Raw genomic sequence first — 55,992 nt, 5'->3', positions numbered from 1 at the left:
TGCCCCGGCCGCGCGACGAGATGATCTTCTCGAGGCCGGCGAAGGCGCCGCCGCAGATGAAGAGGATGTTGGTCGTGTCGACCTGCAGAAATTCCTGCTGCGGATGCTTGCGCCCGCCCTGCGGAGGCACGGAGGCGATGGTGCCTTCCATGATCTTCAGCAGCGCCTGCTGCACGCCCTCGCCCGACACATCGCGCGTGATCGACGGATTGTCGGATTTGCGCGAGATCTTGTCGATCTCGTCGACATAGACGATGCCGCGCTGCGCGCGCTCGACATTATAGTCGGAGGCCTGCAGCAGCTTGAGGATGATATTCTCGACATCCTCGCCGACATAGCCCGCCTCGGTGAGCGTCGTCGCGTCGGCCATTGTGAAGGGCACGTCGAGGATGCGCGCCAGCGTCTGCGCCAGCATCGTCTTGCCGACGCCGGTCGGGCCGATCAGCAGAATATTGGATTTCGCCAGCTCGACGTCGCCATGCTTGGCGGCGTGATTGAGACGCTTGTAGTGATTGTGCACGGCGACCGAGAGCACTCGCTTGGCCTGCGCCTGGCCGATCACATAATCGTCGAGGACCTTGCAGATCTCGCGCGGCGTCGGAATGCCGTCGCGCTGCTTGACGATGGACTTGTTCTCCTCGCGGATGATGTCCATGCAGAGCTCGACGCATTCGTCGCAGATGAAAACCGTCGGACCGGCGATGAGCTTGCGCACCTCATGCTGGCTCTTGCCACAAAATGAGCAGTAGAGCGTGTTCTTCGAATCGCTGCTGCCGACCTTGCTCATGTCTCGTCTCCTGACCGATCGGCCCGCTGTGGCGAATCGAACCAACCTCACTCGATATCAGCGAGGGCCTAACAAAAGGTGCAAACAGGCCCTGGCCCGCCGCTCTCCCCCGTCCCCCAGCCTCCGGCGTCTACCGCGGATGCCAGTCTATAAGTCCCGGCCCGTAATGCAACCACGACGCCCGCATATAAATCAAGCAAGAATCGCGCCTTGGGAAGAGGGCCTGCGCCTTTTCTCGGCGCCTCCCCCTTCTAAAGAGTAAATTCCCTGGAAATCAAGCTCTTGACCCAGGGCGTCGCCGAATGTGCGACAGTCTCGAGACGTTACGTTCTCAGTTTTTTGGCGACAGGATTCAAGCGGAGCCTGTACGCATCCGGCATTCCCGAGCCGAGCAGAGGACGCAGATAAAGCCGGAAGGCGTCAGTGACATCCGTGCCATCCGCGGTCAGAAACTCGGCCGGCATCACCTTGGTCTTGCCGGCGACCTCCAAGAGCGGCGTGAGCCGATAATCCACAGAGTAGAATCCCGTGCGGTGTATCGTCACGGAGCCGTCGCGATCGCCCCAGAGCGCGAACTGCACCGCCTTCTCGCCGACCTCGCGCGCCTCGCGCTGATCCACATCGGAGACGCAGCCGACGAAGCTGCGCTGCACATAGCCGAAAGTGTCGGCGCGCACGCGCTTCAAGCCGAGCTTCGTCTTGACGAGCTCGGTCAGCATATCGGCGAGAGCGCCGCCGCCCAGATGCACATTGCCATGCGCGTCCTTCTCCACCTGCTCGGCGAGCTTGACCGCGATCGGCGTGTGGTTCTCGTCGGAGATTCCCTCCGAGACCGCCACGACGCAGCGCCCATATTTGTCCATCGTCGCTTTGACGTCGGCGAGGAAACGCTCCGTGTCGAAGACACGCTCGGGAACATAGATGAGATGCGGCCCGTCATCGGGGAATTTCTTGCCGAGCGCGGAAGCCGCGGTGAGAAAGCCCGCATGGCGGCCCATGACCACGGCGATATAGACGCCGGGCAGCGCCCAATTGTCGAGATTGGCGCCGGCGAAGGCCTGCGCCACCCAGCGCGCCGCCGAGGGAAAGCCCGGCGTGTGATCATTGATCATCAGATCATTGTCGATCGTCTTCGGAATATGCACGACGCGCAGCGGATAATCGGCCTTGATGGCTTCCTCGGAGACGATGCGCACCGTGTCGGAGCTGTCATTGCCGCCTATGTAGAAGAAGCAGCCGATCTCATGCGCGCGCAACACCTCGAAGATCTCGTGGCAATATTTGAGATCGGGCTTGTCGCGCGTCGAGCCCAGCGCCGAGGAGGGTGTGCAGGCGACCATCTCGAGATTATGCGTCGTCTCCTGCGTCAGATCGACGAAATCCTCATTCACGATTCCGCGCACGCCATGATAGGCGCCATAGACGCGCTCGACCGTGCGGAACTTGCGCGACTCCAGCACGGCGCCGACGAGAGACTGATTGATGACGGCGGTCGGTCCGCCGCCTTGCGCGATGAGGACCTTGGAGAAATCGATCTTCGACACGAGGGCTCCTATGGAAAGGCAATAGCAGTGGGCGATCGGGCGGCGGTGGAGCGGTCGTTCGTCCGACTGCCGACTGCCTATTGCCCCCTGCCTCTCTTCACACCAATGCGCCGTGGCAGTGCTTGAACTTCTTGCCCGAGCCGCAGGGGCAGGCCTCGTTGCGGCCGACCTTGCCCCATGTCGCGGGATTGGCGGGATCGCGCACGGCGTCGGCCTCCGCCACCGCGCCGCCGACCATCGCCGACGACGAGAAATCGGCGGCCGCGAGCCGGGCGTTGAGCTCGGCGAGCGCGCTCTCGCCGCCGCCGGCGGCGTTCGGATCCGGATGGACATATTCCATGGGCGGCAATTCGGCCGGAGCCGGCGGCGCCTCGAAGGAGACCTCGACCCGCATCAGCTGCGAAGTGACGGTCTCGTCCCAATGCGTCATCAGGCTGCGGAACAGCTCCAGCGCCTCGGACTTGTATTCGTTGAGCGGATCGCGTTGCGCCATGCCGCGCCAGCCGATCACCTGGCGGAGATGATCGAGCACGACGAGATGGTCGCGCCACAAATGATCGAGCGCCTGCAGCACCACCTGCTTCTCGATCATGCGCGAGAGCTGCTCGGTGTTGCGCTCGACGCGCTCGGCGTAGGACTGGTTCGCCGCGGCGAGCAGGCGCTCCTTGATCTCCTCGTCGGCTATGCCTTCTTCCTTCGCCCAATTCTCGATCGGCAGATCGAGATTGAGCTGCGCGCGCGCCGCCTCGGCGAGGCCCTCGGCGTCCCAGGCCTCGGCATAGGCGTCATGCGGAATATGCTTGGCGACGAGCTCGGCGACGACATCCTCGCGCATCTCGTTGACCGCCTCCGCGACGCTCTCCTCCGCCATGATCTCGCGCCGGCGCTCGAAGATCACCTTGCGCTGGTCGTTCATGACATTGTCGAATTTGAGGATGTTCTTGCGGATGTCGAAGTTGCGCGCCTCGACCTTGTGCTGCGCTTTCTCGAGCGCCTTGTTGATCCAGGGATGGACGATCGCCTCGCCCTCCTGCAGGCCGAGCTTCACCAGCATCGACTCCATGCGCTCGGAGCCGAAGATGCGCATGAGATCGTCCTGCAGCGACAGGAAGAATTTCGAGCGGCCGGGATCGCCCTGGCGGCCCGAGCGGCCGCGCAGCTGATTGTCGATGCGGCGGCTCTCGTGACGCTCCGTGCCGATGATGTAGAGGCCGCCGGCGACGAGCGCTTTCTCCTTGAATTCGGCGATCTCGGCGCGAATCTCGGCCTCCTTCGCCTCGCGGGCGGCGCCGTCGAGCCCGGCGCATTCCTGCGCGACGCGCATCTCTATATTGCCGCCCAGCTGAATGTCGGTGCCGCGGCCGGCCATGTTGGTGGCGATGGTGATCGCGCCCGGCACGCCGGCCTCGGCGACGATATAGGCCTCCTGCTCGTGGAAGCGCGCGTTGAGCACGGCGAACTGCCGCGACGGCTGGCCGCTGCGCGCCGCCTCATAAAGCTTGGCGAGCGCCTTTGTCGGCTCGGAGAAGTCGATCTGCTTATAGCCCTTGGAGAGCAGGAATTCGGCGAGCTGCTCGGATTTCTCGATCGACGTCGTGCCGACGAGCAGCGGCTGCATTTTGGCGTTCGCCGCCTCGATCTCGCTCGCGATGGCGTCGAGCTTCTCGCGGCCGGTGCGATAGACCTCGTCGTCCTCGTCGATGCGCTGCACCGGACGGTTGGTCGGGATTTCGATCACGTCGAGCTTGTAGATCTCGGCGAATTCGTCGGCTTCCGTCGAGGCCGTGCCGGTCATGCCGGCGAGCTTCTCATAGAGGCGGAAATAATTCTGGAAGGTGATGGAGGCGAGGGTGACGTTCTCCGGCTGGACCGTCTGCCGCTCCTTGGCCTCGAGCGCCTGATGCAGCCCTTCCGAATAGCGCCGGCCCGGCATCATGCGGCCGGTGAACTCGTCGATGATGACGACCTCGCCCTTGCGGACGATGTAATCCTTGTCGCGCTGGAACAGCTTGTGCGCGCGCAAGCCTTGATTGACATGGTGAACGAGCGTGACGTTCTGCGCCTCGTAGAGCGCGCCGTCGGCGAGCACGCCGGCCTCGGCCAGCAGCTCCTCCATATGCTCATTGCCGGCCTCCGTCAGATTGACGGTGCGCTGCTTCTCGTCGAGCTCGTAATCTTCCTTGTCGAGCTTGGGGATCAGTCTGTCGATGGCGTTGTAGAGATCGGATTTGTCGTCGGAATGGCCGGAAATGATGAGCGGCGTGCGCGCCTCGTCGATGAGGATCGAATCCACTTCGTCGACGATGGCGTAGACATGCGGGCGCTGCACCATTTGCGCCAGCTCATATTTCATATTGTCGCGCAGATAGTCGAAGCCGAACTCGTTATTAGTGCCATAGGTGATGTCGCTGGCGTAGGCGTCGGCGCGCTCCTCGTCCGAAATATCATGGACGATGACGCCGACGCTGAGGCCGAGGAAGCGATAGACCCGGCCCATCCATTCGGCGTCGCGGCGGGCGAGATAGTCGTTGACGGTGACGACATGAACGCCGCGGCCGGGCAGCGCGTTGAGATAAACCGCGAGCGTCGCCACCAGCGTCTTGCCCTCGCCGGTGCGCATCTCGGCGATGGCGCCCTCGTGCAGCACCATGCCGCCGATCAGCTGCACATCGAAATGCCTCTGGCCGAGCACGCGCTTGGCCGCCTCGCGGACGGTGGCGAAGGCCGGGACGAGCAGGTCGTCGAGTCGCGCGCCGTTCGCGAGCTGTTCGCGGAACTCTTCGGTGCGCCCACGCAGCGCCTCATCGGACAAAGCAGCGAGCTCGGGCTCCAAAGCGTTGATCGCCTTGACCTTCGGCTGATAGGTCTTGAGCCGGCGGTCGTTGGCCGAGCCAAAAATCTTCTTGGCGAGAGCGCCGAGCATGCGCAAACCTTTCTAGATGAGCCTCCGGCGATGAGCCGGCGGAGGCCGCCTTTTCGCACATGTTCCTTTCGATTTGCCAATTTCTTTTCGAAAGGTCGGCGGGCGCGGCCGCGCGCTCGCGCTCACGGCTGTGGCGCGACGACGGGCGAGAGATAAGAGGCGGCCGAACCCTTGTCAATGTAAGGGGAAGCTTACCCGAGAGGGCGAGATCAGCGCTTTGGAAACAGCAGCGGCTCATAGTCCCTAGCGCCCCAGAGGACATGCAGGACGACCACCGCCTCGTCCAAGACTTGGTAGAAAATCAAATAATTGCCGTGGACCAGGCGGCGAACGCCGCTCGCTTCTCGACCGGGGAGAAGAGGATAGGCCAGAGGCGTCGCCGGCAATGCGCGGCAGCGCGATTCGAGCTCTTCGACGAAGGTAAACGCACGCGCAGGGTTATCGCGCGCTATAAAGTCGCCGATCTGGAGAAGATCGGCGCGCGCCTCGGCCGAGAAGACGAGCTTCATTCCTGGCGAGGCCCCGCTCGTCCGCCATAGCGGGCGCGAAGCTCGGCGAAAACCTCGTCGGCGGAATGCGTGCGGCCGGCTCGCGCGTCGGCGAGGCCGCGCTGCAACGCGGCGTCCAGCTTCGCCATTCGGTCTTCGCGCTCTTGGAGCAGCCGGACCCCCTCGCGGATCACCTCGCTCTTGGAGCGATAGCGGCCACTCGACACCAGAAGGTCGATCGCGCTCTCCAGGTCCCGCTCAAGTGAAACGTTGCTGGGCATGGCATGTCTCCTTGCCGCATGATTATGACAAAGCGTGAGCCTCTTTGCAAAACGCCCTCACTCAGGCGCCTCCTCGATCCGCCGGAACGGCTGCGGCAGCCGGCCCTGCTCCAGCAGTCTCAAGAACAGGCGCAGCCCGGCCGGCTCATTGCCATTGGGATGCACCAGCACGATGGAGCCGTCCCGCGGCGGCGGCGACAGCACCAGCCAAGCGTCCGCGCCGAGCGCGATCAGATGGCGGCGGCGCAGCTCCTCCATCAGCCGCGCGTCGGCGACGAGGCCGGGGAAGCGGAAAAATACGGAAGGAGTCGCGCCGCGCTCGATCAGCAGCCGCTCCACGCGGAAAATCTCGGCGTCGAGATCGACGCCCGGCCGCAGCAGATAATTCTGCCCATCGGCGAGGCGGGGAACATAAGGGTGGCTGTAGGAATGGCCGACCCAGTCGATTCGCAGCGTCCCGCTCGCCGCCTCGGCCATCAGCCAGTCGAAATCCGCCCCATGGCGCTCGATCCAGAGCCCCGACACGGACAGCGCGACCGGCGCGCCGGGGACGAGCTCGGCCAAGCGGCGCAGAAAGTCGCGGTCGAGCGGCCGCCGGCTCGGGCAGAGATCGCCGGTGAGAAAAGAGCCCGCCCCCGCCCCATGGCCGAGCCCCGCGCTGATCGACAGACTGCGGCCGGCGGCGGCAAGGCGCGGCTCCTCTGGATCGCCTGCCCGCGGCCGCAAGGCGCGCAAAAAGCGCGTGTCCTTCTGCTCCGCCTCTGTCGTCTCCCTGCAGCGCCAGACGCTCTCCGCCTCGAGACTCGTCTCCAGCGTCGCCGGATCCACCGTCAGCGCGACCGTCTCGCCGTCGAGCCTCATGCGGCGAATGGCGAGGCGCTTCTCGCCCGCCGGCCCATGGCATTCGAGAAAGACAGGCCGATAATCCACGAGACGGCGCGCCGCCTCCCGTCCCCGAGCCGACGGGACGATTGCGAGAAGAACGGCGAGCGCCCAGAATAAAGCCGCGGCGCGCCTTTGCGGGAGATGGTCCATGATCGAAAAAGCTCCTCCCGACAAAGCGCTAGCCGAAACACCCCCGGCCGCGGAGACGCTCGCCGTCGTCTTCCACGATCTCGCGCGCGAGAGCCCGGCCGTCGCGGCGGCGCTCGGCGGCGAGATCGCCGCGAGATTCCGCCCCCGCGACGAGGCGCCCTTCTCCACCATCGCCCATGACGAGAAGGGCGCGCTGATCGGCGGGCTCAACGGCGTCTCCCACTGGCGCTGGCTCTATATAAGGCATTTATGGGTCGCGCCGGAGCGTCGGGGCATGGGCCTCGGAACCGCTCTGCTGCGCCGCGCGGAGGGAGAGGCCCGCACGCGGGCCTGCCTCGGCCTCTATATCGACAGTTTCGATCCGCGCGCTGCGGCGCTCTATGAGCGCTTCGGCTTCACGCGCTTCGGCGAGATCGCCGATTTCCCGCCCGGCCATAGCCGCATGTTCTTCTTCAAGCGGATCGCCGACGCATGACGGAAATGACCGCCATGGTCCTGCGGCGGCCGAAAACGCCGCTGGAAGCAGAGCGCCGTCCCCTGACCAGCCCCGGCCCCGGCGAATTGCTGCTCGCTGTCGAGGCCTGCGGCGTCTGCCGCACCGATCTCCATGTCGTCGACGGCGAGCTCGAGCATCCGAAGCTGCCGATCGTTCCTGGCCATGAGATCGTCGGCCGCGTGGCGGCGATCGGCGCCGGCGTCACGGATTTCGCTGTTGGAGAGCGAGTCGGCGTCCCCTGGCTCGGCCACACTTGCGGCTGCTGCCCCTATTGCTCCAGCGGCCGCGAGAATCTCTGCGACGATCCGCTCTTCACCGGCTACACGCGCGACGGCGGCTACGCCACGCATACGGTCGCCGACGCTTCCTATTGCTTCCCGCTGCCGTCCGATGGCGATGCGGCGGCTCTGGCGCCGCTGCTCTGCGCCGGGCTCATCGGCTGGCGCTCGCTGAAGATGGCGGGCGACGCGCGCGACATCGGCATTTACGGTTTCGGCGCCGCGGCGCATATCGTCGCGCAAGTCGCGATCGCGCGAGGACGGCGCATCTTCGCCTTCGTGCGGCCAGGCGACGCCGCGGCGCGCGATTTCGCGCTCTCGCTCGGCGCCGTCTGGGCCGGCGGCTCCGACGAGGCGCCGCCGGAGAAGCTCGACGCCGCGATCATCTTCGCGCCCGTCGGCGCGCTGGTTCCGCGCGCGCTCGCCGCTGTGCGCAAGGGTGGGACCGTCGTCTGCGGCGGCATTCACATGAGCGACATTCCCTCATTTCCCTATGCTCTGCTGTGGGAGGAGCGCCGGCTCGTCTCGGTCGCCAATCTCACGCGCGAGGACGCGCGCGAATTTCTGGCGCTCGCGCCGCAGGTCGGAATCGACACGCATGTCGCGCGCTATCCGCTGACTGCGGCCAATGAAGCGCTCGCGGATTTGCGCGACGGACGTCTGCAAGGCGCGGCGGTGCTGATTCCATGAGCGCTCCTTGGAATAGAGCCGAGGCGCAACGTCGGATCATCGCCGTTGTGAGCCGAGAGACCAGCTGTCGCGAGGAGGATATCGGCCCCGACACCGACCTCGTGTTCGATCTCGGCGTCGCCGGAGACGACGCAGATGACTTGTTCCGCGAAATTACGAAGCTCTACCCGATTGATTTTTCCGGGAGCGATCTCCCCGAGCGCTTCGGCTCGGAAGGCTTCTGGCCGTGGCAGCCGCCGCTATTGCTTCTCAGACTGCTCAAATCGATTTTCACGCGACTCATTTTCGGCCAGGCGCTGCAGGACCGAACCGGCGGCGTGCGCATTCGTGACGTCACGGACTGGGCGATGGCCGGAAAATGGACGCCGCCACGATGAGGCCTTCCGCTCAAAGCAGCGCCGCAATGCGGCGAGCGATCGTCTCCACCCCTTCGGAAGCATCGACACACGTCCATCGCATCTCGCCGAGATCATAATTGCGCTGCCGCGCGGCGATCTCCTGCGTCGCATCCGACACATCGCCCTTGCGCGCGCCGACGCGGGACACGCGAAGCGGCCCATCCGCCTCTAGCCAAAAGCCAGCAAAAGGAACGCCCGCGCGCCGCGCCGCCTCCTCGAGCGCATCACGCTCGCTCTCGCGCGCATAAACGGCGTCGACGATGACGCACCAGCCGAAAGAGGCGACGCGCGCGGCCTCATTCTGCATCGCCTCATAGACCTTAGCGGAGACCGCCGCCGTATAGGCCTCTTGCGGCAACGGCGATGTGGCCGCGACGCCGAACAGCTTTTTGCGTAGCCGATCGCTATTGAGCGTTCGCGCGCCGGGCGCGGCGCCGACGAGCGGCGCCAAAGCCGCCGCGACGCTGGACTTGCCGGAGCCGCTGAGCCCGCCGATCGCAACGATGCGCGGCGTCGCGGGCTGCAGCAGCGCACGAGCGAGATCGAAATAATCGCGCGTCTCCATATTCAGCGCGGCGTGATCGGCGTCGGCGTCGAGCGCGCGCGCGGCGGCGACGTCGGCGCGGATCGCGGCGCGCAGCGCCATGAAGAAGGGCAGCAGCGGCAGCCCCTCCGCCTCGTCGCGATGATCCAGATAGCGATTGAGCGCGAAAGCGGCGAGCGCATCCAGCCCGCGCCGGCGTAGATCCATCAGCAGAAAAGCCAGGTCGTAGAGCACATCGATCGTCGCCAGCGCGTCGGAGAATTCGATGCAATCGAATGGCGTCGGCTCGCCGTCGACGAGGCAGATGTTGCGTAGCGTGAGATCGCCATGGCAACGCCGCACCTTGCCGGCGTCACGCCGCCGATCGAGCAGCGCGCCATGCGTCTGCGCCGCCGCGCGCAGCTCGTCGGCGAGCGCGCGGCGCTCCTGCGCCGAGACAATGGGAGATTTGGCGAGCGAGCTCGCATCGCCGAGATCGAGCAGCGAGGCCATGACCAAAGCGCCGCCGCGCCCTTCGATCACTTCCGCGCCATCGTGGAACAGCGCGATGCGCTCGGCGAGACGCTCGACGAGCGGCGCAGAGAGACGGCCGGCGACGGCGAGATTATCGAGGAGATTTTCTTCCTCGAAGCGCCGCATCTCGACGACAGCGTCGATGAGCGCGCCGTCGCCGTCGAATGAGGGAGCGCCATCGTTCCCGCGGGTGATGCGGCGCACGGCGAGATAGAGCTGCGGCGCCGTGCGGCGGTTGAGCGCATATTCGCGCTCGCACATTGCGAGGCGAATCTGCGGCGTATGGAAATCGAGATAGGGAAAGACGACATCGCGCTTGAGCTTATAGACACGCTCCTTCGTCAGCACGACGATCGAGATGTGCGTGACGATCGTCTGCGCGTCTTCGCCCCGCGCCATGAGAAAGCGGACGGTCTCGTCCTGCGCGCCGAATGTCATGCGATGACGCCTCCAAAATCCTTGCAGAACGCGCGCCCCTTCTCCCACTTGTGGGAGAAGGTGGCCCCGCCATAGGGCGTCCGAAAGGACGCCCGTCGCAAGCGCCGGGCTGTCGGCGGGGTCGGATGAGGGCTCACGATCGCATTCGAGTCATTCGTCGTCCGCGCCCCCATTCGCAGCGAGCCCTCATCCGACCCGACTTCGTCGGGCCACCTTCTCCCGCAAGCGGGAGAAGGAATAGAACACGAAGTTGCCGCCTCCATCACATTCCCCATTTCTTCACGAACCAGCTCTTCACCAAATGCGCCAGCACCGAATAGCAGATCAGGAATGAGAAAATCGCCGGCCAATAGAGCGGCGGCAGCGGCGTGAAGCCGAAGACGCCGGCGATGGGCGAAAAGGGCAGCGCCGCGCCGATGAGGCAGACGACGAGCGTCGTCAGCAGCAGCGCATTGCTCGCGCGACTCTCGATGAAGGGAATCCGCGCCGTGCGGATGATATGGATGATGAGCGTCTGCGTCAGCAGCGATTCGACGAACCAGCCGCTCTGGAACAGCGCCGGATCGGTCCAAGCGCCGAAAGCGTAGATCATCAGCGCGAAAGTCGCATAATCGAAGATCGAGCTGATCGGCCCGACGCAGAGCACGAATTTGGCGATATTGTCTATGTCCCAGCGGCGCGGCCGCTCGAGATATTCCGCATCGACATTGTCGGTCGGGATCGCCGTCTGCGAAAAATCATAGAGAAGATTATTGGTGAGCACCTGTATGGGCGTCATCGGCAGAAAGGGCAGGAACATGCTCGCGCCGAGCACGCTGAACATATTTCCGAAGTTCGAGCTCGCGCCCATCTTGATATATTTGGTGATGTTGGCGAAGACCTTGCGGCCCTCGAGCACGCCGTCGCCGAGCACGGCGAGGCTCTTCTCGAGCAAGATGATATCGGCCGTCTCCTTGGCGACGTCGACCGCCGTGTCGACCGAAATTCCGACATCGGCCGCCTTCAGCGCCGGCCCGTCATTGATGCCGTCGCCGAGATAGCCGACGACATGGCCCTTGCGATGCAGCGCGTCGATGACGCGCGCCTTCTGCGGAGGCGAGAGCTTGGCGAAAACGCTCGTCTCCGACGCGAGAGCCGACAAATCCTCCTCGCTCATCGACTCTATCTGCGACCCGAGCGCGATGCGCCCGACCTCTAGCCCCACATCCTTGCAGATCTTGCGCGTCACAATGTCATTGTCGCCGGTCAATATCTTCACCGCGACCCCGGCTTTGGCGAGCGCCGCTATGGCCGGCGCCGCGCTCTCCTTGGGCGGATCGAGAAAGGCGATATAGCCGAGCAGCGTCAGCGCGCTCTCATCGGCGACGGAAAAGCTCGTCTGCTCCGGCGGCAGCTCCTTATAGGCGACGGCGACAACGCGGAAACCATCCGCGTTCAGCTCCTCGGTCTCGCGCTGCGCCGCCTCGAGATGCGAAGGATCGAGCGCGCCGCAATCTTTCTCCGTCTCATAGCGCGCAGAAATGGCGAAGAGCTCCTCCACAGCGCCTTTGCAAATGAGCAGATGCGGGCCGTCGTCGCGGCGCACGACGACGGAGAGGCGGCGCCGCTCGAAATCGAAAGGAATTTCGTCGATCTTCTCGAATTCATGATCGGGTCGCAGCGCTGTCGCCAATTCGTGATGGTCGAGCACGGCGCGATCGAGCAAATTCTTCAAGCCCGATTGAAAATGGCTGTTGAGGAAAGCGAATTCGAGAACGCGGTCCGACTCCTCGCCGAATATGTCGAGATGGCGCTTCAATATGATGCGGTCCTGCGTCAGCGTGCCGGTCTTGTCGGTGCAGAGCACATCCATCGCGCCGAAATTCTGGATAGAGTTGAGCCGCTTCACGATCACTTTCTTGCTGGCGATGGCGATCGCGCCTTTGGCGAGATTGACCGTCACGATCATCGGCAGCATTTCGGGCGTGAGGCCCACGGCGACGGAGACGGCGAAGAGCAGCGCCTCCAGCCAGTCGCCCTTGGTGACGCCATTGATGACGAACACCGCAGGCGCCATCACCGCCATGAAGAAGACCATCAGCAGCGTGAAGCGCGTCAGCCCCTTGTCGAAGCTCGTCTCGACGCGCGCGCCGGCCATTTTGTCGGCGAGCGCGCCGAGGCAAGTGCGCCGTCCCGTCTCGATGACGATAGCCGTCGCATAGCCGCTGACCACATTCGCGCCCATCAGCGCGAGATTTTGCGCGGCGAAAGGGTCGCTCGCCGGCGCGGCATGCGCGAATTTCTCCACCGGCATGGATTCGCCGGTCAGCGCCGATTGATTGACGAACAGGTCCTTGGCCTCCAGCAGGCGCAGATCGGCGGGGATCATGTCGCCGGCCGAGAGGCGAACGATATCGCCCGGCGCCAGCCGCTCGATCGGCTCCTCGACGAAATTATCCGCCGTATGCGCGCCTGGCCGGCGCACGGAGGCGTGCGTGCGCACCATGGCCTGCAAGCGCGCGGCGGCCTCGTTGGAGCGATGCTCCTGAAAGAAGGCGAGGCCGACGCTCAGCACCACCATTGCGGCGATGACGACCGAAGCGCGCAGATCGCCGAGCGCATAAGAGGCGACGGCGAGAGCGAGCAGCAGCGCGTTGAGCGGATTTTTCGCCCTGCCGGCGAGCTCGCGCAGCAGGCTGGGACGCCGCTCATGGGCGATGCGATTGAGCCCGACGCTTCGCAGCCGATGCGCCGCCTCGCGCACGCTGAGCCCCGCGCGTGAGCTGTGCAGGGAGGCGAGAACCGCCTCGCCCTCGGCCTGCGCGGCGCGCAGCAGCGCGCCGTCGAGCCGCTTCTCGTGCAGGAGGCGCGTCGCCGAAAATCGATGGTTCATCTCTTGCAAATTCCCGATTCGGGCGGGGAGCGGAAGAAGCGAAGCTGTTTCATCGCGGGCCGGCAAGGGCGCATGATGTCGCTTCGCTATCAAGCTCGGGTCACGCTTTCTTAACCATGACGAGGCTAGCAAATTCACAAGGCGCCGTCCTCACCTCGCGCGCGTCGCGCCCCAAGGCGCGCGACCTCCTGGATCGTTCCGATATGGGACAAGCGATGACCGAGGCCGCGGCGGCGGCGCCACAGCCCCGTTGGACATTGAACTATCCGCGGCTGCTCGAGGCGCTGTTCTGGATCACCGCCTTTTCCGGCTCGGTGGTGTTCATCGAGCCTTCGCCCTATGACGGGCTCATCCTGCTGACGCTCATCGTCTGGGCGCTGGGCGGCGTGCGCATTCATCGCGCCGTTCTGCCGGGCGTCGCCCTGCTCGTTCTATGGACGCTCGGCGGCTACATCTCGCTCATTCCCTATTGGAACGAGCCCGATCCCGTCGAGTTCATGACGCATACGCTGTTCATCTCGACGACCGGCGTCTTCTATATGCTGTTCTTCTCGGAGAACACGTCGCGGCGCTTCGACCTCTGCATGAGCGGCTATGCGGCGAGCTGTATGCTCGCGGCGGCCATTGCGGTCGGCTCATGGGCCGGCCTTTTCGGCAATCCGGCGACGATGACGCTCGACGGCCGCGCCATGGCGCCCTTCAAGGACCCGAATGTTCTCGGCTCCTATATGGTGCCGGGCGTGCTCTATTTCGTGCAGCGCCTGCTGCTCGGCCGCTGGGCCTATTGGCCGGTGACGCTCGCCGGCCTCGCGCTCTCGGGCGCGGCGCTGTTCACCTCTTTCTCGCGCGGCTCCTGGGGCGCGGCGGTGGTGTCGATCGCGCTGATGACGATCATGTCGGTGGCGACGGCGGATTCGCGCAAGATGCGGCTGCGCATCGGCTTCATGGCGCTCGCCGTCGTCGGCGTGGTGGCGGTGGGGGTCGGCGCGGCGCTCACCGAGCCCTCTGTGCGCGAGTTCTTCTTCAAGCGCGCTTCGGCGACGCAGGACTATGACGAAGGACCGACGGGCCGCTTCGGCAATCAGAAGCGCTCGCTGCCCATGCTGGTCGAGCGTCCCAACGGCATGGGGCCGCTCAGATTTCGCCTCACCTTCGGGCTCGAGCCGCACAATAGCTACATCAACGCCTTCGCCTCCAATGGCTGGCTCGGCGGCTTCGCCTTTCTGGGGCTCGTGCTGACGACGACTTTCATCGGCTTCCGCCTGTCGCTGACGCGCTCGCCCTATCTGCGGCAGGGGCAGCTCATCTGGTCGGCGATGTTCGTGTTCTTTTTGCAGGCGCTGCAGATCGACATCGACCATTGGCGCTATTTCTTCATCTATCTCGGCGCCGTCTGGGGCCTCGAGGTCGGCCGCGTGAAATGGGCCGAGCGCAACGCGGCTACGGCTCGAAGCGAAGCCCGCCCATGATGACATTGGCGGTAAAATTGGAATTGGCCGTCGAGCTGACGAGACGCTGCCAGAAATAGCTGCCCCTGATGGCGATGGAGCGGGTGAGCTTGTATTCGAGCTTCACGCCCGCCGTGCCGACCTGCTCGAACGTGTCCGCGCCCTGATAATTATTGGTCTGATAGCTGCCGGTCGCGGTGATAGTGAAATTGCGGAACATCGCATGGGTCACATCGAAAGTGACATTGCGCGAGAGCACGCCCGCGGCGCCTTGCAGCGTCGTCTCCGAGAGCATCGTTCCGGTGCGCAGCGTGAGAGTGGTGAGCGGCGTCGCCGTATAGATGATGGCGGCGTCGATGATCGGCCCGCGCAGGCGCGGCAGGCGCGGATCGGCGTAGTCGCGCTGCGCATAGCCGCCGGAGGCCTCGCCCGTCACCAGATCGGTGATCTTGAAGGTGCTGCCGATGCGGCCGGAAACGCCCGCGCTGTCCCGCGCATAGCCGTAAGGATCGAGCCAGCTGTCGTGGACGCGCTTGTCGATCATCGCCTCGACATAGGGCTTCATCGACGGATTGAGCTCATAGGCGAGGCGCGGATTGAGTCCATAGGCGTTGTAGCTCGTGCTCATCAGATTGAGCACCGAGCCGTCGTTGTAATAGGCGTTCTGATAGATCCAGCGATCGTAGACGCCGCGCAGCGTCGCGTCGAGCCGACCGAAGCTCTGCGTCACGCCCGCCGCCGCGCCCAGCGACACGATGAGCGGCCGATTGACGACCACGACATTGGGCAGGCTGTTGACGAGGCCGGGCGCGCCCGGCCGCTGCGTGTCGAGCGTGAACTTTCCTTCGAATTTCACTTTCGTGTCGCGCGCGACGTCCCAGCGATAGAAGACGTCGCCGGCGCCGTCCGGCCGATCGGCGTTCTGGACGCTGGCGTAATCGACATAGCCGAGGCGCAGATTTCCTTGAATCTCGTCGCGCGTCCATTCCGAGCGCAGCCGCAGTCCGGCGTCGACTCGGAAGAATTTCGAGCCCTGGACGTCGGAGGTCACGCGATTGGGATTGGTGTCATAGCCATAGCTCGGCTCGGCATAGGGGTAGAGCCGAAGCGCCCCGATCCCCAGGCCGAGCGGCGCATAAGGGTTGGGCTCGATTCTGGGCTTGGGCCGCGCCGGAATTTGTGCGGGCAGCGCGACATTGGGCGGCGGCGGCCGCTCGGCGGGAAGGTCCAGCGAGCCGCGGAAGCCGCGCATACGCAGCTTGGCCTGTCGCTTTATCTTCTCCTTGGCCTGGAACGAGGTCTTATAGGGCTCGAGCGGCGGCAGCGGATGCGCCGGAGAGAGCGGTGGCGGCTTCAAGGGCGGCGGCGGCGGATTTGGCCTCGGCAGACGCGCCCGCACGCGCGGCAATCCATAATTGGGCGCGCCCGGAGAAATCTCCGGGGCCGCCCGCCGCTCCTGCTGCGAAACATTGGGCTGCGAGACGTAAGGCGGCGCCGCCTCCGCCCCCGGTATGGGCGGAACGGCCGGAAGATCGCGCAGCGGGGCGATGTCGAGCGAAGAGGGCGAGAGCGTCTGCCCCTCGGCCGGGCGCAAAGGCGCCAGCGCCGCCGGCGCAGCCAGCGACAAGGCGATCAGCGTCGTTGCCGCAACGCGGCTCTGAGACTTGGCGGAAGCCACTCTTTCCCTCGCGCGGACGCCCTGTTCGAAGCAGGCGCGATGGAATCGAGCGTTAAGGAGTTATGGTTAACAAAGGCTTACCGGCAAAGACTCAGGCTGGCGGCTCACTCGCCGAGGGCCGCCATATAGAGCTCGAGAATCTCTTCTTCTTCCGCGCGCTTATGCTTGTCCTGACGGCGGAGGGAAACGATCTTGCGCATGATCTTGGGGTCGAAGCCGGTGCTCTTGGCCTCGCCATAGACATCCTTGATATCGTCGGCGATGGCGCGCTTTTCTTCCTCGAGCCGTTCGATGCGCTCGATGAAGGAGCGCAAATGCCCGCCATTGACCTCGCCGGTCGGATCGATCCCGGCGCTGGCCTCCATCTCTCGGGCGGCGACCCTGTTGCTGGCCATGATCTTCTCCTGAAGGCTGCGAGGACTTTCGGACTCCCGGGCGCAGGACCCGCGGCTCCCGCGTCCAGGGCGAAGGCGAGCCATGCCAAGCCGCGGCCGGCGCCGTCAAGCGCGCCGCGAAATAATCCCCGCTTTCCTCCCGTTCGAGCTTGACGCCCATCCGCGCGCCCCCGACATCATCGGCGGATCGCACGAGAGGAGAGGATACGCAGATGTACGAAGCGGGCGGCGACGGCCGCATCTATCCGGTCGCGCCCGGCCTGCCGCCGCAGGAGGCGCTCGCCGGCGTGCGCACGCGGCGCGTTTTCGCCGTCTGCCTCGATTTCTTCGCCGTGGCGCTGCTCTCGGCGGCGCTGTGGCTCGCTCTGCTGGTGCTCAGCTTCGGCCTCTCGGCCCTGCTGCTGCCGCCGCTGTTTCCGCTCGTCGCCTTCTTCTACAATGGCCTCACCGTCTCCGGCTGGCGGCGAGCGACTCCCGGAATGCGCGCCATGGACCTCGAGGTGCGCCTCGCCAATGGCGCGCCGACGCCCTTTCTCAACGCCGCCGTCCAGGGCGTGCTCTTTTATGTCAGCTGGCTGTTCCCGCCGCTGCTGCTCGTCACCTTCGTCACGCCGGACAAGCGTTGCCTGCACGACATTTTGGCCGATGTGATCGTGCTGCGGCGCGCCGATTGAGGCGGACGAGCGAAAACTTCTTGGCGCTCGGCGGACGTCGATTCTAATATCCGCGTCTGTCCGCGCTGGAAGGCGTCGGAGCGTGCGGTATATCGGATTTCGCGACAGGACCAGACCAGCGTGACGAGAGAGCCCCGCGACGCGCCGCAATTCTATCTCACCTCGCCGGCGCCGTGCCCCTATCTGCCGGGGCGCGACGAGCGGAAGGTGTTTACCCATTTGATCGGCCGCCGCGCGCCGGCGCTCAACGACACTCTGACGCAATCGGGCTTCCGCCGCTCGCAGACCATCGCCTACCGGCCGGCCTGCGAGACCTGCCGGGCCTGCGTCTCGGTGCGCGTGAAGGTCGAGGAGTTCCAGCAATCCAAGGGCTTGCGCCGGGTGGCGCGGCGCAACGCCGATCTCTTCGCCGAGGCGCGCCGCCCCCATGCCGTGACCGAGCAATATGCGCTGTTCCGCGCCTATGTCGGCGCGCGGCACAATGACGGCGGCATGGCCGATATGAGCATGATCGACTATCAGATGATGGTCGAGGACAGCCATGTGGAGACGCGGCTGATCGAATATCGGACGCCGGCCGACAATGGCGGCCCGGACCGGCTCGTCGCCTGCTGCCTCACCGATTATCTCGCCGATGGATTGTCGATGGTCTATTCCTTCTACGATCCGACGATGGACGAGCGCTCGCTCGGCGCCTTCATGATTCTCGACCATGTGGAGCGGGTGCGGCGCGCCGGCCTGCCGCATCTCTATCTCGGCTATTGGGTCGATGGCTCCCGCAAAATGGCCTATAAGGCCCGCTTCCTGCCGCAGGAGCGGCTCGGCATGGACGGCTGGAAACGCATCGGCTGATGCGGCTCCCGCTTTCCTGAAGGCCAGATGAACGAAGCGGCCATGCGCCGTTCAGCTTCGGGACGTTAATTTTTCCTTCGTCATCGGGAATTGCCGGCCGCCATTCGGCGCGGCCGATCGAGCGAAGGAGAGCGTCCATGGGCGCGAATATCACGAAAATCGCCGCAATCGCGGTCGCGGGCGTCATCGCCGCGACGACTGTGGGCGCCGCCACGCCGGCTCGCGCCGACGGCTGGGGCCATCACGGCGGATGGGGTCATGGCGGATGGGGTCATCATGGCGGCTGGGGCCACGGCGGCTGGGCGCGTCCGGGCTATGGCTATGCCGGCTATGGCTGGCGCGGCCATCGTGGATATGGCTGGGGCGCCCCGGTCGCGGCGGGCGTGCTCGGCGCGCTGGCGGTCGGAGCGGTCGCGGCCGCCGCCTCGCAGCCCCACTACGGCTACGGCTACGGCTATGCGAGCTGCTATCCGGCCAATCAGCCCGTCCTCGACGATTGGGGCAATGTCGTCGCCTATCGTCGCGTGCAGGTCTGCAACTGACGCGCAGGTCTCCGCGACTGATCGATTTCGAAGAGTTCGGCGCCCGGTAGCCAGGGGCGCCGAAGCCCGCCGCCGCCTCCCCGCCCCCTCTCGCGCGACGGCGAGGACAGGCCTCCCGGACTTCCCCTCCGGGAGGCCTTTTTCGTCAGAGACGGCGCAGCGACAGCGGCTTGCCTTCTTTGGAGTCGCGGCGCCAGAGCCCATCGGCCTCCAGCTCGAAATGCGCCTTGTGGCCCTTGCGGGCGGTGAGCGAGAGACGCCCCCGCTCCAGCGCCCAGCCCACCGGATCGAAAATCACCACGCCCTGGTCGCGGCAGGCCGGCGCCAGCTGCGCCCGGAAGCCGCCCGGCCCGCGCGCGCGGTCGTCGAGCGTCAACATGCAGCCCGTGTCCTTGTCGCCGGCCCGCAGGATCGCGTAGCGGCCGGCGGCGCCGGGCTGCGACGCCGCGAGCGCTGGCGCCGCGAAGGTCGGCAGTCCGACCGCGACAGCGAGGCCGAGGCTCGCGGCCAGGGCGAGGGCTGCGGAAAATTTCGACATGGAAGGCTCCGGGAAATCGTCTGCGAATCGTGAAAAGATATTGCGCCCACCCTGCGCGAAGACAAAGCCTGACGGAAGAAATTTCGGCGCGCCGGCGCGCGGAGCGGGACGGAATGCGAGGAGCCTTTTGCGAAGCCGGCCGGCAAGGTCTAAATGACAGCGCCAGGAGCCCCGCGACGCCCCTCGCCATCGGAGCCGACAAATATGACCAGCGCCTCTCTCGCTCTCGCCGAACGCTCGGCGCCGCGTTACACGAGCTATCCCACCGCCCCGCATTTTTCCGCGGATGTCGGGCCGGATCAGGCCGCGCGCTGGCTCGCCGAGCTCTCGCCGCAGGCCGATCTGTCGCTCTATCTGCACGTCCCCTTCTGCCCGGCGATCTGCACCTATTGCGGCTGCCACACCAAGGCGCTGCGCCAGGACGCGCCGCTCACCTCCTATAAGGAGACGCTGCTGCGCGAGATCGAGCTGGTCGCCGCCTCGACGCCGGCGCGCCATGTGCGCGCGATCCATTGGGGCGGCGGCACGCCGAGTATGCTCGGCCCCTCGCGCTTTCGCGAGGTCGCGCATGTGCTCGGCGAGCAATTCGACATCGCCCGCGACGTCGAGCACGCGATCGAGCTCGACCCGCGCCTCGTCGACGCCGCGCTCGCCGACGCGCTGGTCGTCTCCGGCGTCAATCGCGTCTCGCTCGGCGTGCAGGATTTCAATCCCCATGTGCAGAAGGCCGCCGGCCGCGAGCAGCCTTATGAAGTGGTGGAGCGCTGTGTCGCCATTCTGCGCGCCGCGGGACTCGAGGCGATCAATTTCGATCTCATGTATGGTCTGCCAGAACAGAGCGTCGACGATGTGATCCGCACCGCAAAGCTCGCCGCCGGCCTCGCGCCGAGCCGTCTCGCCGTTTTCGGCTACGCCCATGTGCCTTGGTTCGCGGTGCATCAAAAGCTGATCGACCAGGCCGCGCTGGCCGGCGCCAATGAGCGCCTCGCCCAGGCGGAGGCCGTGCGTGCGACGCTGGAGGCGGAAGGCTTCGAGGCGATCGGCCTCGATCATTTCGCGCGGCCGCAGGACACGATGGCGCAGGCCGCGCGCGAAGGCCGGCTGCGCCGCAATTTCCAAGGCTACACGACCGATGAGGCGGATGCGCTCATCGGACTCGGCGTCTCCTCCATCGGCCGTCTGCCGCAAGGCTATATCGGCAATATCGGCGACACGGGAAACTGGCGCCGCTCCGTCGAGGCGGAGCGCCTGCCCATTTCGCGCGGCCTCGCCTTCAGCGCGGAAGACAGAGCGCGCGGCGCCGTCATCGAGCGATTGATGTGTGATTTTTCAGTCGATTTCGGCGCGATCGCCGCAGCGCATGATTTCCGCGAGGATGCGTTCGACGACGCCGTGCCGCGTCTTTCGACTCTGCTCGACGAAGGCCTCGTCGCGCTCGACGGACGCCGTCTCACCATCGCGCCACGCGGCCGTCCGTTCGCGCGTCTGGCCGCGGCCGCATTCGACGCCTATCTCGAAGCCAAGGCCGCACGACACTCCGTCGCGGTGTGAGCCGCGCGGATCGACCATTTGCGAAATGCCGACGCGCGGCGAGCGAAGCGATCGACTCGTCGCCGCCACAGTGATATTACTGGCTTGTTTCTTATCCCCGGCTCAATTTCGTCAGGCCGTGCGTCGGCATTGACAAAGCGATCACAACCTCGAATTGTCTCGTTATGTACTAGTACTATCGTCTAGGCGACTCCCGCAGCTTTCGTCGCGCAGCATCGCATCAGCTTGCGTTCGTTCGCCGAGCGGCGTCGTGCACATCATTCCGAGGAATAAGGATAATGCTCGCATCGCCGCTCGTTCTGGTCGGAGCCGACAAGGGCGGAGTCGGCAAGACGACCGTGACGAGACTCCTGATCGATTTTCTACAGATGTCGAACCGCGCGGTGCGCGCCTATGACACGCAGGCGCCGACCGGCGCGTTGAAACGCTTCTATCCCGACATCGCGCAGATCATCGACATACGCGACGTGCGCCACCAGGCGCGTCTGGTCGAGAGCCTGACCGGGCACGCCGCCGTCACCATCGTCGATTTAAAAGCCGGACAGCTGATGCGCACGCTGCGTTTCATGGAGGATGTCGGCCTGCTCGACGCTGCGGAGCACGGCGAAGCGCGCGTGATGGTGCTGCATCTCATCGGCGCCTCGGTCGCCTCTCTGTCCGAGCTCGAAGAGGTCGGACCCTATAAAAACAAATGCGAATATCGCGTCGTCAAGAACTGCGTCAACGCCTCCAATTTCTTTCGAGAGAACGCCGGCTTCTCCGAGCGTTATCTCGGCGAGAGCGACGCCAGCCGCGAGATCATCGTGCCGCGGCTCGATCCACTCGCCTATGAGGCCGTCGAGCTCACCGGATTGCCGTTCTCGTCTTTCGTGTTCGACGAGCCTGCGCGCGCCGCGGAAACTCGGCCGCGCTCTTTCGTGCTGCGCGGCTATGTGCGCACATGGCTCGAGCGTTCATGGACCAATTTCGAAGCCGCGGGGCTACGCAGCTATGTCGCTTCGCCCTCCGAGCAAATCTAATTCCAAGAAGCCGGCAAACGGCGCAACCAAGGAGACCATCGTGATGAAAGACTTTCGCCCTGAAGAGAAGAATGTCGTTTATATCGGCGAAGGCGTGTCGCTGACGGGTTCGGTGAAGGCGCAGGACACGATCGTCGTCGACGGCGCCATCGATGGCGAGATTTCCTGCAGCCAGCTGATCGTCGGCCCGTCCGGCGTCGTCAATGGCACGATCTCCGTTTCCGACGCGGATATCTATGGCCGCATCGGCACCGACATCACCATCAAGCAATTGCTCATCGTGCGCTCCACCGGCCGCGTCGAGGGCAAGTGGATCTACGGCGAGATCGAGGTCGAGAAGGGCGGCGTGCTGTTCGGCACGGCGGAGTCGACGGAAATCCGCTCCGAACGCAAGCCCGCGGGTCCGAAGGACGAGAAGGCCGGCTCTTTCAAGCGTTTCGAGAAGCCCGAGCTCGTTTCTTCCAATGAGGCCGATGCGGAAGCTGCGCCCGTCACCAGCATTTCGTCGCGCGCGTTGCGCGATCGCCGCAAGGCCTGACGATCAAGGCAGAGCCGCGCGCATCAGCTTGCCATTGCGATTGCGCGGCAGCCCGTCGAGAAAAACGATCTGTCGCGGCCGCTTATAGGCCGCGAGATGATCCGCGCAATGGGCGAGGATATCCTCTTCGCCCAGCGTCGCGCCATCGCGCAAGATCACATAGGCTTTGATGATCGTCTGATCGTCGCGGCCCGGACGCTCCGCGACAGCGGCGTCGGCGATGAGCGGATGCGCCAGCAGGCATTTTTCCACTTCCGCCGGCGAGACGCGATAGCCGAGCGCGTTCATCACCTCATCGGCGCGGCCGTGGTGCCACATATAGCCGTCGCCGTCGAATTCGACGAGATCGCCGGAGACGAACCAGTCGCCGCGAAAGGCTTCTCTTTCTTCGTCCGGCCGGTTCCAATAGCGCAACATCAAGCCCGGCTCGTCGCGACGCACGGCGAGCACGCCGGTCTCGCCGACGCCGAGCGGCTCGGTTCCGCCGTCGCGCGGCAGAGCCGCGACGATGCGTCCCGGCTGCGGGCGGCCCGGCGAGCCCGGCCGCGCCGGCACGCTCGGCGCGCTGGAAATGAAGGTCGAGATCTCGCTCATGCCGAAGGCCTCGTAGAGCTCGGTCTTGGCGCGCGCGCGCCATTCCTCGAGCAGGCTCGGCGACAGAGCGGCGCCGGCGGTCAGGCCATGCCGCAGGCTCGAGAGATCATGCGTCTCGAGCGCCGCATATTTGAGAATCTGGCGATAGACGCCGGGCACGGCGGCGAAAATGGTCGCGCGATGGCGCGCGATGAGGCGCGGCCAGACTTGCGGATCGGGACGGCCATTGTAGAGCACGGCGGAAGCGCCATTGGCGAGCGGATCGACGACGCCGACGCCGAGCGTGTAGGTCCAATTCATCGCGCCCGCGTGCAACATCACATCGGCGGATGTCAGCCCCTGCCAATACGCATACATGGGCCGCCGCGCCCAGGCGGCGCGATGCGCGTGCAGAACGCCCTTGGGCCGGCTCGTCGTGCCGGACGTATAGACGAGATAGGCGGGATCGTCGGCCGCCGTATCGGCATATTCGTCCAGCGGCGCGCCGGCGACGAGCCGCGCGAGATCCTCGCCGCGCAGAACCGAAACGCCGTCGCGCGAATGATTTTCGCTCTCGAAATCGCGGCCGAGCACGAGCGCCGAAGCGCCACAATCCTCGAGCAGGAAGGACGCCTCCTCGAAAGTGAGCTGCGAGGAGGCGAGCAGCGCGACATAGCCCGCCGCAATGGCCCCGAAATAGGAGAGGACCGCGCCGGCCTCGTTTCCCATGCGGATCATCACCCGCGCGCCGGGCGAAAGGCCGAGATCGCGAAAGCCCGCGGCGAGCGCGCGCACGTCGCGATCCAGCGCGCCGTAAGTCCAGCTCGTCTCGCTCTCGTCGCCGACGATGACGATCGCCGTCTTGTTCGGGTGAACGCGCGCGTGATCGGCGATGCAATAGCGGGCGAGATTGAAACGTGCGGGAACGGGCTCGATCATATGCTCACAAGCTCTCGAGAGCGCGCGCTCCTTCTCCCGCCTCGCGGGGGAAGGAGCGCGCCCCGTCAGTCGAAGAGGCTCGACACGCTCTCTTCGCGCGCCGTGCGGGCGATGGCCTCGCCGATCAGCGGGCCGATCGGAATGAAGCGAATATTGCGCGCCTCCTGCACCGCGGGCGTCGCCGCGATCGTGTCGGTGAGCACCAGCTCTTTCAGCTTGGAGGCGGCGACGCGCTCGGCGGCCGCGCCCGAGAGCACGCCATGGGTGATATAGGCGGAGACCGAGGTCGCGCCCTGCGCCAGCAGCGCCTCGGCGGCGTTGCACAGAGTGCCGCCCGAATCGACGATATCGTCCACGAGAATGCAATTGCGCCCGGAGACGTCGCCGATGATGTTCATCACCTCCGATTCGCCGGCGCGCTCGCGGCGCTTGTCGACGATGGCGAGCGGCGCGTCGATGCGCTTGGCGAGCGCCCGGGCGCGCACCACGCCGCCGGTGTCCGGCGAGACCACCATCGCATTGGGCAGCTTGGCGTGCGACTTTATGTCCGCCACCATGACCGGCGCCGCGAAGAGATTGTCGGTCGGAATGTCGAAGAAGCCCTGAATCTGCCCGGCGTGGAGATCGACGGTCAGCACGCGGTCGGCGCCCGCGCGGGTGATGAGATTGGCCACGAGCTTGGCCGAGATCGGCGTGCGCGACGTGCCTTTGCGGTCCTGCCGCGCATAGCCGAAATAGGGAATGACCGCAGTGATGCGACGCGCCGACGCGCGGCGCAGCGCGTCGATCATGATGAGCAGCTCCATCAGATGGTCGTTCGACGGCGCCGAGGTCGACTGCACGACGAAAGTGTCCTGCCCGCGCACATTCTCCTGTATCTCGACGAATACCTCCATATCGGCGAAGCGCCGCACCTGCGCCCGACACAAAGGCACGCCGACATAGGCGGCGATCGTCTCGGCGAGCGCGCGGTTGGAGTTGCCTGCGAGAATTTTCATCGCCGCCATAGAACGCCTCGACCCTCAACACGTGACACGGCGGCCTCTTAGCAGCGATGCGGCCGTCGGACAATACGGCAGGAATATGACACCCGCTCTCGTCACGCCTCGCCGCGCCGGCAGACGATCTTCAGATATTCCAAACCCTCGCGCGGCGCGAGCGTCGTGCGGGCGATGGTCGCCTGTCCTTGGAAGCCGCACTGCGACTGGCTCGGCACTTTGGGGCCCTGAACGACGTCGATCGCCGTCTCGGGCCGGCACTCGCTCGGCGAGACCGAAAGCGAGCAGACCAGGATCACAACGGAATAGAGCATCGGCTTTCTCCCCCGCAGAGCGCGAACCTCGATCGCCGCTGTCTCGCCGGCGCCCCTTCGCGGCCTCTTCGATGACGAAGCTAGGGCATGTTCCGTACCACTGCGATGGGTTAAAAGCAGGACCGCCGCCTTGTTCGGACCCTGAGACAAATTCTTCGGACCCCTGAGACAAAAATGTCACAACTGCCGCCGCCCGCTCCGCTCTCGGCTCCCTTCGTCGCTCCCGCGCGAACGCGCCTCTCCGGCCGGCTGACGACGCTCGTCCCGCTGGCTCCGGAACATGCCGAGGATCTCTATGAGGCGACGCATGCACAAGAGCGCGAGGCGCTGTGGCGCTATCTCTTCATCGGCCCGTTTCCTGATCTCGCCGCCTTTCGCGCCGCCCTCGCCGAAATGGCGGAATCCGCCGCAATGGTCTATTTCGCCGCACTCGCCAATGAAAACGGCCGCGCCCTCGGCTTCCAGGCCTATCTGAACATAGAGCCGGCCAATCGCGCCGTCGAAGTGGGCGGCGTACTCTATTCTCCGGCTCTCCAGCGCAGCGCGGCGGCGACGGAGGCCCAATATCTTTTCGCGGCCCACGCCTTCGAGACGCTCGGCTGCCGCCGCTATGTCTGGAAATGCGACAACGCCAATGAGAAGTCCAAGGCGGCGGCGCTGCGGCTCGGCTTTTCGCCGGAGGGGCTCTTCCGCCAGCATATGATCGTCAAGGGCCGCAATCGCGACACGGCCTGGTTCTCGATGCTGGACAGCGAATGGCCGGCGCGCAAGGCCGCCTTCGAGGCCTTTCTCGATCCCGGCAATTTCGACGCCTCGGGCCGCCAGAAAACGCCGCTCTCGGCCTTGAACGGGCAGGCCCGCGCGGCAAATAGGGGCTGACGGCGGCGCGTCAGAGACCGGCTCGGACGGATTGCCTCGCCGAACGGATGATGGTTTACAATGAATTGCGAGACGTTGGCGCGGATTTGACGCTTCCGCCGGCGGTTCTCGCGCAACGCTCTTCGGACGGTCCAAAGACGATGACGACGGCCGGCGCCAGAATTCTCAACAGCCTCGATCTGCCCAAGCCGCCGGGCGAGACGCGGGTCGTCGTGGCCATGTCCGGCGGCGTCGACTCCAGCGTCGTCGCCGCTCTGCTGCGCGAGGAAGGCTATGACGTCGTGGGCGTCACGCTGCAGCTCTACGACCATGGCGAGGCCACGCATCGCAAGGGCGCCTGCTGCGCCGGCCAGGACATTCAAGACGCGCGCCAGGTGGCGGCGCGGCTCGGCATTCCGCATTACGTGCTCGACTATGAGAGCCGCTTCCGCGAGACCGTCATCGACACTTTCGCACAGAGCTACGCCAGCGGCGAGACGCCGGTTCCCTGCGTCGCCTGCAATCAATTCGTGAAATTCGTCGATCTCTTCGAGACCGCCAAGGATCTCGGCGCCGACGCGCTCGCCACCGGCCATTACATCGCCTCGCGCGAGGACGGCTTCGGCGGCCGGGCGCTCTATCGCGCCTTCGACGCCGCGCGCGACCAGAGCTATTTCCTCTTCGCCACGACGCGCGCGCAGCTCGACATGCTGCGCTTTCCGCTCGGCGAATACGCAAAATCCGAGGTGCGCGAGCTGGCCCGCCGCTTCGATCTCGACGTCGCCGAGAAGCCGGACAGCCAGGACATATGCTTCGTCCCCAGCGGCCATTACACCGACCTCGTCGAGCGCCTGTCGCCCGGCGCCGCCGTGCCGGGCGACATCGTCCATGTCGATGGGCGCGTGCTCGGCCGCCATGCCGGCGTCATCCATTACACCATCGGCCAGCGGCGCGGCCTCGGCCTCGGCGCCGCCGTCTCCGGCCGCGCGGCCGAGCCGCTCTTCGTCGTGCGGCTCGACGCCGCCAAGGCGCAGGTCGTCGTCGGCCCGCGCGAGGCGCTGGAGACCCGCCGAATCGCCCTGCGCGACGTGAATTGGATCGGCGCGGGCGATCTTTCCGATCTGCCGGCCGAGGGACTGCCGATCTCCGCGCGCGTGCGATCCACCCGTCCGCCGACGCCGGCGCTGCTGCGGCCGCTGCCGGGCGGCGGGGCGGAGGTGGTGTTCGAGACCGGCGAGTTCGGCGTCTCGCCCGGCCAGGCTTGCGTCTTCTATGAGCGCGACGACACGCGCGGCCGTGTGCTCGGCGGCGGCTTCATCGCGCACGCCGAAGCGGAGCCCCCAGCGCCGGAGCCGGCGCTCGAGCTCGATCGGAGTGCGTGATGAGCGATGCGCGTGGCGTTTCCGGGTTCAGCTTTTTCGAGCACGGCCTCGATCGCCAGGCGATAGAGGCCGCCTACGCCCGCTGGGCGCCCGTCTATGATCTCGTCTTCTCCCATATGCTCGGCCCCGGCCGGCGCGCCGTGGCGACGATCGCCTCCCGCGCCGATGGACGCATTTTGGACGTCGGAGTCGGCACCGGCCTCGAGCTGCCCATGTTCCGCGACAAGGCGCGGGTCGTCGGCGTCGATCTCTCCGAGCCTATGCTGCAACGCGCCTCCGCCCGCGTCGCCCGCGAGGGGCTGAAGAACATCGCCGGCCTCGCCCGCATGGACGCGAGCCGCCTCGCCTTTTGCGACGCCAGCTTCGCCTGCGTGGTAGCGCCCTATCTGCTGACCGTTGTGCCGGACCCGGAGGAGACGCTGGACGAGCTCGCCCGCGTGGTGCGGCCGGGCGGCGAGATCGTGCTGGTCAACCATGTCAGCTCGCCGGATTGGCCGATGTCGGCGCTGGAGGAGTTCATCGGCGAGAGTTTTTCCGTCACTCTCGGCTGGCGCCCGCAATTCCCGTGGTCGATCATCGGCGACTGGATCGACTCGCGCCCCGATATGCGCCTCACCGAGCGCCGCGTGCTGCCGCCCTTCGGCCTGTTCACGCTGACGCGCATCGAACGCCTCGCCCGCTGGGGCGAACATTCCCGCCGGCCCTTTGACGAGCATCGTCGGCCGTTCGAGCACGCCTAATCGAACCGGGCAAAGGCGAGGAAAGCGCCCCGATTCCACTCACCTTCGCGCCAGCCTCTGGCGTTCTCGCCCGCGTGGGATTACATTGCTCTCGCGGCGCTGCGGGGTGCGTGACGGACTTTAATTCCCCGGGGCCTTATCGATCTCTAAGGGAGCTGTCCCTGGCCTTGCCCGTGGGCTCGGTCACTACGGCGCCCACCTACGTTGTAGGTTCCCGGGATCGATGTCCCACGGCTCACGCGGCCCGCGCTTTTACACATCGGACGATAAATCGCCCCAATGACCGTCGACGCCAAGACCGAACTGCGCCGGCGGACGCTCTCCCGCCGCGACCTCGTCTCCCATGAGGAGGCGCACGCCGCCTCGATCGCCGTCGCCGAGCGCGCTCTGGCGCTGGTGCGCCGATTCGCGCCGCGCGGCGCCGAGACCGGCGAGGTGGTCTCCGTCTATTGGCCGATCCGCAGCGAGCTGAACACGCGCCCGCTGCTGGAGATTCTGGCGGCGGAGAAAATCGCCACCGCCCTGCCGGTGATGACGGCGGTCAAGCGCCCGCTGATCTTCCGCGGCTTCACGCCCGGCGATGATTTGGTGAAAGGTCCCTTCGGCCTCTCCGAGCCGGCCGAGACCCGGCCCTCCTTCGATCCCGACATCGTCTTCTCGCCGCTCGCCGCCTTCGACCGCAAGGGCTATCGGCTGGGCTATGGCGGCGGCATTTATGACGCGACGCTCTCGCAGCTGCGCGCCAAGAAGCGCATCGTCGCCGTCGGCGTCGCCTACGCCTGCCAGGAGACCGACTCCGTGCCGACCGAGCCGCACGATCAGAAGCTGGATTTTCTGCTGACCGAACGAGAGCTGATCGCGTTTTCGTGACGCGCGTTCGCGTCGCCGCGTTCGGCCGAATCTCGCCGCGCGACTCCTTCTCCCACTCGTGGGAGAAGGTGGCCCCGCCATAGGGCGTCCGTGAGGACGCCCGTCGCGAGCGACGGGCTTTGGCGGGGTCGGATGAGGGACGCGGCGGTTGGCGACAGCTATGGGGCGTGGCGTTGGATTTCGAGACTACCGCCACGGCTCGGACCCTCATCCGACCCTCGCTGACGCGAGGGCCACCTTCTCCCGCAGGCGGGAGAAGGAAGCGCTGCCCGCAGGCAACAGATAAAAAATGACGCAGACAAATTCCCGCTCGCTGCTCTCCCGCGCCCTCCTCATCATCGAGCCAATCGACCGTGCGCAAGCCGAGGCGGCGCTCTGGCGCGTGCTGGAGCGCGACACTGGCGCGCTCGGCGCCGTCATCGCCGCGCAGGGAAATGCGCGGCCGCTGCTCGAGGGCGCCCTCGGCTCTTCACCTTTTCTCACCGAGCTGTCTGCGCGTGATCCCGCCCGGCTCGCGCGCCTGCTGACAGACGATCCAGACGCCAGCCTCGCGCGACTCGTCGGAAACACACGCAACGCCGCCAAGGGCGTCGTGGACGAAGCCGAGCTGATGCGCGCTTTGCGCCGCGCCAAGCAGGAGGGCGCGCTGCTGGTCGCGCTCGCCGATCTCTCGAAAGCCTGGGATACGATGCAGGCGACCGATGCGCTCACGCGCCTCGCCGACGCCGCGCTCGCCGCTTCCATCGCCTTCACGCTGCGCGAGGCCGCCGCCGCCGGCAAGCTCGAGCTCTATGATCAGCGAATGCCGGAACGCGGCTGCGGCTGGATCTTCCTCGCCATGGGCAAGGAAGGCGCCTATGAGCTCAACTACTCTTCCGACATAGACATCATCGTCCTCTTCGATCGCGCCCGCGCGCGCGTCGCGCAGCCGGCCGAAGACGTCGATCTCTTCGTCAAAATGACCAAGCGCATCGTGCGCATTCTCTCGGAGATCACGCCCGACGGCTATGTCTTCCGCGTCGATCTGCGCCTGCGTCCAGACCCCGGCGCGACGCCCATCGCCATACCGCTCGAGGCGGCCTTCTCCTACTATGAGAGCATGGGCCAGAATTGGGAACGCGCCGCCTTCATCAAGGCGCGCGCCGCGGCCGGCGACATTCCTGCCGGCGAGGCTTTTCTGAAAGAGCTTTCGCCCTTCGTCTGGCGCAAGAATTTCGATTTCGCCGCCATCGCCGACGTGCATTCGATCAAGCGGCAGATTCACGCTTTCAAAGGCCATGGCGAGATCGCCGCGCTCGGGCATGATTTGAAGCTCGGCCGCGGCGGCATTCGCGAGATCGAATTTTTCGCACAGACGCAGCAGCTCATCACCGGCGGACGCAATCCCGCTCTGCGCGGCCGCGCGACATTGGAGACGCTGGACGCGCTCGTCGCCAACAGCTGGATCGAGCCGCGCGTGCGCGACGATCTCGCCGAGGCCTATCTCTTTCTGCGCGATGTCGAGCACCGAATCCAAATGGTCGCCGACAAGCAGACTCATATTCTGCCGCGCGATGAGAAGGAGGCGCTGCGCATCGCGCGCATGGCCGACTTCGCCACGCTCGAGGATTTCACGCGAGCGCTGGTCGCGCATCTCGAGACGGTGCAGGGCCATTACTCGCATCTCTTCGAGAGCGCGCCGCAGCTCTCATCCGAGACCGGCAATCTCGTCTTCACCGGCGGCGAGGACGATCCCGACACGCTCGAGACCTTGTCGCGTCTCGGCTTCGCGCATCCCAAGACGGTGACGGAAACGATACGCGGCTGGCATTTCGGCCGTTATGCGGCGACGCGCTCCACCAAGGCGCGCGAGCGCTTGACCGAGCTGACGCCGGCGCTGCTCGAAGCGCTCGCCGTGACGCAGAACGCCGATCAGGCCTTTCTCGCATTCGACAAATTGCTCGCCGGGCTTCCGGCCGGCGTGCAATTATTTTCCGTGCTCGTCTCCAATCCGCGCTTGTTGAGCCTGCTGACGGCGATCACCGGCGCCGCGCCCAAGCTCGCCGCGACGATTGCACGGCGCCCGCGCGTGCTCGACGCGGTGCTGGAGCCGGCCTTTTTCGAACATCTGCCCGATGAATCGGAGCTCGCCGCCGCGCTCGCGCGCAGCCTCGCCGAAACGCGCTCCTATGAAGAAGCGCTCGACGCGGCGCGCGTCTTCGGACAAGAGCAGAAATTCCTCATCGGCGTGCGCATATTGACCGGCGCGCTCTCGGTGGCGGAGGCCGGCCTCGCCTATGCGCGGCTCGCCGAATGCGTCGTCGCCGCTCTGCTGCCGCGCGTCGAAGCGGAATTCGCGCGCGCGCATGGGCGCATGGAGGGACGCGCTTGCGTCGTCGCGCTCGGCAAGCTCGGCGGACGCGAGATGACCGCCGCGTCCGATCTCGATCTCATGCTGCTCTATGACGCCGATCCGCACGCCGAGTCGGATGGCGAGCGCCCGCTCGCCGCCGCGGCCTATTATGCGCGCCTCACGCAGCGGCTCATCGCCGCGCTCTCCGCGCCGATGGCGCAGGGCCTGCTCTATGAGGCCGATTTTCGCTTGCGGCCGTCGGGCGGCAAGGGGCCGCTGGCGGTGAGCCTGACGGCCTTCGAGGATTATCACGCGCATGAAGCCTGGACATGGGAGCATATGGCGCTGACGCGCGCGCGCGTCGTCGCCGGCGCGCGCGATTTCGCGGCGACGGCGGAGGCCGCGATCCGCGCCGCGCTGACGCGCCCGCGCGACGAAGCGAAAACGCGCGATGACGTCGCCGATATGCGCCGCCGTCTCGCGCGCGACAAGCCGGCGAGGAGCCTTTGGGATTTGAAGCAGGCCCCGGGCGGGCTGATCGATGTGGAGTTCATCGCGCAATATTTGCAGCTCCGCCACGCGAGCGCGCATCCGGCCTGTCTTTCGACGATGACGTCGACAGCGCTGGAGCGTCTCGCCGGCCTCGGGCTGATGGACGCGAATGAGGCGGCGACGCTGATCGAAGCCGCCCGCCTCTATCAGAGCCTCACGCAATTGCTGCGGCTTTCCATCGACGCTGATTTCGATCCGGCGCAGGCGCCGCGCGGCCTCGTCGAGCTGCTGCTGCGCGGCGGCGAGGCGGCGGATATCGCCCGTCTCGAGGCGCAGATCGCAGAAACGCAGCGCGCGACGCGAGAGATTTTCACGCGCATCGTCGGCGCGTGAAAGCCCCGCGGCGAAACCAGAGTCACCTCCCCCGGGCTCGAAGCGCGGCTCGATCGTGGAGCTTTCCCGACCGGAACCGGAAGAACCTCCCGACCAGAGCGAGCGGCGTTGCGCGACCCTCGACCCTTGCAATATAATCTCGACCAATTCCTTCGAGACGTCGCCGCCGGCCCTCGCCGCGCCCTAATTTCCGTGTTCCCCTTTGCCTGGACTTGCTCTAGTGGAACGCTGTTCGCGACAGGCCTCCCCCCGCCTGTCGCTCTTTTGTTGGAGACCATCATGCCTCACCTCAAGACCACGCGTCTCGGCAGCCGGGGCGCTCTCGCCGCGATCGGCGTCTTCGCTCTGCTGGCGATGGGCGCGGCCCCGGCGCAGGCCAAGGTCCTCGCCAAGGTCAATGGCGTCGACATCACCGACGACGACGTAAAAATCGCGCTCGACGATCTCGGCGCCGGTCTGCCGCGGCAGCTGGAGGGCAAGGCGCGCGAGAATTACATTCTCGATTTCCTCATCGACGAGCAGCTCGTCGTGCAGAAGGCGCAGCGCGACAAGCTCGGCGAGACTCCCGATTTCGCCAAGAAGCTCGCCTATTTGCGCGACAAGGCGCTGATGGAGGCGCTGCTCGGCAAGGTCGCCAAGGACGCGGCCACAGAGCCCGCCGTCAAGAAGGCCTATGACGACGCCGCCAAGAATCAGAAGCCCGAGACCGAGATCCACGCTCACCACATTCTGGTGACCACCGAGGACGAGGCCAAGGCGGCGCAAAAGCGCGTGAAGGGCGGCGAGGATTTCGGCAAGGTCGCCAAGGAGCTCTCCAAGGACACGGGCGCGCAGGGCGGCGATCTCGGCTGGTTCACCAAGGACCGCATGGTGCCGGAATTCGGCGACGCGGCCTTCAAGATGGAGCCGGGCCAGATCTCCGATCCGGTGAAGACGCAATTCGGCTGGCATATCATCAAGCTGGACGAAAAGCGCCCGAAGGTGTTCCCGCCGCTGGATCAGGTGCGCGATCAGGTCTCCCGCTATGTGGCGCAGAAGGCGCAGTCGGACCTCATCGTCGAGCTGCGCCAGGGCGCGAAGATCGAGCGCACCGAAGCGCCGGCGCCCGACGCCAAGCCGAGCGAGACAAAGCCGGGTGAGGCGAAGCCCGCCGAGACCAAGCCGGCCGAGAAGAAGAAATAGTCATGAGGCGGTAGTGAGTGGGGCGTAGGAGCAGGGAGTGGGGAAGCGCGGCCCGCCGCATCCCGTCCCGCTCGCTACGCCCTGCTCACGGCTCACCCCTCCCCTGTCGCTCTCGCTTTTTTCAGGACCCATACCGCGCATGGCCAAGGCCGCACCCGTTTCGCCGCTCGCTCCCAAGACCTACCCGGACATTCCGCCGATCGAAGGCGTCCGCTTCGCCGTGGCGCAAGCCGGCATACGCTATGCCGGGCGCACCGACGCGATGCTCGCCCTTTTCGACGAAGGGACGCAGGTCGCCGGCGTCTTCACGCGCTCCAAATGCCCCTCCGCTCCCGTCGACTGGTGCCGCGCCCGGCTCGAGGGCGGCAAGGCGCGGGCGCTGCTCGTCAATTCCGGCAACGCCAACGCCTTCACCGGCAAGGCCGGCAAGGAGGCGGCGAAGCTTTCCGCCAAGCTCGTCGCGGCGGCGGCGGGCGCGCCCGAGAAGCAGGTGTTCCTCGCCTCCACCGGCGTCATCGGCGAGCCGCTGGACGCGACGAAATTCGAGCCGGTGCTCGGCAAGCTCGTCGCCGATACGCGCGGCGACGCCTGGCGCGAGGCCGCTTCGGCGATCATGACCACGGACACCTATCCCAAGCTCGCGACCCGCGTCGCCAAGCTCGGCGACGTCGAGGTGCGCATCGCCGGCATCGCCAAGGGCGCGGGCATGATCGCGCCCGATATGGCGACCATGCTCTCCTTCGTCTTCACCGACGCGCCGATCGACGCCGAGGTTCTGCAGAGCCTCTTGTCGAAATCGGTGCAGAATTCGTTCAACGCCATCACCGTCGACAGCGACACTTCGACCTCCGACACGCTGCTGCTCTTCGCCACGGGCGCAGCGGCCGAGCGCGGCGCGCCGGTGATCGAGAAGGCGAGCGATCGCCGCCTCGAGGATTTCCGCCGCGCGCTGGACGAGATTCTGCTCGACCTCGCGCATCAGGTGGTGAAGGATGGCGAAGGCGCGCGCAAATTCGTCGAGGTGACGGTGATGGGCGCCGAGAGCCCCAAGGCCGCCAAGCGCATCGCCCTCTCCATCGCCAATTCGCCGCTGGTGAAAACGGCGGTGGCCGGCGAGGACGCCAATTGGGGCCGGGTGGTGATGGCGGTCGGCAAATCCGGCGAGGCGGCGGATCGCGACAAGCTGGCCATATGGTTCGGCGACATTCGCGTCGCGCACAAGGGCCTGCGCGATCCCGATTACGACGAGGCGGAAGTCTCGCAGATCATGAAGCGCGACGAGATCGCCATCCATGTCGATCTCGGCATCGGCTCCGGCGCCGCGCGCGTGTGGACCTGCGATCTGACGAAGGAATATGTCGCCATCAACGGCGACTATCGCAGCTGATCCTCTCCTTCGCGAGCGCTTCTTTCTCCCGCCCGCGGGAGAAGGAAGCGCGCGCATGACATACGCTCGTGATGTCTTCGTCATCGCAGCGTGTCGCGAATCGGCTTCTACTCGCCTCGGCTCGGGCGGCGAGGAAGCGGACTTATGGTTTTCCCCCATGCTGTAGAAGCGGTCCTCTTCGACATGGACGGCACGCTCCTCGATACGGAGCGGCTCTATGTCGACGCCTGGATCGCGGCCGGACGCGCCGTCGGCCATGAGATCACCGAGGCGTTCTGCCATCGCATGATCGGCAAGCCCATGCAGGATTGCGAGACGATGATGATCGAGCGCTTCGGCGCCGACTTCCCGCTCGACGCCTGCATCGAAGCCTGCGGCGCCTTCGTCGCGCGCGCCTCGCGCTCCGGCGTGCCGCTGAAGGAGGGCGCGCGCGAGCTGGTCGACTACCTCACGGCGATGAATATTCCGCTCGCCATCGCCACCTCCTCGCGACGGCCGACCGCGGAGCATCATCTGAGCCGCTGCGGCCTGCTCTCGCATTTCTCCATTCTGGTGACGCGCGACGATGTCGCCCGCGGCAAGCCGCATCCCGAATCCTATCTGCGCGCCGCGCGCGCGCTCGGCAAGGAGCCGCGGCGCTGCCTCGCGCTCGAGGATTCGCCGACCGGCCTGCGCTCGGCCGCCGCCGCCGGCGCGATGACGATTCTCACGCCGGACATTTTGCAGCCCTCCGCCGAGGAGCGCGCGCTCTGCCTCACCGTCGTCGCCAGCCTGCGCGACGTGCTCGAGCTGCTGCGCGCGCAGGCCGACCGGCAGCCCTTAGGCGCCATTGCGCGCTGACGAAAGTCGCTTCGATTTCTAGACTCCGCAGCGATTCGCCCCCTGCCCGATGGAGACGAAGATGACGCCGCGCCGCCCGCTTTTTGCGGTCTCTCTTGTTGCGCTTTTTCTGCCCCTCGCCGCCTGCGCCGGCGCTTATGAGGAGGCGCGCGAATATGCCGCCCTCTCCGGCGTCGTCGTGGAAAAGAGCGCCGACAGCGGAGCCGAAAAGCCCGACAAGAAGAAGGGCGGGAAAAAAAAGGCGGGAAAAAAGAACGAGGGAAAAAAGAAAGGCGCCGAGAAGAAAGAGGCCGCCGCCAAGGATGACAAGAACGCGCCGCCGGCCGTCGGCGCCTGCGTCACCTATCAATTCATGGGCGGCGCCGATTGCGAGGAAGCGATCACCAAGCGCAATTGCTACGACAAGCGCACCAATGTCGTCGACTGGCGCAAGGAGACGAGCTGCGCCGCCGCCTTTCTCTCGCCGCCCGAGCGGAAACCTTAAAACAGCTATAGCCTTGCCTCGGCCCGGCGGAGCAGCGACATTGGCCGCGCAATTTCGCCCTATCGAGGCCTCTCCCCATGCGTTCCGCCGCCCTCTGCGTCGCGCTCGCGCCGCTCGCTCTTTCCGCCTGCAACAGCGCCGCGCCCGAGATGCGCTTCGATCCCGCCGAGGCCGCCTTCATCAGGCAGGAGGGCAAGGCGACGATAGAGGGCCAGGCCTTTCTGCGCGATCAGCAGGGCAAGATGAATGTGCGCTACGCCGCCGGCGAGGTGGTGCGGCTCATTCCCGCCACCGCCTATGCGCAGGCGCGATTCTCGCATTTCTACGGCAAGCGCAAGTTCATCGCCGCCCTCTTCATGCCGACGCCGACGCAGGAGGCCGAATACGCCGCCTATACGCGCACGACCAAGGCGGGCGCGACCGGCCGCTTCACCTTCGACAAGGTCGCGCCGGGCCGCTATTTCGTGGCGACGCAGCTCACCTGGGTTCCCAAGGGCGGCTTGCTCAGCGAGGGCGGCGCGATGTACGACGAAGTCGTCGTCACCGGCAAGGAGACCGATCCGATCGAGGTCGTGCTCTCCGGCAATTGAGGGAAACGCGCCTTGTCTCTGCTTCTCGTGGTCGCCGCCGCGCTCGTCGATCCGCAAGGCCGCGTGCTGATCGCCCAGCGTCCGCAGGGCAAGCAGCTCGCCGGCCTGTGGGAGTTCCCCGGCGGCAAGCTCGACCCCGGCGAGCGGCCGGAGCAAGCGCTCGTGCGCGAGCTGGCCGAAGAGCTGGGCATAGAGGTGGCGACCGCCGATCTCGCGCCGCTGACCTTCGCCAGCCATGCCTATGAGGCGTTTCATCTTTTGATGCCGCTCTATCTCTGCCGGCGCTGGCGCGGCGAGCCGCACGCCCGCGAAGGCCAGGCGCTGGCCTGGATGCGGCCGAGCGAGCTCGATGCAGTGCAAATGCCGCCCGCCGATGCGCCGCTGATCGCGCCGCTGGTCGCACTGCTGGGGTGAGCGGCGCGAGTTGATTCACGGCTCGGCGCGGCCTATGTTCGCGAGCATGAGCGGCTCCGTTGCTTTCGATACTCTGAAATTTGTCGAGAAACTGGAAGCGGGTGGGTTCGCCCGCCCCCAGGCGAAGGCGGCTGCCGAGGCTTTCGCCGAAGCGATGAGCCAGGAACTGGCGACGAAAGCCGATCTGTCGGCCGCCGAAGGAAGCCTGCGCGCGGAAATTGGGAAGGTTCGAACCGAGCTGACAGCCGAGATCGGCAAGGTCCGAACCGAGCTGAAAGCCGAGATCGCAGACTTCCGAAGCGAGCTGAAAGCCGAGATCGCAGAAGTCCGAAGCGAGCTCAAAGCCGAGATCGCGGAAGTCCGAACCGAGCTCAAAGCCGAGATCGCAGAAGTCCGCTCCGATCTCAAGACCGAGATCGCTTCGGTGCGATCCGACGTCGAGCTCGCCAAACGCGACCTCAAAATCTGGTTCGGCTCGATCATGGTTGTCGCGGTCGGCGTGATTCTGGCGGCGATCCGTTATCTTCCCGCCGGCCATCCCTGAAGATCGGCTCACAACGGCAAATTCTTCCAGTCTCGCTTGTCGGCATGGGCGTGATGAATGCGGATCGCATTCTCCACCTCGTGGAATTTCTCGCTGCCGGCGATCGCCTCGTAAAAGCCCATGCCCCGGGCGACAGCGGCGAGGTCATAGCACCAATAGAGCGCCATCAGCGCATTGATGAACAGCTCCGTCCCGCGGGTGCGCTCCGTGTCGTGCCGATTCCCGAAGCCGCCGCGAATCGCCGAGGCGATCGAATTGGCCACGATGCTCTTGGAGTTGGGCTGGCGCTCGTTGAGATAATCGACGGCGTCGAGCAGCGCGTCGCCCTCCGGCGTCCCCGGCGACACCGAGACGCAGCCGAGGAATCCGCCGGAACGGATCAGCTCGGCCGTGTTCTCGAGAAAAGAGTGATGGCAGACGCCGTGATAATGATCGACGCCGAAGCCGAGGCAGACGAGAAATTTGCGGACGCCCTCGAGCTGATGGACAGAGGCGATCGAGAGCGCGTCCTCCTCGATCGTGCCGAGCGCCGCCTCGTCGCCCTTCATCAGACTGTCGGTCCCGCCGTCGACGAGGATGATCGTGTCGACCTTCAATAGTGTGACGAGCGCCTCATAGGATTGCCGCAGCGGCTGCACGCCGGTCTTCTCGAAGGCGAACACCTTGGGCTCGCAGCCGCGCGCCGCGAGCCAGTCGACGAGATGGCGCTCGGGAAAATAGCCCTGCATACGGCTGTCGGAATCGACGAGCCGCGCCGCGGGACCGATCTTCTTGCGGGAGGCGAGATCGACGCGCGCGAAGGACAGATTGGCGAGATAGACGCTCTTGCCGGCATTGCGCAGAAAGACATAGAGCGGCAGGCCGCTGACGATGTCGAAGCCGCCGCCGCAACCGGCGACGAGGATGCGCTGCGAATCTTCGAGCGCGCGGAAAAAAGGGATTTGCATTATTTCGTCTCTTCGAAGGCGGCGGAGCCTACCGCCTTTTCCTTCGCCCAGAAACAGCCGATCGATCCCGAACGGAGCCCGCGCCCGCGAGGCCCCCGCTCGCCGCAGCCGATGAGCATTTTTCTTGCGCCGGCGCGCGATCTTGGTGTATAAGCCGCTCGTTCTATCTCATAACGGTCATTCTCGGATGATCGCTGCTTGAGAGTGGGGCCCGGCCGGGACCCGCTCTTTTTTGTTTGCACCGGCCGGAAATTCTCGCAAGACAGGATGAGCCGCTTGGCAGAAACGCCCGCCGCCGGCGCCGTGGAGGCGCCCTCCCTCATCGACGAGCCGCGCCTCTGCGGCGAGACGGGAGTCGCGGCGCGCATCGCCCATATTGCCGAGCCCGTGCTGGCGCAGCTCGGCTTTCGACTCGTGCGCGCGCGCATTCTCTCGCAGAACGGCATGGTTCTGCAGATCATGGCCGAGCGGCCCGACGGAACCATGACCATCGACGATTGCGAGGCCGCGAGCCAGGCGCTCTCGCCGGAGCTGGACGTCGAGGACGTCATCTCGGACGCCTATCGGCTGGAGCTGTCCTCGCCCGGCATAGATCGCCCCTTGGTGCGAGTCTCGGATTTTCGTCGCGCGATCGGCCATGAGGCGAAGATCGAGCTGACGCAGCCGCTCGCCTCTGGCCGCAAGCGCTTTCGGGGCAATATTGTCTCCGTCGAGGGAGACGGCCGCGACGCCGTGGTGACGCTCGAGCGCGACGACGCCCCGCCGGACGAAGAAAAAACCGTGCGAATGCCGCTGCGCGATCTCGACGAGGCCAAGCTGATGCTGACCGACGCGCTGATCCGCGAGGCGCTGCGCGCCGGCAAGGCGCAGCTCGAGGACGACGGCCCGAGCGAGGAGGAAGCGCCGCAAGAGGATGCGCGGCCTCGTCGCGGGCCCGGCCGTTTCGCCGCGGCGCGCGCCGATAAGGCCAAGCCGCTGGTTCCGGCCGGCGTGCAGACGGGATTCAAGAAAAAAGGCAGCGGACCCGGCCGTCGCGGCGACGCGTAGGGCCGACGTTTTTGGGAGCAAGATATGGCCGTCAGCGCCAACAGGTTGGAAATCCTGCAGATCGCCGATGCGGTCGCGCGCGAGAAATCGATCGACCGTTCGATCGTCATCGCCTCCATGGAGGACGCGCTGCAAAAGGCCGCGCGCTCGCGCTATGGGCAGGAGACCGAGGTCCGCGCCGAGATCAATCCGAAGAGCGGCGAGGTGCGCTTCTCGCGCCTTTTGCTCGTCGTCGATCTCGTCGACAATGACGCGACGCAGATTTCCATCGAGGACGCGCGCAAGCGCAATCCGGCGGCGCAGGTCGGCGATTGGATTTCCGAGACGCTGCCGCCCTTCGATTTCGGCCGCATCGCCGCGCAATCGGCCAAGCAGATCATCGTGCAGAAGGTGCGCGAGGCCGAGCGCGACCGCCAATACGAAGAGTTCAAGGACCGCATCGGCGAGATCGTCAACGGCGTGGTAAAGCGCGTCGAATATGGCAATGTGATCGTCGATCTCGGCCGCGGCGAGGCGATCATCCGCCGCGACGAGATGATCCCGCGCGAGACCTTCCGTCCGGGTGATCGCGTGCGCGCCTATGTCTATGACGTGCGCCGCGAGCAGCGCGGTCCGCAGATTTTCCTGTCGCGCACGCATCCGCAATTCATGGCCAAGCTGTTCCGCCAGGAAGTGCCGGAGATCTACGACGGCGTGATCGAGGTGAAGTCGGTCGCGCGCGATCCGGGCTCGCGCGCCAAGATCGCCGTCATCTCGCGCGATTCCTCCATCGATCCCGTCGGCGCCTGCGTCGGCATGCGCGGCTCGCGCGTTCAGGCCGTGGTCGGCGAGCTGCAGGGCGAGCGCATCGACATCATTCCCTGGTCGGCGGATGCGGCGACCTTCATCGTCAATGCGCTGCAGCCGGCCGAAGTGGTGAAGGTCGTTCTCGACGAGGATTCCGCGCGCATCGAGGTGGTGGTGCCGGACGATCAGCTGTCGCTGGCCATCGGCCGCCGCGGCCAGAATGTGCGTCTCGCCTCGCAGCTCACCGGCTGGGACATCGACATTCTGACCGAGGCCGAGGAATCGGAGCGCCGTCAGCGCGAGTTCGTCGAGCGCACCAAAGTGTTCATGAACGCCATCGACGTCGATGAGGTGGTCGGCCGACTGCTCGCTTCGGAAGGCTTTCAATCGGTCGAGGAGCTGGCCTTCGTCGATCTCGGCGAGCTGGCGACGATCGAAGGCTTCGACGAGGACACCGCCGCCGAGATTCAAAATCGCGCCCGCAATTATCTCGAGCGAGTCGAGGCGGAGAACGAGGCGCGTCGCCTCGAGCTCGGCGTGCTCGACGAGCTGAAGGAGCTCGACGGCGTCACCTCGGCGATGCTGGTCAAGCTCGGCGAGAATGACGTGAAGTCGATCGAGGATCTCGCCGGCTGCGTGCCGGACGATCTCGTCGGCTGGACCGAGAAGAAGGACGGCGAGACGGTCAAGCAGACCGGCTTCCTCGACGGGATCGACATTTCTCGCGAGGAGGCGGAGGCTCTGATCATGGACGCGCGCGTGCGCGCCGGCTGGATCGAGGCGCCGGAGCCCGAGGCGGAAGCCGAGGAGACCGAGACCGCTGAACCGACGGAATCGCAGCAGGCAGAGGCGCAGCAGACAGACGCGCAGTGACGAAACGAGACGGCGAGCGAATGAGAGAGGCCGAGGCGAGCGAACGGACCTGCATCGTCACCCGCCGGCGCGACGCGCCGGAGGGGATGATCCGTTTCGTGCGCGCGCCGGACGGCGTCCTCACGCCGGACATAAGATCGCGTCTGCCGGGTCGCGGCGCCTGGGTGACGGCGCGCGCCGATGTCGTGGCCGAAGCGTTGAAGAAAAGGGCCTTCTCGCGCCAATTGAAGGCCGAGGTCTCGGCGTCGCCGTCGCTTCCCGCCGACGTCGATCGGCTGCTGGAGGCCGATTGCCTGCAATCGCTGGCCATGGCCAATAAGGCCGGCGCGGTGGTCGCCGGCTTCGGCAAGGTGTGCGAGGCGCTGGAGAAAGGCGTCGTCGCCGCTGTGCTGGAGGCGCGCGACGGCTCGGCGGAGGGACGGCGCAAGCTCGCCCAGGCGGCGCGGCGCGCGGCCACGGCGCGCGGGGCCGGCGAGAGGGTCATAGAGACGATCTCTCTGTTCGATTCTCTTCAATTGGATTTGGCTTTGGGCCGCACAAATGTGATACATGCAGCCCTCGCGCCGGGCGGACCGACGCAAGCCTTTTTGGCGCGCTGCCGCCGCCTCGCCGCCTATAGAGGCGAGAGCGCATCCGGCGACGCGCAGAACCACGACAGCGAGCGGACCGACGAGCTCGGCCCGCTGAAAGACGCAACCGAACAGGCGCAGCCCGAGGATCGGAAACTGGATGAGTGAGACCGAGACCGAGAACAGCGGCGACAAGACGCTGACCGTCACGCCGTCGAAGACGTTGCATTTGAAGCAGCGTCCGACCGAGCATGGCGGAATGGTGCGCCAGAGCTTCTCCCACGGCCGCTCCAAGGTGGTCGTGGTCGAGAAGGTGAAGCGTCGCGCCCCGGGCCATGTCGAGACCAAGCCGGCGGCTCCGCCTCCGACGCCGGCTCCCCCCGCGCCTGCGGCGCCCGCCGCCGCCGCGCCGCCCCCTCCGCCGCCGCGCGCCGAGACGCCGCGCCCGCAGCCTGCGCCCAAGCGCGGCGCCGGCATGGTGCTGCGCGCGCTGACCGACGAAGAGCGCGAGGCCCGCGCCCGCGCTCTGGTCGACGCCCGCACCCGCGAAGAGGAAGACCGTCGCCGCGCCGAGGTGGAAGCCAAGGCGCGCGCCGAGCGCGAGACCCGCGAGCGCGAGGAGCGCGCCGCCGCCGAAGCCCGCAAGCGCGAGGAGGAGGAACGCCTCGCCCGCGACGCCGAGTCGAAACGCCGCTCCGAGGAAGAGGCGCGCCGTCGCCTCGCCGGAGGCGGCGCGCCCGAGCCGCACGCTGCGACGCCCGCCGCCGCTCGCCCGGCGCAACCGCGCCCGGCCCCGACCGCCGGCGGCGAAGCGCCACGCCCGGCCGCGACCGCGACCACGGAAGACGCCGAGAAGCGCGTCGTCCGCCGTCCCGTCGGCGTCATCGCCGTCAAGGCGCCGCCGCCGCCCCGCCCGACGCCCTCGCGCGGCGGCGCGCAGAAGGACCGCGGCCGCCTCACCGTCTCCACCGCGACGTCCGAGGAAGAAGAGCGCACGCGTTCGGTCGCCGCCTTCCGCCGCCGCACACAGCGCCTGAAATCCTTCGGCCAGGCCGAGCAGAAGGAGAAGATCGCCCGCGAGGTCATCCTCCCGGAGACGATCACCATCCAGGAGCTCGCCAACCGCATGTCGGAGCGCGGCGTCGATGTGATTCGCCTGCTGATGAAGCAGGGCGCGCTGCACAAGATCACCGATGTGATCGACGCCGACACGGCGCAGCTCGTCGCCGAGGAGCTCGGCCATACGGTCAAGCGCGTCGCCGAATCGGATGTCGAGGAAGGCCTGTTCGACTCGCCCGACGCCGACAGCGAGCTCGAGCAGCGTCCGCCGGTCGTCACCATCATGGGCCATGTCGACCACGGCAAGACCTCGCTGCTCGACGCGATCCGCCACGCCAATGTCGTGGCCGGCGAAGCGGGCGGCATCACGCAGCATATCGGCGCCTATCAGGTGCGGGCGCCGAACGGCGCGCCGATCACCTTCATCGACACCCCCGGCCACGCGGCCTTTACCGCCATGCGCGCCCGCGGCGCCAAGGTCACGGACATTGTGATCCTGGTGGTGGCGGCGGATGACGGCGTCATGCCGCAGACGATCGAGGCGATCCATCACGCCAAGGCGGCGGAGGTTCCGATCATCGTCGCGATCAACAAGATCGACAAGCCCGACGCCAAGCCCGAGCGCGTGCGCACCGAGCTGCTGCAGCACGAGGTGCAGACGGAGACCTTCGGCGGCGACACGCTCGAGGTGGAGGTCTCCGCCAAGGAGAAGCTCAATCTCGACAAGCTGCTCGACGCCATCACCCTGCAGTCGGAAGTGCTCGACCTCAAGGCCAATCCCGAGCGCTCCGCCGAGGGCACGGTGATCGAGGCGCGGCTCGACAAGGGCCGCGGTCCGGTCGCCACCGTGCTGGTGCAGCGCGGCACGCTAGAGGTCGGCGACATCATCGTCGCCGGCTCGCAATGGGGCCGCGTCCGCGCGCTGCTCGACGACAAGGGCGTCGTTGTGCAGACCGCCGGCCCGTCCTTCCCGGTCGAGATCCTCGGCTTCTCCGGCACGCCGGAAGCCGGCGACCGCGTCGCCGTGGTGGAGACGGAAGCCCGCGCGCGAGAGATCACCGAATATCGCGAGCGTCAGCGTCGCGACAAGCTGGCCGCGCGCGGCGGCGGCGCCCGCACCTCGCTCACCGATATGATGAGCCAGTTGAAGACCGCCGGCCGCAAGGAGTTCCCGCTCGTCATCAAGGGCGATGTGCAGGGCTCTGTGGAGGCGATCGTCGCAGCGCTCGACAAGCTCGGCACCGACGAGGTGGGCGCGCGCGTCGTTCATGCGGGCGTCGGCGGCATCTCCGAGTCCGACATAGCGCTCGCCGAAGCGTCCAACGCCGTCGTCATCGGCTTCAACGTGCGCGCCCATAAGGAAGCGCGCGAGGCCTCCGAGCGCGGCGGCATTGAAATCCGCTACTATAACATCATCTACAATCTCGTCGATGATGTGAAAGCGGCGATGTCCGGCCTCCTCGCGCCGACGCTGCGCGAGACCATGCTGGGCAATGCGCAGATTCTCGAAGTGTTCGACATTTCCAAGGTCGGCAAGGTGGCGGGCTGCCGCGTGACCGACGGTTCGGTGGAGCGCGGCGCCAATGTGCGTCTCATCCGCGACAATGTCGTCGTCCACGAGGGCAAGCTATCGACGCTCAAGCGCTTCAAGGACGAGGTCAAGGAAGTGCAGGCCGGACAGGAGTGCGGCATGGCTTTCGAGAACTATCAGGACATGCGCGCCGGCGACGTCATCGAGTGCTATCGTGTCGAGGAGATCAAGCGGACGCTGTGAGATCGAATGCGGCTAACCTCGTAAGGAGCGAATGATGAGCCAATCATTTCCGTTCAAAGCCGAAGGGGTCATAGAGCTGATCGCGGCTCTCCCTCGCGCCGCCTCGGATTTGGTCGAGCTTCTACAGGAGCTTCGTCGTTGGCAGGCCAGAAGCGCTTTGGCGTTTTACGAGCATGACGATGGTTCGATCGCGAATGGCCCGAGGCTGCAAACCGACGCCATCTTGGCGAAGCTCCTTTCCGCGGAAGGTGGCGAGAGTTTCTTGAGAGAATTGGAATCGCTCTCTCGCGCAAGAAAGGTCGAGGGGGATGACAAAGATGCGCCGTTGGATAGGGTGGGTGGCGAATCCGCCTTTTCAGCGCAGGCCTTTTTCGGCGATACGCCGTCCGACGACCCGAGCCTCGCAATGGGCGCGGCTCTGGCGTCGTTGGAGCGCAGCGCCGAGATGATGCGAGATATCGTCGAAGACACACGTCGCGATCGTATCGATTTCGAGATACGCCGGCAGGAAATCGACCGCACGCTCGCACGAATCGACAGAATCTTCGATAGTCGGCTCGGACTATCGCAATGACCGGAGAAAGCGACCTGCAACACCCGCCTCCGCCGCCGACAGAGCCCGAATCAGGCGGATGGAAATTGTCTTGGGGGCGCTTTCTAGAGTTTGGAAAAAACATCCTCGACCTGGAACGGTCGGTGGCGTCTCTGAAGGCCGAGAACAAAGAGCTTCGCAAAGATTTGCATGAGCTTCAACGCCAAGTGGATCGGATCGCGGGAAAGCTGGAAGGCGTTTCCGAGTTCGTCACCGGAGCGATCGAGGACAAGATCGACGCGCGTGTGGAAAAGGCCGAAATTCGCGCGTTCGAACGGCTGCTCTCCATGATCCGTGGGTCGCAGCGCGAAATCGAATAGCCACCCCAAGAGCCAAATGTCCAGAGCCCATCACGCCCATGGGGCGGAGCCGTCGCAGCGCATGTTGCGCGTCGCCGAGCTCGTCCGCCATCAGATCGCCCAGCTGCTCTCGCGCGGGGAGATCAACGATCCCGTGCTCGAGCAGCATGTCGTCACCGTCTCGCGCGTGACGATGAGCCCGGATTTGAAGCTCGCCACGGTCTATGTCATGCCGCTCGGCGGCAAGGACGAGCCGGAGGTGCTGCGCGCTTTCGACCGCCATAAAAAATATCTGCGCGGCGAGATCGCCCATAGCGTCAATCTCAAATTCGCGCCGGAGGTGCGTTTCCGCATCGACGACAGTTTCGACAATGTCGCGCGCATCGACGCGCTGCTGAACTCCGAGCGCGTGCGCCGCGATCTCGATCAGCCCCAAACCGACGAAGAGAACGGCGCCCAGCAATGAACGGAAGAAAATCGACCCGCGCCGTCGTCGACGGCTGGGTGGTGCTCGACAAGCCTGTCGGCATGACCTCGACGCACGCCGTCTCGCGCTTGAAGCGCATCTATAACGGCAAGAAAGCCGGCCACGCCGGCACGCTGGACCCGCTCGCCTCCGGCATATTGCCGGTCGCTTTCGGCGAGGCGACCAAGACCGTGCCTTTCGTGCAGGACGGCGAGAAGGCCTATAGCTTCACCGTGCGCTGGGGCGTCGAGACCGACACGGACGACGCCGACGGCAAATCCGTACGCGAGAGCGAGGAGCGGCCGACGATCGCTGAGATCGAGGCGCTGCTGCCGCGCTTTCTCGGCGACATCATGCAGGTGCCGCCGCAATATTCCGCCATCAAGATCGCCGGCGAGCGCGCCTATGATCTCGCGCGCGACGGCGAGACAGTCGAGCTGAAGCCGCGCCCCGTCACCATTCATCGCCTCTCCATCGTCGATGCGACGGAGGAGGAAACAAGGCTCGTCATGGAATGCGGCAAGGGCGCCTATGTGCGCTCCATCGCGCGTGATCTCGGGCGGCTGCTCGGCTGCTTCGGCCATGTGACCGCGCTGCGCCGCACGCGCGTCGGGCCTTTCCTCGAGGAGGACAGCTACACGCTGGACGAGATCGAGGGCGGCGAGGCCGCCAATGCGCTTCTCTCGGTCGAGGCTGGCCTCACCGAGCTGCCCTGCGTCGTCGTCGACCGCGACGCGGCGGCGCGGCTGAGGCGCGGCGGTTCGCTGATCCTGCGCGGCCGCGACGCCCCTGCTGGCGGCGTCGTCTATGCGGCCTGCGGCGGCGTGCCCGTCGCCTTCGGCGAGGTGGTGGAAGGCGCGCTGGAGCCCTCGCGCGTGTTCAACCTGCCGTTCTGACGCGAGGTTGATCTTCGCGGGGGAACGGGTTTCTATTTGCGGAAACGCCCCCGCCCCGACCCTCCCCCGCTTTGCGGGAGAGGGGGCAGATTCGGGGACGTCAGGACACTGCGAGCCGACCGCCCTCATGACGCCCCCCGCCCCTAAAATCCTCGTCTTCGACTCCGGGCTCGGCGGCCTCACCGTCTTCACCGAAGTGGCGAAGCTGCGCCCTCATGCGGCGCTGCTCTATTGCGCGGATGACGCCGGCTTCCCCTATGGTCCGCTCTCCGAGACGGCGCTGGTCGCGCGCGTCATGGAGGTGATGGAACGGCTGATCGCCGAGCTGGCCCCCGATCTCGTCGTCGTCGCCTGCAACACCGCCTCCACGCGCGCGCTTCCCCCTTTGCGGGCGCGCTGGCCGCAGCTTCCCTTCGTCGGCACAGTGCCGGCGATAAAGCCCGCCGCCGAACATTCGCACTCGCGCCTCGTCTCCGTGTTGGCGACGCCCGGCACTGTAGCGCGCGATTACACGCGCGCTCTCATCGCCAGCTTCGCCGGCGATTGCGCTGTGACTTTGGTCGGCTCGACACGCCTCGCCCCGCTCGCCGAGGATTTTATGCGCGGCGCCGCTGTTTCCGAAGCGGAGATCGCCCGCGAGATCGCGCCCTGCTTCGTCACACGCGACGAGGCGCGCACGGACGTCGTCGTCCTCGCCTGCACGCATTATCCGCTGCTGCTGGACTTTTTCCGGCGCCTCGCGCCCTGGCCGGTCGAGTGGATCGACCCCGCCCCCGCCATAGCGCGCCAGGCCGATCGGCTGCTCGTCGAGCGCTTCGGCCCCGACCGCGAAGCGACGGCGCCGGCGCCCCGCGCGATCTTCACCAGCGGGGCGCGCCCGGAGCCGGCGCTGGCCGCGGCGCTGACGCGCATGGGCTTTTCTCCCGACTGAGCCCGCCCCCTCTTTGCCGCAGAGCGACAGAAGGAAAACGCCCCGCCCGCGTTTTTCCTTGATTATGTCCGCCGCTCTTGCTGTAACGCGCCGCACAATAATTCTCGAACTCCAAGAGGTGAGCGAAATGGCAGACTGGCCCGTCCATGCGAAGATTACCGGCCCGATCGTTCTGATCGGCTTCGGCTCCATCGGACGTGGCATCTTGCCGCTCATCGAGCGCCATTTCGACTATGACAAGAGCCGTTTCACCGTCATCGACCCTGTCGATACGCATCGTGAAATGCTGGATATTCGCGGCATCGCCTTCCAGAAGGTCGCCCTGACCAAGGATAATTACCGCGAAGTGCTCACCCCCCTGCTCACCAAGGGCGAGGGACAGGGCTTCGTCGTCAATCTCTCGGTCGACACCTCCTCGCTCGACATTATGAAGCTGGCCCGCGAGCTCGGCTGCCTCTATGTCGACACGGTGGTCGAGCCCTGGACCGGCTTCTACTTCGACACCACCCTCGGCAATGAATCGCGCACCAATTACGCGCTGCGCGAGACGGTGCTGGAGGAGCGTCGCCGCAATCCGGGCGGACCGACCGCCGTCTCCTGCTGCGGCGCCAATCCGGGCATGGTGTCCTGGTTCGTGAAGCAGGCGCTGCTGAACATCGCCGCCGACACGGGCCTGAAGATCGAGGAGCCGAAGAGCCGCGCCGATTGGGGCGCGCTAGCGCAGAAGCTCGGCGTCAAGGGCATTCACATCGCCGAGCGCGACACGCAGCGCGCCACGACCCCCAAGCCGCGCGACGTCTTCGTCAACACCTGGTCGGTGGAAGGCTTCGTCTCCGAGGGTCAGCAGCCTGCCGAGCTCGGCTGGGGCACGCATGAGAAGGCGCTGCCGGACATAGCCGGGACGCATTCCTCCGGCTGTGGCGCGGCGATCTATCTGAAGTCGCCCGGCGCCGACACGCGCGTGCGCAGCTGGACGCCGACGCCGGGGCCGCAATTCGGCTTCCTCGTCACCCATAACGAGTCGATCTCGATCGCGGATTTTCTCACCGTGCGCGACGGCTCCGGCAAGGTCGTCTATCGGCCGACCTGCCATTACGCCTATCATCCGGCCGACGACGCCGTTCTGTCGCTGCACGAGATGTTCGGCCGCGCCGGCAAGATGCAGGCGAGCTGGAAGATTCTCGACGAGAACGAGATCGTCGACGGCATAGACGAACTCGGCGTGCTGCTCTACGGCCACGCCAAGAACGCCTATTGGTACGGCTCCCGCCTCTCCATCGAGGAGACGCGCGAGCTGGCGCCCTATCAGAACGCCACCGGCCTGCAGGTCAGCTCGGCCGCGCTCGCCGGCATGGTGTGGGCGCTGGAAAACCCCACCGCCGGCATTGTCGAGGCCGATGAGGTGGATTTCCGCCGCTGCCTCGAAGTGCAGCTGCCCTATCTCGGCCCCGTCGAGGGGGTCTACACGGATTGGACGCCGCTCGACGGCCGCCCGGGTCTCTTCCCGGAGGATATCGACCTCGAGGATCCCTGGCAGTTCAAGAATATTCTGGTTCGCTGACCAGCGCGCTCGAAGCCGGCCCGACATAACCAACTGCAGCCGCCCTCGCCGACGCGAGGGCGGCTTTTTTCCGAGCGGAAGTGCTCTATGCCGCCGGAATCAGCGCCGCCGGCGGCAGGCCTGCGGATCGACGATCCCACATGGATTGATAGAGACCTTCGAGATCCCGCGTATAGGCGGGAACATCGAAGAGCGCGGCGCCGGCGCGATTGCGCGCGAGCTTGGCCTTCAGATCCACGAGGCCCGCGGGATCGGTCGCCAGCCGATAGGCGAGATCGAAATAATCATCGAGATCGACGGCGATCAGCTCCGTCAGCCCGACCGCGCGCAGCAGGCTGCCGGCGACGCGCGAGGGAAAGGTGGAGCCGCTGCAAGTGACGATCGGCACGCCCGCCCACAGCGCGTCGCTCGCCGTTGTGTGGGCGTTATAGGGCGCCGTGTCGAGCACGAGATCGGCGAGCTGGAGTCGCGCCAGATGCTCGTCCTGCGCCATATCCGGCGCGAAGACGAGACGCGCGCCATTCACGCCGCGCTTCCACGCCTCATTGCGCAGATTGCCCTCCGCCATGGGCGCGCCGAGCAGCCATAGGACGCTGTGCGGCACGGCGTCGAGCAGCCGGCACCAGACGTCGAACATCTCCGGCGTGAATTTATAGGCCTGATTGAAGCAGCAGAAAACGACGCCCTGCTCCGGCAGGCCCATGGCCGCGCGCGTCGGCCGCGGCCCGATCGGCCCCGCGCGGCCGCGCGGCTGATAGCTATGCGGCATATAGGCGAAGGATTCGGAATAATCGCCGGCGGAGGCGAGCGGCGTCACATAATCGTCGGTGATGATATAGTCGCAGATATCCTCGCCGAGCGTGCCCGGATAGCCGAGGTAATTCACCTGCACGGGCGCCGGACGCAGCATCAGAATGCCGCTGCGCGCATTGGCGGTGAAGCCTTTGAGATCGATCAGCAGGTCCACCTCGTCGCGATGGATCGCGCGGGCGGCGTCGCCGTCGGAGAGCGCCTCTATGTCGACGAAATTGTCGAAAGCGCCGATGAGGCGACGACGCATCGCCTTGCCGTCATCGGCTCCATAAGAATAGGCGTTCACGCAAAAGCGCTCGCGATCATGCGCCTCCAGCGTCTCGATCAGCAGCAACGCCGTCGCGTGATCGTGGAAATCATTGGAGAGATAGCCGAGCTTGATCTTCCGCCCATCCGCCGCGCGAAAGCGGAAATCGAGCGCGCGCCGCTCCGTCGCCGCGGCGGCGCGGCGATCGCGCGTCCACAGCTCGGAGCAGCGCCGCTGATCGGCGGCGCCGACGCCGGGCTGCGAGAGAAAGAGAAAAGGCGGCAGCGCGCCGGAGCCGTCGGCCGCGAGAAGATCGGCGAGCGCTTTGGCGTCGCCTGCGAAGTCATCCCAAGCGCACATATTGCGGCTGCGTCCGAGCGATCGCATCGCCGTCTCCCAGGTCGAAGTTTCTTCGCCTGGGCATGAAGGCGCATGTCGCCTTCCGGATCAGACAATCGAGAGGAAGCAATCGCTGCGCCAACCGGCGCAGCTCCTATATCCCCGCGCCGTCGCCGAGCGTTTCCTCGGCGGTCGCGAAAATCCGCGCCTTGTTCAGTGACAGCGGCACGCTGCTGCCGAGCGTCGCGCCGGCGCGATCATCGGTGTCGACCTCGACGGTCTGGTCATAGCCGGGGATGGAGATCGACGCGCGCAAGCCCGCAGCCGTGCGGCGCACCGATTCGACTCGGCCCTCGAGCGCGCCGAGCGCGCCGCCATGCAGAGCGATATCGGCCGGGCGGAAATAGACGCGCGCCGGTCCATTGCGCAGATTTTCCGAGGAGACGTGCAGTTCCTTGCCCTGGAAGATCACCTTCCCGTCGGCGACCTGCACCGGCAGCGCCAGCGCCTCGCCGACGAAGGAGAGCACGAAGGGCGAGGCCGGCCGATCATAGAGCTCATCCGGCGTGCCGATCTGCTCGATGCGGCCCTTGTCCAGCACCACCACGCGATCGGCGAGTTCCATCGCCTCGTCCTGGTCATGCGTCACGAAGACGGTGGTGAGGCCGGTCTGCCGATGCACGTCGCGCAGCCAGCGGCGCAGATCCTTGCGCACGCGCGCGTCGAGCGCGCCGAAGGGCTCGTCGAGCAGCAGAACGCGCGGCTCGATGGCGAGCGCGCGGGCGAGCGCCACGCGCTGGCGCTGGCCGCCGGAGAGCTGCGCCGGATAACGCGCGCCGAGCCCGTCGAGCTGCACGAATTCGAGCAGCCTGGCCGCGCGCTCGGCGATCTCGGCGCGAGAGGGGCGTGTCCTGCGCGGGCGCACTTTCAGCCCATAGGCGATATTGTCGGCGACGGTCAGATGCTTGAACAGCGCGTAATTCTGAAAGACGAAGCCGACGCGCCGCTCCTGCACGGACAGTGTCGTGGCGTCCTCGGAATCGAACAGAATGCGGCCGCGATCGGGATTGGAGAGCCCAGCGATGGCGCGCAGCAGAGTCGTTTTGCCGGAGCCGGACGGCCCGAGCAGCGCGACCAGCTCGCCGCGCGCGATCGTCAGATCGACAGCGCGCAAAGCCGGATAATCGCCGAAATCCTTCTCGACGCCCTCGATTCTGATCTCCACGCCATGCTGGCGCGGCGCGTCCTCAGTGACGGCGTCGACCGGCGATTTGACCGGCGTAGCGCCATTCGAGAAGCGTCTTGATCCCCAGAGTGACGAGAGCCAGCCCAGCCAGGAGGGAGGCGAGGGCGAAGGCCGAGACGATATTATACTCATTGTAGAGGATCTCCACCTGGAGAGGTATCGTGTTGGTCAGGCCGCGAATATGGCCGGATACGACCGACACCGCGCCGAACTCGCCCATGGCGCGGGCGTTGGCGAGGAGCACGCCATAGAGCAGGCCCCATTTGATGTTGGGCAATGTCACTGTGAGGAAAGTGCGAAAGCCGCTCGCCCCGAGCGTCAGCGCCGCCTCCTCCTCCACCGTCCCCTGCTCCTGCATCAGCGGAATGAGCTCGCGCGCGACGAAGGGGAAGGTGACGAAGATCGTCGCGAGAACAATGCCCGGAATGGCGAAGACGATCTGAATTCCATGAGACGACAATGTCGGTCCGAGCAGCCCCTGCGAGCCGAAGACGAGCACATAGACGAGGCCCGACACCACAGGCGAGACCGAAAAGGGCAGATCGATGAGCGTGATCAGCACGCTCTTGCCGGGAAAGGAGAATTTGGAGATGGCCCAGGCCGCGCAAATGCCGAAGACGGCGTTGAGCGGCACGACGATCGCCGCGACGAGCAGAGTGAGGCGGATCGCCGCCCGCGCATCCGGCTCGTCGAAAGTGGCGAAGAAGGCGCCGGCGCCTTTCGTGAGCGCCTCGGTGAAGACCACCGCGAGCGGCAACAGCAGGAAGAGGCCGAGAAAGGCCACGGCGACGCCGATGAGCAGATAGCGCGTGAGCGGAGCCTCCTCCGTCACGCGGCGCGTCGCGGCGATGCGAATGGCCGGCGCCAGCGCGTCAGACATGGCCGAACCTCTTCTGGCTCCAGGCCTGGATCAGATTGATCGCCAGCAGCACGGCAAAGGAGATGGCGAGCATGATCGTCGCAATGCCCGTCGCGCCGGCATAGTCGAACTGCTCCAGCTTGACGATGATCAGCAAGGGCGCGATTTCCGAGATATAGGCGAGATTGCCGGCGATGAAGATCACCGAACCATATTCGCCGACGCTGCGCGCGAAAGCCAGTGCGAATCCGGTGAGCAGGGCCGGCAGAATCGGCGGCAGCAGCACGCGCCAGACCGTATGCGCGCGGCTCGCGCCGAGAGTGGCCGACGCCTCCTCGAGCTCGACGTCGATCTCGGCGAGCAGCGGCTGCACCGTGCGCACGACGAAAGGCAGGCCGACGAACACCAGCGCGACGAGAATGCCCCAGCGCGTGAAGGCGATTTTAATGTCGTAATCGGCGAGCGGCTCGCCGAGCCAGCCATTGGGCGCATAGAGCGCCGCGAGCGCGATGCCGGCGACCGCCGTCGGCAGAGCGAAGGGCAGATCGACGATGGCGTCGAGAAAGCGCCGGCCCGGAAACTCATAGCGCGTCAGCACCCAGGCGGTGACGAGGCCGAAGACGACATCGATCGCCGCGGCGGCGAAGGAGATGAAAAAGCTCGTGCGCAGGGCCGCGGCGACGCGCGGCTCGACGGCGACGCCGTAGAGGCCCGCGAGGCCGAGCTCGGAGGCGCGGATGACGAGCATCGACAGCGGAAACAGGACGACGAGGCTCAGATAAAAGAGAGTGAAGCCGAATGTCGTCCGAAATCCGGGGATGACGCTCGGAGCCGGGAAGCTCCGAGCCTTTCTTTTCACGATTTGCGTCGATGCGCTCATGTCGGGTTCACGGCCTATTGCTTTTGGATGTCGTCGAAGACGCCGCCGTCGGCGAAATGGGTCTTCTGCGCCTTCGCCCAGCCGCCGAAAATCTGATCGACAGTGAAGAGCTGGAGCTTCGGCAAGCGCTTCAGATCCTCCTTCGCCGCGAATTCCGGATGCGCAGGCCGATAATAATTCTTGGCGATGATCGCCTGCGCGGCGGGCGTGTAGAGAAAGTTCAGATAGGCCTCGGCCACTTTGCGCGTGCCTTTGGCGTCGACATTGCCGTCGACGACGGCGACCGGCGGCTCGGCGAGCACGGAGACGGGCGGGACGACAATCTCGAATTTGTCCTTACCGAATTCCTCCGAAGCGAGGAAGGCCTCATTTTCCCAGGCGATCAGCACGTCGCCGAGACCGCGTTGCGCGAAAGTGATCGTCGAGCCCCGCGCGCCCGTGTCGAGCACGGGGGCATTCTTATAGATCGCCTTGACGAAATCCTTGGTCTTGGCCTCGTCGCCTTTGAACTTCTCCAGTCCGTAGCCCCAGGCGCCGAGATAGTTCCAGCGGGCGCCGCCGGAGGTCTTCGGATTGGGCGTGACCACTGCGACGCCCGGCTTGGCGAGATCGTCCCAATTCTTGATCTTCTTCGGATTGCCCTTGCGGACGAGAAACACGATCGTCGACGTATAGGGCGAGGCGTTGTTCGGCAGCTTCTTCTGCCAATCCGCGGAGACCTTTCCGGTCTTGGAGACGATCGCGTCTATGTCGGCCGCGAGCGCCAGCGTCACGACATCGGCGGACAGCCCGTCGATGACCGCGCGCGCCTGCGCGCCGGAGCCGGCGTGCGACGCCTGTATCTCGATCGTCTCGCCGGTCTTGGCTTTCCAATCGGCGATGAAGGCGGGATTGATCGCCTTATAGAGCTCGCGCGTCGGATCATAGGAGACATTGAGCAACGCCGTCGCGGCCTGCGCCGAGGAATCGATGACGAGCGAGGCGACGAGAAGCGACACGCCCGCGACGAATGCGATAGCGGCGCCGAGGCCGCGCCGCGTGATTGAAACACTCAGCATACTTGTCTCCATGGTCTATTAATTCAGTGATGTTATGGACTAATATATTTCGGCCGCGCTGTAAACCGGGCGCGCGCCTCGAATTCGCGGTTTTTCGCGGTTTTGAGATCGGAAGACGCTCGCGCGTCGAAAAGGTCAGCGGCGTCGGCGGTTCGTCTCGAACTTGCCGGAGGCGAACAGAAACAGCGCGAGCAGGCCTGCGGCGCCGATCAGATAATAAGGGCTCAGCTCGAAACGGCGCTTGGCCACGGAGAAGGGGAAGCGCGCCGTCCAGTGCTCGCCCGCCGAACCGTCGATCGTGACGACGCCGACGAAATCGCCCGGCTGAGTGAACACATGCGTGAAAGAAAAAGTCCCTTTGGGATAGATCTGCGGCGCCAGGGACGCGGCGGTCGCCGCCTCTCGGTCGGATGGCTCATCGCTCTCGCCGGTCTGACGCAAGATGCGGAAGCCGGCCTTCATCTCCCGCAGCTCGGGAGCGGCATAATCGAAAACGAAAATCGTTTCCCCCAGCCGGGGAACGTCCTCGCAGAATTTCCGCGGCGGCGCGTCGCCCGGCTGATAGCCGGCGAAGTAGATGAGCTCGGGGCCGACCGCGAGAACGCAGCTGTCTTTGTCGGAAAGCAGATCGCCGCGCGCGATCGCCGGCGACGCGGCGCTCGCCGCAACGAGCGTGGTCATCAAGAGCGACTGTGCGATAGCGCGGCTCGACATGCGCCGTCCCCAATGAGCGTCGGGAAGTCTCGATAGCAATTAATCGGCTCTCGCTGGTCTGGCAAGAACCGGCGCGCGAGCGCGGCGCACGGACGCGCGCGGATGCGCGAGGCGTGGACGAGCCCAGCGGAGCGCAAAGAAAAACCGGCCGGGCGCGAGGCCCGGCCGGCGTTGTCATCAGG

53 protein-coding genes and 1 other RNA gene (1 of these 54 only partly in view) are annotated in these 55,992 nt (G+C 66.0%); 33 read left to right on the top strand and 21 right to left on the bottom strand.

Features of this window, described 5'->3' with window-relative positions:
* The 6 genes from clpX to KP010_RS19245 form a co-directional block, all read right to left on the bottom strand.
* A protein-coding gene (clpX, locus tag KP010_RS19270; protein WP_018266556.1) for an ATP-dependent Clp protease ATP-binding subunit ClpX crosses the window boundary here: on the bottom strand, positions 1–787 show its 5' portion. Its footprint begins 479 nt before the window's first position; 787 of the gene's 1,266 nt are visible here — the first part of the coding sequence; the start codon lies at positions 785–787; its stop codon lies beyond the left edge, outside the window.
* Between the two features lie 323 nt (positions 788–1,110).
* Positions 1,111–2,331 carry a 6-phosphofructokinase gene (locus KP010_RS19265; protein WP_142864039.1) on the bottom strand — a complete coding sequence of 407 codons (1,221 nt, stop codon included), beginning with the start codon at positions 2,329–2,331 and terminating at the stop codon, positions 1,111–1,113.
* Between the two features lie 97 nt (positions 2,332–2,428).
* A complete protein-coding gene (gene secA / locus KP010_RS19260) occupies positions 2,429–5,254 on the bottom strand; it encodes a preprotein translocase subunit SecA (RefSeq protein ID WP_216281339.1) in 2,826 nt (941 codons plus the stop codon).
* Positions 5,255–5,463: 209 nt separating this feature from the next.
* Positions 5,464–5,763 carry a type II toxin-antitoxin system RelE/ParE family toxin gene (locus KP010_RS19255; protein WP_142864037.1) on the bottom strand — a complete coding sequence of 100 codons (300 nt, stop codon included), beginning with the start codon at positions 5,761–5,763 and terminating at the stop codon, positions 5,464–5,466.
* Entirely contained in the window at positions 5,760–6,023 is a 264-nt protein-coding gene (locus KP010_RS19250) for a type II toxin-antitoxin system ParD family antitoxin (protein ID WP_142864036.1), read from the bottom strand. Before KP010_RS19250 ends, KP010_RS19255 begins: the two co-directional genes overlap by 4 nt.
* Positions 6,024–6,080: 57 nt before the next feature.
* The gene (locus tag KP010_RS19245) at positions 6,081–7,058 is read right to left on the bottom strand and encodes a polysaccharide deacetylase (RefSeq protein ID WP_142864035.1); all 978 of its coding nucleotides are present in this window, start codon (positions 7,056–7,058) and stop codon (positions 6,081–6,083) included.
* On the opposite strand from KP010_RS19245, the gene KP010_RS19240 reads away from it, so the two are divergent.
* Genes KP010_RS19240 through KP010_RS19230 form a run of 3 tightly spaced genes read left to right on the top strand, consistent with a single transcriptional unit; the run spans position 7,057 to position 8,899 of the window.
* Entirely contained in the window at positions 7,057–7,533 is a 477-nt protein-coding gene (locus KP010_RS19240) for a GNAT family N-acetyltransferase (protein ID WP_142864034.1), read from the top strand. The two genes, KP010_RS19245 and KP010_RS19240, sit on opposite strands and share 2 nt — an antisense overlap.
* Before the next feature lie 5 nt (positions 7,534–7,538).
* Entirely contained in the window at positions 7,539–8,522 is a 984-nt protein-coding gene (locus KP010_RS19235; RefSeq protein ID WP_210244319.1) for a zinc-dependent alcohol dehydrogenase family protein, read from the top strand.
* A complete protein-coding gene (locus KP010_RS19230) occupies positions 8,519–8,899 on the top strand; it encodes an acyl carrier protein (RefSeq protein WP_166142726.1) in 381 nt (126 codons plus the stop codon). The genes KP010_RS19235 and KP010_RS19230 overlap by 4 nt, the downstream gene beginning before the upstream one ends.
* A gap of 10 nt (positions 8,900–8,909) precedes the next feature.
* Here KP010_RS19230 and KP010_RS19225 read toward each other — a convergent pair whose 3' ends face one another.
* Together KP010_RS19225 and mgtA are read right to left on the bottom strand one after the other, a co-directional pair.
* Positions 8,910–10,415 carry an AAA family ATPase gene (locus KP010_RS19225; RefSeq protein ID WP_142864031.1) on the bottom strand — a complete coding sequence of 502 codons (1,506 nt, stop codon included), beginning with the start codon at positions 10,413–10,415 and terminating at the stop codon, positions 8,910–8,912.
* 262 nt (positions 10,416–10,677) lie between these two features.
* Positions 10,678–13,287 (bottom strand): magnesium-translocating P-type ATPase, encoded by a 2,610-nt coding sequence (mgtA, locus tag KP010_RS19220; RefSeq protein ID WP_246659960.1) that lies wholly within the window; start codon positions 13,285–13,287, stop codon positions 10,678–10,680.
* Between the two features lie 116 nt (positions 13,288–13,403).
* On the opposite strand from mgtA, the gene KP010_RS19215 reads away from it, so the two are divergent.
* On the top strand, positions 13,404–14,756 hold the full coding sequence (locus KP010_RS19215) for an O-antigen ligase (RefSeq protein WP_142864029.1): 1,353 nt from the start codon (positions 13,404–13,406) through the stop codon (positions 14,754–14,756).
* Here KP010_RS19215 and KP010_RS19210 read toward each other — a convergent pair.
* Positions 14,728–16,413, bottom strand: a complete 1,686-nt coding sequence (locus tag KP010_RS19210; RefSeq protein ID WP_142864028.1) for an outer membrane beta-barrel protein — start codon at positions 16,411–16,413, stop codon at positions 14,728–14,730. The genes KP010_RS19215 and KP010_RS19210 overlap by 29 nt on opposite strands.
* Positions 16,414–16,517: 104 nt before the next feature.
* The gene (locus tag KP010_RS19205; RefSeq protein WP_108917590.1) at positions 16,518–16,778 is read right to left on the bottom strand and encodes a DUF2312 domain-containing protein; all 261 of its coding nucleotides are present in this window, start codon (positions 16,776–16,778) and stop codon (positions 16,518–16,520) included.
* Positions 16,779–17,020: 242 nt separating this feature from the next.
* On the opposite strand from KP010_RS19205, the gene KP010_RS19200 reads away from it, so the two are divergent.
* The 3 genes from KP010_RS19200 to KP010_RS19190 all read left to right on the top strand — a co-directional run bounded on the left by KP010_RS19200 (position 17,021) and on the right by KP010_RS19190 (position 18,876).
* Entirely contained in the window at positions 17,021–17,482 is a 462-nt protein-coding gene (locus tag KP010_RS19200; protein WP_142864027.1) for an RDD family protein, read from the top strand.
* Between the two features lie 120 nt (positions 17,483–17,602).
* Positions 17,603–18,334 (top strand): arginyltransferase, encoded by a 732-nt coding sequence (locus KP010_RS19195; protein WP_108917588.1) that lies wholly within the window; start codon positions 17,603–17,605, stop codon positions 18,332–18,334.
* Positions 18,335–18,471: 137 nt separating this feature from the next.
* Positions 18,472–18,876, top strand: a complete 405-nt coding sequence (locus KP010_RS19190; RefSeq protein ID WP_142864026.1) for a hypothetical protein — start codon at positions 18,472–18,474, stop codon at positions 18,874–18,876.
* 145 nt (positions 18,877–19,021) lie between these two features.
* Here KP010_RS19190 and KP010_RS19185 read toward each other — a convergent pair whose 3' ends face one another.
* Positions 19,022–19,414, bottom strand: coding sequence for an AprI/Inh family metalloprotease inhibitor (locus KP010_RS19185; RefSeq protein WP_108917586.1), 393 nt, complete (start codon positions 19,412–19,414; stop codon positions 19,022–19,024).
* A gap of 204 nt (positions 19,415–19,618) precedes the next feature.
* Here KP010_RS19185 and hemN point away from each other — a divergent pair, with 204 nt between their 5' ends.
* The 3 genes from hemN to KP010_RS19170 all read left to right on the top strand — a co-directional run bounded on the left by hemN (position 19,619) and on the right by KP010_RS19170 (position 22,522).
* The gene (gene hemN / locus KP010_RS19180; protein ID WP_142864025.1) at positions 19,619–20,965 is read left to right on the top strand and encodes an oxygen-independent coproporphyrinogen III oxidase; all 1,347 of its coding nucleotides are present in this window, start codon (positions 19,619–19,621) and stop codon (positions 20,963–20,965) included.
* A 278-nt stretch (positions 20,966–21,243) separates the two neighbouring features.
* Positions 21,244–21,984 (top strand): ATP-binding protein, encoded by a 741-nt coding sequence (locus KP010_RS19175; RefSeq protein WP_166142736.1) that lies wholly within the window; start codon positions 21,244–21,246, stop codon positions 21,982–21,984.
* Between the two features lie 43 nt (positions 21,985–22,027).
* Entirely contained in the window at positions 22,028–22,522 is a 495-nt protein-coding gene (locus KP010_RS19170; RefSeq protein ID WP_216281546.1) for a polymer-forming cytoskeletal protein, read from the top strand.
* Between the two features lie 3 nt (positions 22,523–22,525).
* On the opposite strand, the gene KP010_RS19165 is transcribed toward KP010_RS19170, so the two are convergent.
* The 3 genes from KP010_RS19165 to KP010_RS19155 all read right to left on the bottom strand — a co-directional run bounded on the left by KP010_RS19165 (position 22,526) and on the right by KP010_RS19155 (position 25,346).
* Complete coding sequence (locus KP010_RS19165) at positions 22,526–24,034, bottom strand: acyl-CoA synthetase (RefSeq protein ID WP_216281337.1); 1,509 nt, start codon at positions 24,032–24,034, stop codon at positions 22,526–22,528.
* Positions 24,035–24,099: 65 nt separating this feature from the next.
* Positions 24,100–25,041 (bottom strand): ribose-phosphate pyrophosphokinase, encoded by a 942-nt coding sequence (locus KP010_RS19160; RefSeq protein ID WP_108917582.1) that lies wholly within the window; start codon positions 25,039–25,041, stop codon positions 24,100–24,102.
* Between the two features lie 92 nt (positions 25,042–25,133).
* The gene (locus tag KP010_RS19155; protein WP_142864024.1) at positions 25,134–25,346 is read right to left on the bottom strand and encodes a hypothetical protein; all 213 of its coding nucleotides are present in this window, start codon (positions 25,344–25,346) and stop codon (positions 25,134–25,136) included.
* Positions 25,347–25,520: 174 nt separating this feature from the next.
* On the opposite strand from KP010_RS19155, the gene KP010_RS19150 reads away from it, so the two are divergent.
* From KP010_RS19150 to KP010_RS19090, 13 genes are all read left to right on the top strand, one after another.
* Entirely contained in the window at positions 25,521–26,225 is a 705-nt protein-coding gene (locus tag KP010_RS19150; RefSeq protein ID WP_216281335.1) for a GNAT family N-acetyltransferase, read from the top strand.
* A gap of 140 nt (positions 26,226–26,365) precedes the next feature.
* Positions 26,366–27,586 (top strand): tRNA 2-thiouridine(34) synthase MnmA, encoded by a 1,221-nt coding sequence (mnmA, locus tag KP010_RS19145; protein ID WP_142864022.1) that lies wholly within the window; start codon positions 26,366–26,368, stop codon positions 27,584–27,586.
* Positions 27,586–28,326, top strand: a complete 741-nt coding sequence (locus KP010_RS19140) for a class I SAM-dependent methyltransferase (protein ID WP_142864021.1) — start codon at positions 27,586–27,588, stop codon at positions 28,324–28,326. Before mnmA ends, KP010_RS19140 begins: the two co-directional genes overlap by 1 nt.
* A 93-nt stretch (positions 28,327–28,419) precedes the next feature.
* A non-coding RNA gene (ssrS, locus tag KP010_RS19135) (6S RNA) lies at positions 28,420–28,575 on the top strand.
* 30 nt (positions 28,576–28,605) lie between these two features.
* Positions 28,606–29,196, top strand: coding sequence for a 5-formyltetrahydrofolate cyclo-ligase (locus KP010_RS19130; protein WP_142864020.1), 591 nt, complete (start codon positions 28,606–28,608; stop codon positions 29,194–29,196).
* 289 nt (positions 29,197–29,485) lie between these two features.
* Positions 29,486–32,413 (top strand): bifunctional [glutamine synthetase] adenylyltransferase/[glutamine synthetase]-adenylyl-L-tyrosine phosphorylase, encoded by a 2,928-nt coding sequence (locus KP010_RS19125; RefSeq protein ID WP_216281333.1) that lies wholly within the window; start codon positions 29,486–29,488, stop codon positions 32,411–32,413.
* 279 nt (positions 32,414–32,692) lie between these two features.
* Positions 32,693–33,595 carry a peptidylprolyl isomerase gene (locus KP010_RS19120; protein ID WP_142864018.1) on the top strand — a complete coding sequence of 301 codons (903 nt, stop codon included), beginning with the start codon at positions 32,693–32,695 and terminating at the stop codon, positions 33,593–33,595.
* A 139-nt stretch (positions 33,596–33,734) separates the two neighbouring features.
* Positions 33,735–34,982, top strand: a complete 1,248-nt coding sequence (gene argJ / locus KP010_RS19115; protein ID WP_142864017.1) for a bifunctional glutamate N-acetyltransferase/amino-acid acetyltransferase ArgJ — start codon at positions 33,735–33,737, stop codon at positions 34,980–34,982.
* A gap of 144 nt (positions 34,983–35,126) precedes the next feature.
* Positions 35,127–35,822 carry an HAD family phosphatase gene (locus KP010_RS19110; RefSeq protein WP_108917574.1) on the top strand — a complete coding sequence of 232 codons (696 nt, stop codon included), beginning with the start codon at positions 35,127–35,129 and terminating at the stop codon, positions 35,820–35,822.
* A gap of 61 nt (positions 35,823–35,883) precedes the next feature.
* Complete coding sequence (locus KP010_RS19105; protein WP_142864016.1) at positions 35,884–36,306, top strand: hypothetical protein; 423 nt, start codon at positions 35,884–35,886, stop codon at positions 36,304–36,306.
* A 77-nt stretch (positions 36,307–36,383) separates the two neighbouring features.
* Positions 36,384–36,896 (top strand): carboxypeptidase regulatory-like domain-containing protein, encoded by a 513-nt coding sequence (locus tag KP010_RS19100; protein ID WP_142864015.1) that lies wholly within the window; start codon positions 36,384–36,386, stop codon positions 36,894–36,896.
* A 12-nt stretch (positions 36,897–36,908) separates the two neighbouring features.
* Positions 36,909–37,310 (top strand): 8-oxo-dGTP diphosphatase MutT, encoded by a 402-nt coding sequence (gene mutT, locus KP010_RS19095; RefSeq protein WP_142864014.1) that lies wholly within the window; start codon positions 36,909–36,911, stop codon positions 37,308–37,310.
* A 34-nt stretch (positions 37,311–37,344) separates the two neighbouring features.
* On the top strand, positions 37,345–37,854 hold the full coding sequence (locus KP010_RS19090) for a coiled-coil domain-containing protein (RefSeq protein WP_185966561.1): 510 nt from the start codon (positions 37,345–37,347) through the stop codon (positions 37,852–37,854).
* Positions 37,855–37,862: 8 nt separating this feature from the next.
* Here the strand turns inward: KP010_RS19090 and KP010_RS19085 are convergent, their stop codons facing one another.
* On the bottom strand, positions 37,863–38,801 hold the full coding sequence (locus KP010_RS19085; protein WP_142864013.1) for a DUF1152 domain-containing protein: 939 nt from the start codon (positions 38,799–38,801) through the stop codon (positions 37,863–37,865).
* 267 nt (positions 38,802–39,068) lie between these two features.
* On the opposite strand from KP010_RS19085, the gene rimP reads away from it, so the two are divergent.
* The 10 genes from rimP (at position 39,069) to KP010_RS19035 (ending at position 49,654) form a co-directional block, all read left to right on the top strand.
* Positions 39,069–39,848: a ribosome maturation factor RimP gene (rimP, locus tag KP010_RS19080; RefSeq protein ID WP_108917568.1), complete on the top strand. Its 780-nt coding sequence runs from the start codon at positions 39,069–39,071 to the stop codon at positions 39,846–39,848.
* 24 nt (positions 39,849–39,872) lie between these two features.
* Positions 39,873–41,507: a transcription termination factor NusA gene (gene nusA / locus KP010_RS19075; RefSeq protein WP_142864012.1), complete on the top strand. Its 1,635-nt coding sequence runs from the start codon at positions 39,873–39,875 to the stop codon at positions 41,505–41,507.
* Positions 41,504–42,244, top strand: coding sequence for an RNA-binding protein (locus KP010_RS19070; RefSeq protein ID WP_281405385.1), 741 nt, complete (start codon positions 41,504–41,506; stop codon positions 42,242–42,244). The genes nusA and KP010_RS19070 overlap by 4 nt, the downstream gene beginning before the upstream one ends.
* On the top strand, positions 42,237–44,909 hold the full coding sequence (gene infB / locus KP010_RS19065) for a translation initiation factor IF-2 (protein WP_142864010.1): 2,673 nt from the start codon (positions 42,237–42,239) through the stop codon (positions 44,907–44,909). The genes KP010_RS19070 and infB overlap by 8 nt, the downstream gene beginning before the upstream one ends.
* Positions 44,910–45,234: 325 nt before the next feature.
* On the top strand, positions 45,235–45,483 hold the full coding sequence (locus tag KP010_RS19060; protein ID WP_216281331.1) for a hypothetical protein: 249 nt from the start codon (positions 45,235–45,237) through the stop codon (positions 45,481–45,483).
* Positions 45,480–45,821, top strand: coding sequence for a hypothetical protein (locus KP010_RS19055; RefSeq protein ID WP_142864008.1), 342 nt, complete (start codon positions 45,480–45,482; stop codon positions 45,819–45,821). Before KP010_RS19060 ends, KP010_RS19055 begins: the two co-directional genes overlap by 4 nt.
* A gap of 16 nt (positions 45,822–45,837) precedes the next feature.
* Positions 45,838–46,266 carry a 30S ribosome-binding factor RbfA gene (gene rbfA / locus KP010_RS19050; protein WP_142864007.1) on the top strand — a complete coding sequence of 143 codons (429 nt, stop codon included), beginning with the start codon at positions 45,838–45,840 and terminating at the stop codon, positions 46,264–46,266.
* On the top strand, positions 46,263–47,162 hold the full coding sequence (truB, locus tag KP010_RS19045; protein WP_142864006.1) for a tRNA pseudouridine(55) synthase TruB: 900 nt from the start codon (positions 46,263–46,265) through the stop codon (positions 47,160–47,162). Before rbfA ends, truB begins: the two co-directional genes overlap by 4 nt.
* 127 nt (positions 47,163–47,289) lie before the next feature.
* Positions 47,290–48,093, top strand: a complete 804-nt coding sequence (murI, locus tag KP010_RS19040) for a glutamate racemase (protein WP_142864005.1) — start codon at positions 47,290–47,292, stop codon at positions 48,091–48,093.
* 127 nt (positions 48,094–48,220) lie between these two features.
* Entirely contained in the window at positions 48,221–49,654 is a 1,434-nt protein-coding gene (locus KP010_RS19035; RefSeq protein ID WP_216281329.1) for a homospermidine synthase, read from the top strand.
* 85 nt (positions 49,655–49,739) lie between these two features.
* On the opposite strand, the gene KP010_RS19030 is transcribed toward KP010_RS19035, so the two are convergent.
* From KP010_RS19030 to KP010_RS19005, 6 genes are all read right to left on the bottom strand, one after another.
* Entirely contained in the window at positions 49,740–51,101 is a 1,362-nt protein-coding gene (locus KP010_RS19030; RefSeq protein ID WP_216281327.1) for a UDP-N-acetylglucosamine-peptide N-acetylglucosaminyltransferase, read from the bottom strand.
* Between the two features lie 106 nt (positions 51,102–51,207).
* Positions 51,208–52,278 (bottom strand): sulfate/molybdate ABC transporter ATP-binding protein, encoded by a 1,071-nt coding sequence (locus KP010_RS19025; RefSeq protein WP_216281325.1) that lies wholly within the window; start codon positions 52,276–52,278, stop codon positions 51,208–51,210.
* Positions 52,279–52,300: 22 nt separating this feature from the next.
* On the bottom strand, positions 52,301–53,179 hold the full coding sequence (gene cysW, locus KP010_RS19020) for a sulfate ABC transporter permease subunit CysW (RefSeq protein WP_108918596.1): 879 nt from the start codon (positions 53,177–53,179) through the stop codon (positions 52,301–52,303).
* The gene (cysT, locus tag KP010_RS19015; RefSeq protein WP_142863999.1) at positions 53,172–54,038 is read right to left on the bottom strand and encodes a sulfate ABC transporter permease subunit CysT; all 867 of its coding nucleotides are present in this window, start codon (positions 54,036–54,038) and stop codon (positions 53,172–53,174) included. Before cysT ends, cysW begins: the two co-directional genes overlap by 8 nt.
* Positions 54,039–54,052: 14 nt before the next feature.
* The gene (locus KP010_RS19010) at positions 54,053–55,096 is read right to left on the bottom strand and encodes a sulfate ABC transporter substrate-binding protein (protein ID WP_253203666.1); all 1,044 of its coding nucleotides are present in this window, start codon (positions 55,094–55,096) and stop codon (positions 54,053–54,055) included.
* A gap of 135 nt (positions 55,097–55,231) precedes the next feature.
* Positions 55,232–55,810: a hypothetical protein gene (locus KP010_RS19005; protein WP_216281323.1), complete on the bottom strand. Its 579-nt coding sequence runs from the start codon at positions 55,808–55,810 to the stop codon at positions 55,232–55,234.
* Positions 55,811–55,992: the final 182 nt, after the last annotated feature.

The sequence above is a fragment of the Methylosinus sp. KRF6 genome, assembly GCF_018887255.1.
Classification (GTDB): Bacteria; Pseudomonadota; Alphaproteobacteria; order Rhizobiales; family Beijerinckiaceae; genus Methylosinus; species Methylosinus sporium.
Note: the sequence above shows the minus strand (reverse complement) of the source record. Positions and strands in the feature narration are given on the sequence as shown.

Excerpts from the sequence above, each read along its gene's own strand:
- secA (WP_216281339.1), bottom strand. The coding sequence starts at position 5,254 with ATGCTCGGCGCTCTCGCCAAGAAGATTTTTGGCTCGGCCAACGACCGC.
- KP010_RS19255 (WP_142864037.1), bottom strand. The coding sequence starts at position 5,763 with ATGAAGCTCGTCTTCTCGGCCGAGGCGCGCGCCGATCTTCTCCAGATC.
- KP010_RS19250 (WP_142864036.1), bottom strand. The coding sequence starts at position 6,023 with ATGCCCAGCAACGTTTCACTTGAGCGGGACCTGGAGAGCGCGATCGAC.
- KP010_RS19240 (WP_142864034.1), top strand. The coding sequence starts at position 7,057 with ATGATCGAAAAAGCTCCTCCCGACAAAGCGCTAGCCGAAACACCCCCG.
- KP010_RS19245 (WP_142864035.1), bottom strand. The coding sequence starts at position 7,058 with ATGGACCATCTCCCGCAAAGGCGCGCCGCGGCTTTATTCTGGGCGCTC.
- KP010_RS19235 (WP_210244319.1), top strand. The coding sequence starts at position 7,539 with ATGACCGCCATGGTCCTGCGGCGGCCGAAAACGCCGCTGGAAGCAGAG.
- KP010_RS19230 (WP_166142726.1), top strand. The coding sequence starts at position 8,519 with ATGAGCGCTCCTTGGAATAGAGCCGAGGCGCAACGTCGGATCATCGCC.
- KP010_RS19225 (WP_142864031.1), bottom strand. The coding sequence starts at position 10,415 with ATGACATTCGGCGCGCAGGACGAGACCGTCCGCTTTCTCATGGCGCGG.
- mgtA (WP_246659960.1), bottom strand. The coding sequence starts at position 13,287 with ATGAACCATCGATTTTCGGCGACGCGCCTCCTGCACGAGAAGCGGCTC.
- KP010_RS19215 (WP_142864029.1), top strand. The coding sequence starts at position 13,404 with ATGACGAGGCTAGCAAATTCACAAGGCGCCGTCCTCACCTCGCGCGCG.
- KP010_RS19205 (WP_108917590.1), bottom strand. The coding sequence starts at position 16,778 with ATGGAGGCCAGCGCCGGGATCGATCCGACCGGCGAGGTCAATGGCGGG.
- KP010_RS19200 (WP_142864027.1), top strand. The coding sequence starts at position 17,021 with ATGTACGAAGCGGGCGGCGACGGCCGCATCTATCCGGTCGCGCCCGGC.
- KP010_RS19190 (WP_142864026.1), top strand. The coding sequence starts at position 18,472 with ATGGGCGCGAATATCACGAAAATCGCCGCAATCGCGGTCGCGGGCGTC.
- KP010_RS19185 (WP_108917586.1), bottom strand. The coding sequence starts at position 19,414 with ATGTCGAAATTTTCCGCAGCCCTCGCCCTGGCCGCGAGCCTCGGCCTC.
- hemN (WP_142864025.1), top strand. The coding sequence starts at position 19,619 with ATGACCAGCGCCTCTCTCGCTCTCGCCGAACGCTCGGCGCCGCGTTAC.
- KP010_RS19175 (WP_166142736.1), top strand. The coding sequence starts at position 21,244 with ATGCTCGCATCGCCGCTCGTTCTGGTCGGAGCCGACAAGGGCGGAGTC.
- KP010_RS19170 (WP_216281546.1), top strand. The coding sequence starts at position 22,028 with ATGAAAGACTTTCGCCCTGAAGAGAAGAATGTCGTTTATATCGGCGAA.
- KP010_RS19165 (WP_216281337.1), bottom strand. The coding sequence starts at position 24,034 with ATGATCGAGCCCGTTCCCGCACGTTTCAATCTCGCCCGCTATTGCATC.
- KP010_RS19160 (WP_108917582.1), bottom strand. The coding sequence starts at position 25,041 with ATGGCGGCGATGAAAATTCTCGCAGGCAACTCCAACCGCGCGCTCGCC.
- KP010_RS19155 (WP_142864024.1), bottom strand. The coding sequence starts at position 25,346 with ATGCTCTATTCCGTTGTGATCCTGGTCTGCTCGCTTTCGGTCTCGCCG.
- KP010_RS19150 (WP_216281335.1), top strand. The coding sequence starts at position 25,521 with ATGTCACAACTGCCGCCGCCCGCTCCGCTCTCGGCTCCCTTCGTCGCT.
- mnmA (WP_142864022.1), top strand. The coding sequence starts at position 26,366 with ATGACGACGGCCGGCGCCAGAATTCTCAACAGCCTCGATCTGCCCAAG.
- KP010_RS19140 (WP_142864021.1), top strand. The coding sequence starts at position 27,586 with ATGAGCGATGCGCGTGGCGTTTCCGGGTTCAGCTTTTTCGAGCACGGC.
- KP010_RS19130 (WP_142864020.1), top strand. The coding sequence starts at position 28,606 with ATGACCGTCGACGCCAAGACCGAACTGCGCCGGCGGACGCTCTCCCGC.
- KP010_RS19125 (WP_216281333.1), top strand. The coding sequence starts at position 29,486 with ATGACGCAGACAAATTCCCGCTCGCTGCTCTCCCGCGCCCTCCTCATC.
- KP010_RS19120 (WP_142864018.1), top strand. The coding sequence starts at position 32,693 with ATGCCTCACCTCAAGACCACGCGTCTCGGCAGCCGGGGCGCTCTCGCC.
- argJ (WP_142864017.1), top strand. The coding sequence starts at position 33,735 with ATGGCCAAGGCCGCACCCGTTTCGCCGCTCGCTCCCAAGACCTACCCG.
- KP010_RS19110 (WP_108917574.1), top strand. The coding sequence starts at position 35,127 with ATGGTTTTCCCCCATGCTGTAGAAGCGGTCCTCTTCGACATGGACGGC.
- KP010_RS19105 (WP_142864016.1), top strand. The coding sequence starts at position 35,884 with ATGACGCCGCGCCGCCCGCTTTTTGCGGTCTCTCTTGTTGCGCTTTTT.
- KP010_RS19100 (WP_142864015.1), top strand. The coding sequence starts at position 36,384 with ATGCGTTCCGCCGCCCTCTGCGTCGCGCTCGCGCCGCTCGCTCTTTCC.
- KP010_RS19090 (WP_185966561.1), top strand. The coding sequence starts at position 37,345 with ATGTTCGCGAGCATGAGCGGCTCCGTTGCTTTCGATACTCTGAAATTT.
- KP010_RS19085 (WP_142864013.1), bottom strand. The coding sequence starts at position 38,801 with ATGCAAATCCCTTTTTTCCGCGCGCTCGAAGATTCGCAGCGCATCCTC.
- rimP (WP_108917568.1), top strand. The coding sequence starts at position 39,069 with ATGAGCCGCTTGGCAGAAACGCCCGCCGCCGGCGCCGTGGAGGCGCCC.
- nusA (WP_142864012.1), top strand. The coding sequence starts at position 39,873 with ATGGCCGTCAGCGCCAACAGGTTGGAAATCCTGCAGATCGCCGATGCG.
- infB (WP_142864010.1), top strand. The coding sequence starts at position 42,237 with ATGAGTGAGACCGAGACCGAGAACAGCGGCGACAAGACGCTGACCGTC.
- KP010_RS19055 (WP_142864008.1), top strand. The coding sequence starts at position 45,480 with ATGACCGGAGAAAGCGACCTGCAACACCCGCCTCCGCCGCCGACAGAG.
- rbfA (WP_142864007.1), top strand. The coding sequence starts at position 45,838 with ATGTCCAGAGCCCATCACGCCCATGGGGCGGAGCCGTCGCAGCGCATG.
- truB (WP_142864006.1), top strand. The coding sequence starts at position 46,263 with ATGAACGGAAGAAAATCGACCCGCGCCGTCGTCGACGGCTGGGTGGTG.
- murI (WP_142864005.1), top strand. The coding sequence starts at position 47,290 with ATGACGCCCCCCGCCCCTAAAATCCTCGTCTTCGACTCCGGGCTCGGC.
- KP010_RS19035 (WP_216281329.1), top strand. The coding sequence starts at position 48,221 with ATGGCAGACTGGCCCGTCCATGCGAAGATTACCGGCCCGATCGTTCTG.
- KP010_RS19030 (WP_216281327.1), bottom strand. The coding sequence starts at position 51,101 with ATGCGATCGCTCGGACGCAGCCGCAATATGTGCGCTTGGGATGACTTC.
- cysW (WP_108918596.1), bottom strand. The coding sequence starts at position 53,179 with ATGTCTGACGCGCTGGCGCCGGCCATTCGCATCGCCGCGACGCGCCGC.
- cysT (WP_142863999.1), bottom strand. The coding sequence starts at position 54,038 with ATGAGCGCATCGACGCAAATCGTGAAAAGAAAGGCTCGGAGCTTCCCG.
- KP010_RS19010 (WP_253203666.1), bottom strand. The coding sequence starts at position 55,096 with ATGCTGAGTGTTTCAATCACGCGGCGCGGCCTCGGCGCCGCTATCGCA.
- KP010_RS19005 (WP_216281323.1), bottom strand. The coding sequence starts at position 55,810 with ATGTCGAGCCGCGCTATCGCACAGTCGCTCTTGATGACCACGCTCGTT.